The following is a 57169-nucleotide window of genomic DNA, read 5'->3' as shown; positions in this document are numbered from 1 at the left end:
TGCGCGGGTGGTTGTGTCCGTGGTTGAGGACACCGATACCGCCGGTGAAGTCCAGGATGCTGCGGCCGTCACGTGTGTGCACGTAGGCGCCCTCGGCGTGGTCGACGAGCTCCCGGCCGAAGCCGAAGGAGGTCATCAGCCGGACCTGACTCTTGTTGATGTACGTGCGGTACAGGTCGTGCACGTGCTCGACGTCCAGCTTCTCGGCCTCTTCGAGGCTGATGAGATGTGTCATGGGCCCTTCCGATCGATGTTTTTGGGTGCTCCGACATCTACGGCAAGGCGTCATGTCCCTGATCCGTCGCTGTCACTGCGGCCCTCGTCCGCGAGATTCCGGACCCGGCGCCACCCCGTTCGACGGGCCGGGAATCCGGGGAGGCCGGTTGTCCCGGCTACCGTCCGTCCCCGCCGCTCTCACCGCCGCGTCTTCCGGACAGCTTCAGAGAGTTACGGCCCCGGGCATCAGGGACCCCCGTGTACCTGTGGCTGGATGTGCCCCCGTTCCCGTGTCCCTCGGCCCGGGGGATGTGTGACCGGGCGCCCCGCGGACAAGACTCTTGCCGTGCCTTGGAAGTGTGCGGCTCGGTTCCCCTTCGCGGATGCCTCAGTTGAGCACAGGGCCGCTGTCAGAAACCTCGCAGCCGGTGACAGGCATGTGTCGGCGACATGACGGCGTTACCAGCCTGCGCCGACCGCTGCCGCACCGAGAAGACCGCCTGCTCTGGCAGCGTTCGAGTCCCCCAGCTCCTCGAAGATGGCTGTGGCCCGCTCCCACGCCTGCCGCGCCTCCTCCGACCGGCCTGTCTCACACAGGGCGCGGCTCAACGGGTTGAGGATGCGGGCCCTGGTGTGCCGGGCGCCTGTCTCGTGGCAACGGGCGAGGGCGCGTCGGCACCAGGCGATGGTCTCCTCGTGCCGGCCGAGGACGGCGTACGTCAGGCACAGGTTCCGCAACGCGATGCCCTGCCCCCGGCGGTTCCCGATCCTCCGGAAGACGCCGACCGCCCTTAGCCGGTGTTCGCGGGCACGCTCGGACTCATTCAGCTCCTGACAGACGCGGCCGAGACCGGCCAGGGCGATGCCTTGCCCCCAGTGGTCCCCGATCTCCTCGAAGATGCCGAGAGCCTCCGCGTGGTGCTCCAACGCACGCCCGGGCTCACCCAGGTTCCTGCGGACCCGGCCAAGGCTGGTCAGCGCGATGCCCTCCCCCAGCGGTCCCCGATCTCGCGTCATTGCACGAGCGTCTCCTCGATCCGCTTCAGCGCTTCGGTGAGCCGCCGCTGGTCCTACCGGGCGAGGCCGATGCTGGTCAGCACCGAGGCTTCGCCGTACCGATCGCCCTGTGCCTGGGCAGCGGCGAGGCCCACTCTGTGGCTTTCGATCCAGTCGCCCCGGTGTTTACGCAGGTTGAGGAAGCCCCACAGGACGGTCGTCGAGCCGCCGGGCGATGGTGTCTCGCCGACCTCGAAGGCGAGCCGGACAGCGGCCATCAGGTTGGCGCGCTCTGTCTCACACCACCGCAGCGCCTCCTCGTGCGAGGAGAAGGCAAGCGGTTCGCAGCCCTCCTCGGGCGGGTCGGGCGGACGGTGCTGGTGGCCGGGGTTGAGTATCCGCTCGGCCGCATCGGCGGTGTGCATGTACCAGGACAGGACCCGATGCAACGCGGCCAGCCGGGTCGGCTCGCTCTCCTCCGCCTCAGCCCGTTCCGCCGCGTACAGGCGCATCAGGTCGTGGAATCGGTACCGGTACCGGCTGGTCCGCTCCAGCAGGCCCCGGTCCGCCAGCCCCTCCAACAGCCGCCGCGTCTGGTCCGTGCCGACGCCGATGAGCACGGCCGCCGCCTCGGTGCTGATGTCGGGCCCGGAGTGCAGGCCGAGGACGCGGAACGCGCCGGCTGCGGCCGTGTCGAGTGCGTCGTAGGACCAGGAGAAGACGCCCCGAACCGCTGAGGTCTCGTCGTCGCCCGCACTGAGCAAGTCCAACCGGTCCCGCTCCACGGCGAGTTCAGCGACGAGGTCGTGCAGCGGGAGGACGGAGTGCCCGGCCTCCGAGCCCGTCCGGTTACCCTGGCCGGACAGGTGGTGGATGCGTTCGGCGGCCAGGGCCAGGGCCAGGGGCATATGAGCGCACAGTCCGGCGAGTTGTACGGCGGCGTCCGGCTCGGCCGCGATCCGGTCCTCGCCCAGGACACCGGCGAGCAAGGTGACCGACTCCTCGACAGAGAGCCAGTTGAGGCAGACGCGGTAGGCGCCTTGCCGCACGGCCAAGCCGCGTAACTGGTTACGGCTGGTGACCAGGACCAGGCAGTGCGAGCCGGGCAGCAGCGGACGCACCTGCGCGGAGTCGCGCGCGTTGTCCAGCAGCACGAGCACCCGCCGGCCGGCCAGGGTGCTCCGCAACAGCGCGGAGCGACCGTCCAGTTCCGGCGGGATCTGCTGCGCGGGGACGCCCAGCGCTTGCAGGAACATCTCCAGGACCGCGGTGGGCTCCACCGGAGCGTCCGTACCGTAGCCGCGGAGATCGGCGTACAACTGACCGTCGGGAAACCGGTCGCGCACGCGGTGCGCCCAGTGCACCGCCAGGGTGGTCTTTCCGGCTCCCGCCGCCCCGTCGACCACGACGATCGCCGTCCTCTGTGCGGACTGACCGTGTTCGGCGGGCAGCAGGCCGTCCAGTGTGGCCAGCTCCCTGGTGCGGCCGGTGAAACAGGGGATGCCCGGCGGAAGCTGCTGCGGGCGGATCGACGGCGACTGCACAGGTGGATCGACGGCGGGATGGACGATCGTGCCGGCGACCGGCTCCTGCTCACCTGCGCCGTCGGCAGTGGAGGGGGTAGCGCCGCCGTCGAGGATGGACCGGTGCAGTTCCCGCAGCTCGTCGCTGGGATCGAGCGCCAACTCGTCCCGGAGGATCGCGAGGACCTGCTGGTACGCCTCCAGGGCCCCGGCGCGGCGACCGCACCGGTGCAGGGCCAGGATCAGACGCTGCCAGCTCGCCTCGTGCAGCGGGTGGGCGGTCGTCAGCTCGCGCAGCTCGGGAATCAGTTCATGGTGCCGTCCCGCCGCCATCTCGAGGTCGATGCGGCACATCAGAGCGCTCAGACATTCCTCGTTCAGCCGGGGCACCACCTCGCGGTCCAGCCACGGGGAGGCGACATCGGCGAACGGGTCGCCGCGGCGGAGCGCCAGAGCTTCGCGCAGCAGAACCAGCTTCTCGCCGGAGTCGTCTCCGGCGGCTTCCGAGCGCCGGACGAGCTCCCGGAACCGCAGCAGGTCCACTCTGTCGACCGATACTCGCAGGGCATACCCGCCGGGTCTCGTCTGCACCAGATCGGGGCAGAGCAGGCGGCGCAGCCGTCTCACGCAGGTGTGCAGCGCGCCGCGCGCCCGTTCCACCGGGGTGTCTGCCCATAATCGATCGATCAGCGTGTCGCTGGAGACGACCTCGTTGGGCGACATCACCAGGCACGACAGGAGCACACGCAAGCGGCCTGCGGGTAACTGCACCACGCGCTGTCTGTGGCCCACCTCGAGTGGCCCCAGCACCCGGAAGTCGAAATCCTTGCACACCGCCGTCTCTCCAGGCGGGGCCAAAATCGATGAGCACATAGAAACCCCCGTTTCTCGTGACGTGTGGCAGTGTATGCCCGGCACTGAGGTCTGCCCGTGAGTTCTTACAACTGGATCTGGCACCCTTTTTTTCGGTCTGTTGCGCTGTGCGGTCGTTTCATGCTTGTGTCCGGCTCGGCGGGCGACCTGGGACCTGGAGGTGGTTTCTGCGCCAGTTTGACCACTGCAGCAGCCCGCGCGGGGATATGTTCGGTGGGCTCAGCAGAGTTCCGAGCAGGTGGCGGATCTCGGGAACGGTCAGGTCGATGGGGTCGGGGCTGCGGGCGGGCCGGTTCGGCTGTGCGGTTCTGACCGGTGTCGCGTCGGCAGCGAGGGCGGCCAGGAATGCCAGGGCGAGCATGGCCAGGGTGATGTGCCGATGCCAGGCGGTCCAGTGGCGGACCTGGTAGTGGTCCAGTCCGACCTGGCCTTTCGCGGCCTGGAAGCACTCCTCGATGCACCACCTGGTCCCGGCCACCCTGACCAGCTCTGACAGCGGCATCCGTTGTGGGGACCAGCACAGGTAGAAGGCGAGTTCGCCGCTGCTCGGGTTGCGGCGGATCAGCAGGTGCCGGTGGCCGTCGGCGCCGATCTCGATCCAGGCCCAGTCGTAGTAGCGCGGCCCCTTCGCTCCGGTTCCTGCGCTCTGCCGGTGCCAGGCGAGGCGGGCAGGCGGTCGGCGACGGCATCCGCCCGGGCGGCGGTTCGCCCCTGGTCGATCCGCACCCGGGTGCTGCAGGCGACGGCCAGGGCGTAACCAGTCCGGCGGGACTCCAACAGTGTGCGCAGACCGGGGTCTTGTCCGTATGCTTCATCTGCTTCATCGCCGGTCACCCAGGATGCGCCGATGCCGGCGTCCAGCGCGGCCGCAATCATCTGCCCCCTGGTCGGGGCTAGGACCTCGCCGCCGGCGGCCGGGGCGGACCAGGCGCGCTCGGCCATCATCGCGGTGATCGCCTCACCGAATGGAGCACGGCCGGCTGACCGCGCAGCGTTCCAAGGCGATCCGCCGCGAGGTGAACGACCTGTGCCGCAAGGTCCGTCCGGTCGCGGTGGATCTCGTCGACGCCTGGGACATTCCGCCCCTGGTGCTGCGCTCCCCCGGCCTGGTGGGCTGACCGGCCCTCACCCGACCGCTCACCCGGCTGGGAGCGGCTGCTGCCGGAGGTGTGCGACGAGGTGTGCGATGCCCGTGGCGAAAGGCACCTCGGGGGTCCAGTCCAGCTCCCGCCGGGCGCGCCGGGGTGACAGGGAGATACGGCGTACCTCCCCGGGCCTGGCGGGGTCGTGCCTGTGGGCGGGGTCCGGCACGGAGGCGGCGCGGCCGACGGCGCGCAGCACGTCGTTCACCGAGGTCTCCGCGCCTGTCCCGATGTTGATCATGCCTTCGCCTCGGTCAATGGCCCGGAGGAAGGCGTCGACGACGTCGGTCACGAAGACGTAGTCGCGGGTGGTCTCGCCGTCGCCGTTGATGGTGCAGGTCTGTCCGCGGAGGACGCGGTGGGTGAAGATGCCGACGACCCCCGCTTCGCCGTGCGGGTCCTGGCGCGGGCCGTAGACGTTGCCCAGGGCGAGCGAGGCGTGTTCTATGCCCTTCAGCCGGCTGTACAGGCGCAGGTATTCCTGCCCGGCGTGCTTGGACAGGCCGTAGAAGGACTCGGGTGCCTTGGGCAGGCGCTCCGTGAGCGGCAGATCCGTCTCCCGCGCCTGGCCGTACACGGTGCCGCCGCTGGACGCGAAGACCACTTTCCGTGTCCCGCAACGGGCCGCGGCGTCGAGGATGTTCAGGGTGCCGAGCACGTTGGTCCTCGCGTCGTGCAGCGGGGAGCACAGCGAGGACTGGACGCTGGCCTGGGCCGCCAGGTGCAGGACGACCTCCGGGCAGGCGGCGGCCAGGACGTCGGCCGCCTCGGGTGTGGTGATGTCACAGCGGTCGAGGGCGAACCGGGCGTGGCCGCGTATGCCGGCGAGGTTCTCCTCGGTGCCGGTGGAGAAGTCGTCGATCACGCGGACGTCGTGGCCGGCCGCGAGTGCGGCCTCGGTGAGGTGGGAGCCGATGAATCCCGCGCCTCCGGTGATGAGGACACGCATGCTGATGCCTCCTTGTGGGGTGTCGCGCCGTGGCCGGTGCGGTCACGGTGGGGGTCTCACCGCCCTGAGGTGAGGTCCAGGACCGTGCGGGTGATCAACTCGTCCTGCTGTTGCCCGAGGCGGGCGAGGTCCTGGGCGAGCCGCTGGGCCGTGGTGCCGTGGGAGGGGTCGGACAGCACGGCGGTGATGCTGTCCGTCAGTGCCTCGGGGGTGAGGGGCGCGGTCTCGTGGAGGTTCCCCGAGGTGTCGCGGAACCGCAGCTCGGACCCGTGGACCTCGGTGTGCCACACGCACCGGCCCGCGCCGGTCTCCTCGAGGAGGACGCGGCCGTTGTTCTCGTTCTCGGACATCAGGGGTGCGACGAGGGCGGGTGTGCCCGCGCCGAGTGCGGCGTGAAGGGTGGAGTGGCCGCCGTGGGTCAGGACGAGGTCGGCGGTCTCCAGGACCGAGGTCAGCGTGCCGAACCCGACGTGGCGGAGCCACGGGGTGTCCGCCGCGGGCCCGTCGGGCGAGGTGCGGAGGACGACGGCGTCAAGTTTCTGCGCCGTGCTGGTCAGCAGTTCGTCCACCTGGCCCGGCCAGAGTTCGCCGCTCCCCAGTGACACGTACAGCTGGGGGCGGCCGGGCGTGGGCGGGGCGGCGGGCCGGTCGTCCTTGTCCGACCAGATGAGCGGGCCGCAGTGCACCGCGTGGGGACGTCCGGGGGGCGGGGCCGGCGCGGGTTCGACGCTCGGCGCGCTCGCGACGAACGTGGCGTCCCCCCAGTTGAGCCGGCTGGGACGGCCGACGGGGTCCAGTCCCAGTTCGCCCGCGACGGTGTCGAGCGCGGGCAGGCAGTCCGGGTAGGGCGGCGGCCGGAGACCGCTGTCGCGCGCCCACGGCATCCAGCTCCAGTCCTCCTCGTCGAGGAAGTCGCTGTCGGCGATGGAGATCACCGGAATGCCGTGCTGCCGGGCGGCGAGTACCGCGGTGGGCTGCATGTGGGTGACGACCACGTCCGGCCGGTGCTCGTCGATCAGTGCGGCGTCCCGGCGCACGTCGCGGCGGACCCGCTGGGCGTTGTAGTAGCCCGCCTGCGACCAGGCGGCGCCGAGGTCGGGGACGACGAGGTACTTGGCCGTGTTGTTGCTGCGGGCCGCGGGGGCCCGCGCGCCGGGGGCCTGGGCCGTGTCGGTGGCGGTGCCGTTCTGGCAGATGAGCGCGGCGAATCCGGCGTGCCGCTCGATGCTCTTCGCGAACTCGATGCAGCGGCCCAGGTGGCCGGCGCCGATGTGCCAGGGGAAGAGGAGTGCTTTCACGACCGCGCCTTCGCCCCCTCGGCGTGGGTGTGAGCCTGCCCGGGCCCGCGGTCGTGCCCGTGATCGTGTTCGCGCGCCTCTCCGGCGTCGGCTCGGCCGGCCGGGCGGTGGGAGCGGAACCACTCGATGGTGCGGGCCAGCCCTTCCTCCTTGTCGACCTGCGGGCTCCAGTCCAGGACCTTCCGGGCGACGCTGGTGTCGGGGCAGCGCTGGCGGGGGTCGTCAGGGGCCGCCCCCACGAAGCGCATCGACGAGGAGGAGCCGCAGAGGGTGATGATCCGCTGGGCGAGGTTGACAATGGTGTCCTCGTCCGGGTTGCCGAGGTTGATCGGGCCGTGGTGGCCGCTCGCCACGGCGGCGAGCAGACCGCGGACCAGGTCGTCGACGAAGCACAGGGAGCGGGTCTGCTTGCCGTCCCCGTGGATCGTGAGGGCATCCTGGGCCAGCGCCCCGGTGATGAAGTTCGGCACGCAGCGGCCGTCGTCCGGGCGCATGCGCGGCCCGTAGGTGTTGAAGATGCGCACGATCACGGAGTCCACGCCGTGCCGATGCCGGTAGGCGGTCACCAGGGACTCCGCGTAGCGTTTCCCCTCGTCGTAGACGCTGCGCGGTCCGATGGGATTGACGTTGCCCCAGTAGTCCTCCCGCTGCGGGTGCTCCAGGGCGTCCCCGTAGACCTCGGAGGTGGAGGCCAGGAGGAACCGCGCGCCGTGCTCGACCGCCAGGTTCAGCAGGGTGTGCGTGACGTGGCTGCCGGCCTGGAGTGTCTCGACCGACAGCCGGTCGAAGTCCTGGGGCGAGGCCGGTGACGCCAGGTGCAGGACGGCGTCGAGAGGGGCGAGGCCCGCCGTCGGCACGGCGGCGTCCTGCTCCAGGAACGTGAAGAGCGGTGACTTGGCGAGGTGGGCGACGTTCTCGGGCCGGCCGGTGACCAGGTTGTCGACGCAGACGACGTGGACGCCGTTCGCCACCAGGGCGTCGCACACGTGGGAGCCGACGAAGCCGGCGCCGCCGGCAGCGAGCACCCGGGTCAGGGGCTTTCCGGCGCGGGTGGCGGGCGGCAGGGCAACATGGGGGCGGGTGAGGTCGGGTTCGTCGGGCATGGGGGTCCCTTCGGGTCGGAGGCGGCGGGCGCGTGGGCCGCGGTTCACCTGGCGGCCGGTACCGGGGCGGAGTCGCGAGTCAGCGCCGTGTAGGCATCGAGCCAGCCGTCCACGGCCGCGAGGCTCCGCAGCCAGAAGGCCTGTTCCGGCGCCCGGTCGTCTCCGAGCTCCACGACCGCCTCCTGGAGCAGCTCCGTCAGTTCGCGGGCCGCGTCGAAGTAGGTGGTGGCGGTGAGCGTGATCGAACGCAGCAGGTCGACGAACCCGTCGGTGAGGCGCATCCCCGGGATCTCGCCGGTCAGGTCGGCCAGCAGGTCGTGGTCGTTGCGGCGCTGCTCGACGACGGGCGGCCCGTAGCAGACCAGGTCGCCGAAGTGGTCGATGAGCCGCCGGGCGAAGTAGCTCATGAAGATGTCGTCGTAGCGGTCGATGACGTCGTGGCCGACAGGCTCGCGCATGTTCCACAGGAACGTGGCCGGGAGAACGTCCCGGTGGAACGCGGTGTTCTGCGAGTTGAAGGGACACCAGGTGGACGGGGCGAGGGCCACGGCCTCCTTGTTCCACGGGGCGTCGATGGCGGTGACCTCGGGGTGCAGGGCGATGCGCGTGGTGGCGTCGATGTCCGGGTCGTCGGTCCACAGGCCGGCGTTGACGACGACGCGCCCCTCGACGTGGGTCGTCTCGTGGGACCCGGGCGGGGTGATCCTTCCCAGCGGGTAGCCGCGGTGGCGCAGGGGCACGGGCGGCTCGCAGCGCAGGGCCTCCCCCACGTTGAACCATCCGCCGCCGGAGCGGACGGCGGGGAACCGGCCGGTCGAGCCGACCACGAGATGGTGCCGCAGGTAGTCGCCCACCTCGGGCAGGTTGTCGTCGTCGACCGACACCATGATGTCGGTGGAGCTCTCCGCGGCCAGCAGGTATCCGAGGTTGCGGCGCTGGATGGAGTTCCAGCGCAGGAACGGCCGCAGCCGGCCGGCCCGGCGCAGCAGGTCGCGCTGGTCGGCGACGCCGACGTGGCGGACGGCGAGTCCCCCGGCGCTCAGCCTGCCGCACAGTGCGGCGACCTCCGCGTCGCCGCGGCGGTCCCCGACCACGATGACCTCGCCGGGCAGGCCGCTCCGGTCGAGTTCCCTCGCGTAGTCACCGATGGCGTCGGAGGGCCGGATGGTGGTCGTGACGATGGATATACGGGGCACGGCTACTCCTCGGGTGCGGGGCGGGCTCACCAGTTGCCGGTCGTCGCGACGCTCGTGAGCAGATCGCGCCGGGCGACGGTGTCGTTGATGGAGGCGGCGATGTCGGCGGGGGGCACATGGGTGCCGTCGCCGATCTCGTCGAGTGCCTGGGTGACGTCGGACGTCTGGAGGGTGGGGTCGGTGGAGGCGGGCCGGTACCTGTGGTCGAAGGACAGGTAGTCGCGGCCGGTACCGAGGGTCAGTGAGCGGAGCCGGAAGCCACCGCCGTGGGCTTCTACGAAGTTGACGGCGTTGGCCTCCTGTTCGGTCATGAAGGGCAGGACGACGGCGGGCCGGGAGCGGCGCAGAGCGGCGAAAACGGTGGTGTAGCCGCCGTGGTGCACGACGGCGTCCGCCCAGTCGAGCGGGGCGTCGAGCCCGGCGAACGGGGAGGAGCGGACTCGCCGGGCGTCCCGTTCGGGCAGCTCGAAGCCGGGGGGCGGGCGGAATCCGGCGCCGACGAGGCAACTCCAGCCTGCGCCGGTGGCGGCGGAGATGAGGGTGGTGAGCTGTTCAGCCGTGTACTTGCCGCCGTGGCCGAGGGAGACGTAGAGGCGGCGGCCCGGTGTGCCGAAGTCGCCGAGGCCGTCGTTCCCGGCGGGCGGCGGATCGGCGGGGCGCCACTCGACGGGGCCGACCATCTCCATCGGTCCGCGGACGGCGATGGGCGGCTGCGGGCGTTCCAGCGGTTCGGTGCTGGCGATCAGTGTCCTGTCGCCCCAGAGGAGATCGCTGACGTGGGCGGCGGCCGGGAGGCCGTGCCGGGTGAGGATCTCGTTGAAGGCCGGCAGACAGCTCGGGTAGGGGCGGCGGACGCGGGAGCCGTCCACCGGCGGCATCCAGCAGAGGTCGTCGTCCCGGTAGTAGTCCGAGTCCCCGATGGACAGCAGCGGTACGCCCGCGATGCGGGCCGCGAGCGCGCCGGTCGGGCTGAGGTCGACGACGACGAGGTCGGGACGGACGTCCTTGATGAGGCGCAGGTTCGCCTCGACCTCGTCCTCCAGGCGCGAGCGGTGGTAGTAGCGGGCCATGGCGAACACGGTGTCGAGGCCGTCCAGCGCAATGTAGGCGCCCTGGCGCGCGCCCATGTCGGGCACGGCGGTGGCGTAGGCGTCGTCGGGGTCGGCCAGGGGGAATCCTTCCCTGGCCACGTGCCCTTCCTTGGTGTCCGACGCGAAGACGCAGGAGATGCCGTGGGGGGCCAGTTCCTTCGCGAGGGTCAGGGAGCGGCCGACGTAGCCGAATCCCACGCCGTGGCTCCAGGGGAAGAACAGGACGGTCCGGCCTGCGGTGCGCACGGGTGTGCCTCCATGTCAGCGGTCGATGTTGCGGGCGAAGGACCTCAGTCCGAGGAGTGTCAGGGCGAGCGACAGGGCGAGGGTCACCGACAGTCCGCGGGCGAACGCCCCGCTGTCGACGGCGCCGGTGTAGGCGGCTCGCAGGGCGTCCACCGAGTGGCTGAGAGGGTTGAAGCGGGCGACGTCGCGCAGCCAGGCGGGCGCGAGGGTCAGCGGGAGCAGGACGCCCGAGATGATCACCAGCGGCAGCGAGGTGTTCTGCACGATCGGCGTGAAGATCGTCTCGTCGGTGACGCGGTAGGCGAGTGCCATCGATCCCACGCTGACGCCGATGTTGAGCACGCACAGGAGGGCGATGCCGACGGCGGCGCCGAGGACGTCGCAGCGGAATCCGAAGGGCAGTGCGCACAGCGTGAGGAGGACGGCCTGGACGGCGGTCACCATGGCGTTGGCGAGGGCCCGGCCGACGAGGAGGCTGCCCGGGGCGGCCCGGGAGACCCGCTGCCGGTCGAGGATGCCTTCGCGCCGCTCCTGGAGGGTGGCGTAGCCGGAGAAGCCGGCGCTGAAGACGGTCAGTTGCAGCAGCAGGCCGGGGACCAGCGCCCGCAGGCCGCCCGCGCCGCCCGTGCGGTGGTAGACGGTGTCCATGAACGGGCCGAAGAGCACGACGTAGATCAACGGCTGGGTGAAGCCGAACATCACGCGGACCGGGCTGCGCAGCAGCATCACAAGGTGCCGTCGGGCGATCACGTGCGTCGGCACGAGCCAGGTGGCGCGCAGGGCGAGGGCCGCCGTCATCGTGCTCCCCTGCCCGGCAGTTGGTCGAAGATCGCGTCGAGGGTGGCGTGGTCGACGTGCACCGAGGCGATGTCCGCCCCTTCGAGGGCGAGGATCCCGACGATCTCCGCGAGTGCGGTGTCCGCGTCCGCGACCGACAGGGAGAGCACATCCCCGTCGGCCGTCGCGGAGTTGACCGCGCCCAGGCTCCGCAGCTTGTCCGTGGGCCACTCCCGCGGTCCGGGTCCCGAAGCCCGTACGGTGACGACATCGCCGGCGAGGGACGTCTTGAGGTCCCTCGGGGCGCCGCTGGTGACGATCCGGCCGTGGTCGAGGACGAGCAGCAGGTCGGCCAGGGCGTCCGCCTCCTCCAGGTAGTGCGTGGACATCAGGACCGTCGCTCCCCGGTCCCGCTGGAGGAGCCGGATGTGCCGCCACAGCTCCGCCCGCGCGTCGGGGTCGAGACCGACGGTGGGTTCGTCGAGCAGGACCAGCCGGGGTTCGTGGACCAGGCCGATGGCGATGTCGAGCCGTCTGCGCTGCCCGCCGCTGAGGAAGCGCACCTCCGAGTCGGCGAACGCCCCCAGGTCGAAGGATTCGACGACGTCCGTCGTCCGGCGGCGCGCCTCCCGGCGGCCGAGCCCTTGCAGGAGCGCGGTGGAGTAGATCTCCTCGTGCGCCCGCAGGCCCCGGCTGGGCGAAGGGCTCATCTGCCCCACGTAGCCGATGTGGCCCCGGACCGCGGCGGGGTCGCGGCGGACGTCCGCGCCGGCCACCCGCGCCGAACCGCCGGTGGGAGTCAGCAGGGTGGCCAGCATCCGGAACAGCGTCGTCTTGCCAGCCCCGTTGGGGCCGAGCAGGGCGACGGTCCGCCCCTCGTCGACCTCGAAGGAGACGTCGTCGACGGCGGTGACCTCCCGGGAGGCCCGCGCGAACTTCTTGGTCAGGTGCTCGATGCTGATCATCGGTGTCACAGGACTGCTCCTCGCCCGCGGATCGGTCCGGCAGCGCGCCACGGGCTCATGCGACGTGTTGCTTCACCTGCGAGTAGACCCAGGCGTAGGTGCGTTCCAGGCCGACGGACAGTGCGGTCGAGGGCTGCCAGCCGAGCCGCCGCCGGATCTCGGTGTTCTCGCTGCACCGCCCCCGGACGCCTTGCGGGGCGGTGGTGTCGTAGTTCCGCCGCACCGTGACGCCGCTGATCTCCTCCAGCAGGTCGACGACCTCGTCGATGCTGACGAGTTCGTCACTGCCCAGGTTCACCGGCGTCGGGTCGTCGCTGCGCGCGACCCGCAGGGTGCCCTCGACGCAGTCGTCGATGTAGGTGAAGCTCCGGGTCTGCTTGCCGTCACCCCAGATCTCGATGTCCGGTTCGCCGGTGAGAGCGGCGACGGCGACCTTGCGGCACAGCGCGGCGGGCGCCTTCTCGCGTCCGTCCCGCCAGGTGCCGTGCTCGCCGTAGATGTTGTGGTAGCGGGCGACGCGGGTGGGGAACCCGAAGTCGTCCGTGAAGTGGCGGCACATGCGCTCGCTGAAGAGCTTCTCCCAGCCGTAGCCGTCCTCCGGCATGGCGGGGTAGGCGTCGCCCTCCCGGAGCTGGGGGCCGCTGGTCGACGTCTGGTGGTCCGCCGCGTACACGCAGGCGGAGGACGAGTAGAAGTACCGTTCGACGCCGGCTTGCTGGGATGCCTGGAGGACGTGCGTGCTGATGAGTACGGACAGCATGCAGGCGGCCTTGTTGTTCTCGATGAACCCCATGCCGCCCATGTCGGCCGCCAGGTTGTACACGACCTCCGCGCCCGCGACGGCCCTGCGCGCGTCGTCGAGGAGCGCGACGTCGCCGCGCGTGTTGGCGGCGTCGTCGTGGAGCTGGTGCCACTCCTCGAACGGTTTCACGTCGACCGCCCGGACCTGCCGTCCCTGCCGGAGCAATTCTCCCACCAGGTGTCCGCCGATGAATCCGCCGGCACCGGTCACCACATCCACGTCGTTCATTCCGTATCGCCTCTCTGTGCTGCCGTTCGGTCGTCTCTCCGTGCTGCTGTTCGGTCGTCGATCTCCGGGGTCGCCGGGGTCAGGTCAGGGGGTGCGAGGCGGAAGGGCTGGGCGGAGCAGGCCGAGGACCGACTCGGTGAAGATCTCGTTGATCTCCATGGCTGGACGGCCGCCGTGCCACACGGACGTCTTCCGTTCGATGAGCGGCGCGTCCGCACCCCGGCGCCCACCGCTGAGTGCACCGGGCAGCACCCGGCACAACAGCGTCTCCCGGGCCACTTCCACGCGGTGCTGCCGCATCACCCGGCCGATGGGCTGGCCGCCTCGCGACAGGGCGTCCCGGACCGGCGGCGGGAGCTGCGCGAGGTCGATCCAGGACCGGGCCCGCACCATGGGGACGGACCCGCAGGACAGCAGGACGTCCCTCCGCAGCACGGGTGACCGCGTCTCCGCCAGCACACCGCGGTCCGCCGGGGCGGCCGTTTCCTGGCTGATGCGGGAGATGTCGAGCGGTGCGCCCGCCAGGCTGCCGAGCAGCTCGGTGACGTTCCCGTCGAACACCTCCAGGAATCCGGTGATCAACGCGATCTCGGCCTCGCGCCGGTCCGCCGCCCGGACGGCGGTCTCCGCCTGTGCCGCCGGCCGCCCGGTCATCCGGCGTCCTGCTGGTAGGAGAGGTAGCGCCGCCGGTTCGCGGTGTCGGGGTACTTCGCGAGCCACGGCTTGTCACGGCCGACGAAGTGGATCAGCTTCGCCTCCTGCTCCCAGCGCCGGAGCGCGCTGATCCCCGAGCCCCGCACGGCGAGCATGTTCCGCACCCGCACGTGGCGGGCCAGTTCGCTGATGGGGAAGCAGTTCCAGCGCGGGTCGAGCTGCGTCCAGTTCCCGGCCAGCACGCCGTTCAGCGCGTCCTGCTCCCAGATCTTCACCCGGGAGCGGTCCTGGGCGAACTCGACGGCCCGCTCCTCGATCCGCAGCTCCCGCCACTGCGCCGCGTCCACCACCATGACGCCCGAGTTGAAGTAGGGCAGCCCGCGGTACTCGTCCGGGGACCGGTCCCCGGCGGGGAAGGCGAAGGGCGAGGTCAGGAGCGGGTTGAAGGCGTCCTGCACCGCGGCCAGCGGCCTGTCGGCGAGGTCCGCCTCGAAGAGCTCCCGCACGTCGCCGAGGACGACGACGTCGACATCGAGGATCACCAGCCGGTCGAACTCCGCGCAGGCCTCGGAGGCCGTGAGTTTGCGGTAGGTCGCGTCGGAGATGTGCGAACCGGCGTCGACCGTGAGGTCCGGGCCCTCCACGCGCACCGCCACCACGTCCAGGACGTCCGGGCGCTGCGCCCGCAGCAGGCGGACGGCCTCCTCGTCCAGGTCGTTGTGCAGGACGCGGACGTCGACACGGTCCAGGGTGGTGTTCGCGGCCAGTGATCTGAGCATCGTGCAGGCCGGGTCCACATAGGCCGAATCGATGCTGATGACCAGTGCGGTGCTGTCCCTGCTCATGTCAGTCCTCGCTCTCGTGTCCGCCGGCGGATGTGCCCGGATCCGTGCTGAGCTCGCTGTTCGCGGCGGCAGCGTCGACTGCGGTGCCGTCCGCCGGGATGTCGTCCACCGCGATGCGGAGTCGCTCCGCCGCAGTACGGGCACGGGCGAGTCCCTCGCGGATGTCGCGGGCGATGCCTTCGCGGGTGCCCTCCGGCAGACGCGGGTCCGACGCGGCGGCCAGTCCGGGGCCGAGCCTGACCTGGACCGCCCAGGAGACCGCCCACAGGTCGATGACCCGCCGGGCTGTCCGCACCAGGGCCTCGTCCGCGCCTCCGGCACGCAGGCCCTCGCAGTACACGTCGGTCATCTCGGCGTCGAAGCCGTGCTGCGTCAGCGTGCCGGAATGCCCGCCCCGCGCCCGGTAGTTGCTGAGGAAGACCGCGATGTCCGCGCCCACCGGCGCACGGCCGGCCTGCGCCCAGTCGATCAGGAGGAACCGGCCGTCGGGCAGCCGGCCGGCGTTGTCGATGTGGAAGTCACCGTGCTGGAAGACGGCCGGCGCGTCCCGCAGCTCCTTGGCGAAGTCGGCCGCCCGTCCCAGGAGCAGGATCCCCAGGCGGGCGTCGGCTGCTGTCAGGACGGGCGTGCCCGCGGACCGGGTGTCCTGGTCGGCCGCGACCAGGGCCAGCGCGGCCGGAACATGGTGGCGAAAGGCGTCGAACTCCTCTGTTTCCTCAGGGAGTTCAGTTTCGAGCGCGGGGTGGCGGGCCGTATGCAGCTGGCTGATCGCGGTGATCGCCTGCGCCGCCGTCTCCGTCGTCCACACCGTCGTCAGGTGGTCGGCCACGTCCTCCAGCCACAGGTGCACCCCGTCCTCGGAGGTGTCGGCGGCGCGGAGGGCCGGTGTGGTGATCCGCGCCGTGAGCTGCTCCACGATGCCGGTGCGGTAGACGGCCGCCTCCCGGAGGGCTTCGGGGGTGTCCTGCCGGAAGTCGTCGGCGCCGGTGGCCGGCCCGTACGCCTTGAGGACGACGGTGCGGCCCCAGGCCGTCTCGCCGCCCAGGTCGACCCGGACGATCGCGGCGCTCGACAGCCCCGGGGTGAGGTCCGCGACGACGTGCGCCCGCCGGACGTCGATGCCGTGCCGGGCATGGCGGGTCAGGAGGTGTCGGACGGCATGATCGGTCAGGACCGGGCGGCTCATGACGGAGCGGCTCCTTGCAGTGAGTCGGGCAGAGGCGGCAGGCGGTGACGCAGCAGCTTGCCGCGTTCGCTCCGCGGGATCGACGCGACACGGACGAAACGCTTGGGACGGGCGAAGGGCGGCAGTTGGGCGCGGCACACCTCGGCGGCCCCGCTGACCGCCTCGTCGTTCCCTGCGGCGACGAACGCCACGATGAGGGGCACCTGGGCCGAAGAGACCAGCACCTCGACGGCGACGTCCGTGACCTGTGGGCTCGTCGCGATGACCGCCTCGATGCGGGCCCGCGTCGTCTTGCGTCCGTTGATGTTGATCTGGTCGGTGGTCCGGCCGCTGACGTGCCAGGACTGCCCGTCCCAGCTCCCGATGTCGCCGGTCGGCTCCGCCCGCGCCGGGTCGGCGGACCACGGTGTCCTGACCAGGAGCTGCCCGTCGTCGTCCCGCGCGATGTCCACTCCGCGGTAGGGGCTGCCGATGCATCCCTGGGTGGCCGCTCCCGGGGACACGGCAATCGAGCCGCTGGCGGTGGTTCCGTAGTGGTTGGTGATGGCCCGGCCGAACGACACGGCGAACGAGTCCCTGACCTGGGGGGTGAGCGTCGATCCGGCGCTCACACAGACCGCGAGCAGCTCCGGGGCGACGACCGTCGCGGACCGTCGGCGCATGCGCGCGTACTGGGCGGGGACCGCGACGAGCACGCCCGCCCGGTAGCGCTCCGCGAGCTGGAGCATCCTGGTGCCGGTCATGGTCTGCTCCAGGAGCACCGGGCGGGCCTCCGTCACCTCGGCGGCCAGCAGTCCGAGGACCAGGCCGTAGGCGTGCGAAAGGGGAGCGGCGCAGATGACGGACGACCCGTGCTCCCCCACGCGCAGTTCGGCGGCGACCGTGCGCGCTTCGAGGAGCAGCGCGCTCCAGCTCCGCCACACGCCGCGCGGTTCACCGGTGGAGCCGGAGGTGACGAGGCCCACGCCGGGCTCGTCGGTCTCCTGCCGCGGCACGGGCGCCGAGTGGTCGGACTGCGCGTACAGGTAGCGGCCGGCGACCAGGGCGCGCCCCGTGATGCGGTGCTCGGGAGCCTTTTCGCCGATCACGGTCGCGGCCTGCGTCCGGGCGACGAGGGCGTCCAGGGTCGCTGACGTCTCGTCCCGGGGGACGAGCCACAGGGAGCGTCCCCGGTCGCGGGCCGCCGCGAGCAGGGCGGGCACCGTGGCCGATCCGACCTGGGCGACCACCGGTCCTTCGGCGTCGGCCAGGAGCGAGGCGCAGGACCCCGTGTCGTGAGCGGTGACGGCGATGTCCTCGGTGGCGTGCCGTCCCGCCACCACGTAGTCAGTCCTGTGCTGCACGAGTGAGCCCCCGGACGACCTCGACGACGTCGGCGACGGTCCGGATGGAGTTCATGGCGAAGTCCTCGTCGCTGGCGATGACCCCGAAGTTCTCCTCGATGGCCACGAGCATGGCCACGTGGTCGAGCGAGTCCATCTCCAGGTCCTCGTCGAGGCGTGAGGTCATGCCGACCTCGGTCCCGGCGTCGCCGCCCATCTCCTTGGCCTGGCGGATGGCCGCCACGACGCCCTTGAAGAGAACCTGATCATCTGTGGACATCCGAACCTCCTGAGTGACGCTTACGAGATGTGTGCGAGCTGTTCGGCTCCGGGTGTGCGCGCCGTCGCCGGGTCAGGCGAGCCGCGGTGAGGCGACGCGCAGGAGCGCGGTGCGGGAGACGGGAATGGTCACGCCCGTGATGTCCGTGGCGGCGTCCGAGCACAGGAACGCCACCACGGAGGCGATGCTCTGGGGCTGCTGCCACTTCGACAGCACGTCCTGCGGGATGTCCGTCCCGTCCGGCCGGCCCGTCTGGGTGCTCCAGATCCGGCGGGTCATGCCGGAGTCGACGTAGCCGGGGGACACACAGTTCGTGCGGATTCCCGCGCTGTGGAAGAAGTCGTTGGAGAGCTGCTTGGCCAGGACGGGCATCGCCGATTTGGCGGCGGTGTAAGCGAAGCGGTCGGGGCAGCCGATGTGGGAGCAGTTGGACCCGTTCAGGACGATGGCTCCGCCGCCGCTCCGGCGCAGGGCGGGGATGCTCGCCTTGCAGGTCAGGAAGGTGCCGGTCAGGATCGTGTCGATCTGGTCCGACCAGTCGTCCAGGGTCTGGGACTCCGCGCTGCCCCGGTGGACCACCCCGGCGTTGGCGAAGACGCAGTCCAGTGCTCCGGCCGACGACGACTCGATGATGTCGACCGCCTTGACGCAGTCGTCGAAGGACCGGACGTCCCCGGCGACGTGGGTGATGGGGAGCCCTTCGATGTGCGGTCGGGCCTCGTCGGAGAAGTCGTTCAGGTCGAGGCAGAAGACGTGCGTTCCCGAACGGGCCAGCTCGACCGCTGTGGCCAGCCCGATGCCGGAGGCGCCCCCCGTGATCAACGCGGCTCGGTTGCTCATCAACCGGTTCCTCCTCTGTTCGATGGATCGGCTCGGGACGGACAGGTCTCAGTGGAGTGCGAGGGCTCCGTCGATCTCGTCCGCGGCGCGCAGGGCGACGGCCCGGGTCGCGTGGTGCGTGTTGGCCCCGAACTGGCCGGGGATGACGCTCGCGTCGGCGACGTACAGGTTCGACGTGCCGAGGACCTTCAGGTCCGTGCCGGTCACCGCGACGGCAGGGTCGGTCCCCATGGGACAGGTGCCGTGGAAGTGGTAGGCGCTGCGTACGCCGTCGGCCGCGCGGTCCGGCGCGGGGGCGCCGGGGTGCGGTCTCAGACGTGGCCGCCGCAGTCCGACGGCTCGGAACTCGCTCTCGGCATGGAGCCCGAGCGCGTGCGCGGTGTGCAGCCGGGTCGTCGACTCCCTCGCCGGCCGGGCCGCTTCGACGCGGGTCGTCAGCCGGTCCCCGGTGCGCACGAGCGACACGCTCCCCGGGGTGACGTCGGTGAGTTGTGTGTGGCTGAGGACGACGCGGTGGCGCCACAGGTCGCGCTGCCGCAGCCGGAAGTCGTGGAACAGCTCCAAGGAGCAGTCGGGGAGCCGGGGGTCCTCCGGCGTCGTGCGGCAGAGCACCGCGTGCCAGGGCCACGGCGGGTCGCCGGGGGCCGGGTCGACGGCCGCCTCGCACCACAGCACCGGGTGATCCCGGAGCGCCGCGCCGACTCCTGGCAGGTCGAGCACGCTCGCCCGGCCGACCTCCGCCAGTCGCGCGGCGGAGCCGATGCCCGACCGCAGGAGGATCTCCGCGCTGGCGACGGCTCCGGCGGCGAGGACCACGATGCCGGCCTCGACCCGCGTGCTGTGCCCGCTGGGGAGATGCCGTACGTGTGCGTGGCTCACCCGGCCCGCGGTCAGCTCCACGCTGTCGACGACCGACTCCCCGGTGAGCTGGAGATTGGCGGGCCGGCGGTCGCGGCCGAGGTACTGCCGTGCGGTGGTCGCGATGCTGCCTGCGGTGCCGACGCCGGGCACCGTTCCCACTCCGTGCGACGCGGGGTCGTTGAGGTTCCCGGTCGTGCCGAAGACTCGGCCGCAGTAGGCGAGGAAGGCCCGGTACGCGGGAGGGAGCCGGTCGGGGTCGGCGTGCCGGAGCGGACCCGAGCCTTCGCCGTTGTCCGTCTTCCCGCCGTCCGTGCTCCTGCCGTCCTTGTCGCCGCCGGACTCCAGCCGGTCGAAGAGCGTGGTGAGAGCGCCGGGCGACCAGCGGTGCCCGGCCCGTGCGTGCCACATCGCGAGGTCACGGCCGGTTCCGCGCAGTGCGATGCCGGCGTGCAGCAGTGACGATCCGCCGATGCCGGACGGGACCGGGAAGTCCTCGCTCCCGCCGTGCCGCCGCATGGTGCGCACCCCGGGAGTGGTGGGGTCCCGTGGGTCCCGGTCGAGCAGTGCTCCCACCTCTCGGTCGTTCCCGGCGTCGACCAGGCGCACGGTGAGGGACGGTCGGCGCCGTGCGAGTTCACCCGCCACAAGGCAACCTGCTGTTCCCGCCCCGATCACCAGGACATCGCAATGAGTTGCTTCGTCCGTCTCATTGAGCATGGGTCCATGGTGTCGGTCCGGAGTTCTGTTCAACAGGGTCTATTTCAAAGCCGAGTTGGGCCGCTCACTCCCCCGCTTCCATTCGGTGTTCGACGTCCCTCACCCGGTCGGGTGCACACGCGGATTCCGTGCCACGATTTCCGCGTCGGGAAATCGGGCACCGCAACGGAGAAGAGGCTCGGATGTCGCAGTACGACCTGGTCGTCGTCGGTGGAGGCCCTACCGGAGCAACGGTGGCCGAGTTCTCGGCCAGAACACGCGGATGGAGCGTCCTCGTCGTTGAGCGCCGCAACCACGTCGCGGGGAACTGCTACGACGAGAGTTATCCGGGCACCGATCTTCTGTGGCACCGGTACGGACCCCACTATCTGCGCTTCAAGAACACGGAGACCTTCGACTACCTGGGGCGCTTCACGGAATGGTTGCCCGGTAACTACGTGGTGAAGGCGCAGGTCGACGGCCGCCTCGTGCCGATGCCGATCAACCTGGAGACCATCGAGCTGATCCACGGCGAGGTGGCGCTGACCCAGGAGTCGGCCCGCCGACTCCTGGAGGCGGATCTCGGGTTCCACGGCGAGGCGGCGAACTCGGAGGAGTACATCCTGGGCAAGGCCGGCCGCCGGCTGTACGACACGCTCTACGACCAGTACACGCGCAAGCAGTGGGGTCGCTCGGCCCGGTTCCTCGATCCCAGCGTGTGCGGGCGGGTCCCCATCCGCTTCGACCGCAATCCGTACTACACCGACGCTCCGATCCAGGTCATGCCGCGCGACGGCTACACCGCGCTCTTCGACCGGATGCTCCGCTCCTCGCCGCTCATCGACGTCGTCACGGACGTCGACTGGCTCCACGAGCCCGTGCACGGGACGCGGGCCACGGTGTTCACGGGCCCACTGGACGACTACTTCCAGGCCCGTCTGGGCCCGCTGCCCTGGCGCTCCCTGCGCTTCGAGGCGGAGGTGAAGGAGCAGGAGTGGTTCCAGCCGTGCGTCCAGGTCAACTATCCGGGCGCCGAGCCGTACACGCGCAAGGTCGAGATCAAGCACGTCACGCGTCAGAAGAGTGCCCGCACGGTCGTGGTGACCGAATTCCCCTCCGACGTCGGAGACCCCTACTATCCGGTTCCGGCCCGCGAGAGCCGGGAACTCCACCAGCGCTACGTCGAACTCGCCGACGAGGAAGGGGAGAAGCGCGGCGTGGTGTTCGGCGGCAGGCTGGGAAATTATCGCTACATCAACACGGACGAAGCCGTTGAATCGGCTCTGGAGCTGGCCGCGAGGCTCTCCTGATACTTCGTCAGTGAATCGCGTCGAGCGATTCCCCGACGGTGATGCGGCGATTCCCGCGCGCGCCCTCGCAAATCGCCGATTCCAGCTTCAGCAGGAATTCTCCGGCAGTGACCCCGAGAAATCCCGAGCGGATACGGACGTCGAGCAGACCGATGTCCTGGAGGCTGATGAGATTGAGGAACAGGTTCGCGTTCATGGCCGGATCGTAGGGAACGGGAACGACCGTCGTGCGGGGCAGCAGTTCCGCCAGGGCACCGGAGCCGAGTACCTCGGGGGCGTCCCGGGGCTCGGACTCCCGGTGGGCGTCGCGCAGGTCGTTGAAGAAGCAGTAGCCGCCCCGCTCGACGGACCGGCGCTCCGCCGCCTCCGTCTCCAGCGCCATCAGGGCGCCCGGGTCGCACTCGGTGCGCAGGTAGCTGCGCACCGCGGTTGCTGCCGCCCGCCGCAGGTAGGAGACCAGTTCGTCGGCCGGCGACCAGGATGTGTGAACGGCGGCGTTCTGGTTGATCGGTCCGACGTACTCCCGGAGGCCGCTGCGGAACCGGGTTCCGACCAGTACGCGCAGCCCGCACTCCGTGAGACCCAACCGGTCTCCCAGCACGGCGGAGGTCATGGCCAGCACCACCTGCGGGGCCGTGAGGCCGCTGCGGCACGCCAGGACCGCCGCCCCGAGTGACAGGGCGGGCGAGGACATCGCGGCGGCGGCGTCCGCGTGCCCTCCGGTCACCGGTACGGCCTCCCGGAGCATCACCGACGGCACGTCGGCGAACCACTTCCGCCAGTGGTCCAGGCTCCTGCCGTGTGCCTGCCGGCCCGGTGCCGACTGCTCGAAGGCGACGCGCTGCAGGGGCTGCGGGGCCCTCGGCTCCAGGGCGCCCCGGCGGAGAAGCGTGCCCAGTTCCCGCTGCACGATGTTGCGGCTCGGGCCGTCGACCGCGAGGTGTGAGAGCGCGACGACCAGGTGCCGGGGGCGGTTCCGCGCGTCGACGACCAGCCCCCAGCGCGTCGGGAACTCGTCTTCGCCGAAAGGACGGTGGAGCAGCTCGGCCGCCAGGCGGTTCGCCGTGCCACGGGAGGGCTCGGTGGCGGACGCGTGGACCCGGCGTGCGACGGCGAGACACCCGCTGCCGTGCACGGTCTGCCGGGCACCCAGGTCGGCGTCCGCCCGGAACGTGGTCCGCAGCGCCTCGTGGCGCACCACCAGCCGCTCGATCACGGGAATCAGTGCCTCGCACGACAGTCCCGGCGGGACGTCCACGACCAGCTTGACGTTGAGGGCGGACCGGTCCGCGCCCTTCCAGCGGAGCACCTCCCAGATCTCACGCTGTCCCCAGGTGAGCGGACCGTCGGCGCCGGAGGCTCCGGCGAACTCCACCTGGAGGCCGGGGCCGTCGGCCGGGAGGGACAGCTTGTGGCTGGTGGTCATCGGATGCCTCCCGCCGTGCGCGTCTCAAGGGCGTGTGCGAACTCGGCCCACGCGCGCTCGCACTCCCGTGCGAGGGTGAGGACCCGGTCGACGCAGTGGCGGGGCACCACCTCGGCCGCCTGGGCGTCGACGACGTGGCTGGTGAGCAGCCGCAGAAGCCGACGCCCCGGCTCGCTGAGCCGCAGCGCCGGATCGCGGCCGAGCTGCTGCCACAACTCGTCGGCGTCCACCGGAGCGGGCGGGCCGGCGGGTGCCGCATTCCCCTGCTCACCCGCCTCCGGACCGCCGGGACCCGCCGCGCCCCGGGGTACGGGATCCTCCCCCTCCCGCACCCGCCGGCGCACGTCGGCGACGGTGCCGGGAGACAGGCCCACCTCCTTGGCGATGGCCCGCAGGGGGGCACCCGGCTGCTGAGCGATGATCTCGGCCGCCCGGCGGCGCAGGTCCGCCGTCTCCAGAGGGCGGAACCGGCCGTCCCTGCCCATCCGGCCGGTCGACTGCGCACCTTGCGCAGTCGAACAGCGCAGCCGGGCAACGGTGTTGGCCGCCAGACCCACGATGTCCGCGATGGAGCGGTTGGACAGTTCCGGCTGTGCCGTCAGAATCCTGAGGGCGGCGGCCTTGCGTTCCGCGGGTCCCAGGGCGAGTCCGTGGGCGACGTTCGCCCGCACGGACTCGATGAAGGCCTCCTCGTCGTTCCCGGTGAAGAACCGCACCGCGATCCGGTCGGCCCCCGCCAGCTCGGCCGCCTTGAGCCGGTGCATGCCGTCGATGACGCGCATCGACGCGCGGTGCACGGTGATGGGCCTCATGCCGCTCTCGGTGTCGGCCAGTTTGCGCACGTGCTGCTCGCAGAGTCCCGAAAGCCGCGGCGAATCGGCGGGCCGCAGCAGGGCGAGCGGCACCACCTCGACGCCCTCCCCGACACCCTGGAACCCGCGGTCGGGGTCACCGCCCGGCGAGGTCACGACAGGGTCCGCCGGACGGGACAGATCCGAGGGGATTCCCATGCGTGCATCTCCTTGAGGCAGGCGTGCGTCACAGGTGCGCCGCTCTAACGGCGGCCGTTCGGTCGACGTGAACATCCGACCCCGTCGCGTGGGACGGGAATCGCTCCCCGAGCGCCCTGGCCGACGACTCGCGCACACCCCCTCCCCCGGCACGGTGGAGATCACGGCTCCCCGGTGCGGTAGATCATGACGTTACTAGTTCCCGCAGCTTAATTGCGTAAACAACTTCGAACTTTGCGGACGGGGTTCCGCCTCACAACTCGCCGATCGGTACCACGCGGGAGCCGAAACCCGTCACAAAGTGACACTTCAAGCCGATTCATTTCATCTCGGCGAACAGAAGGAAGGTCATCAATCGTTTTCTCCCGATTTGAGCCTTCACGGCCTCCATTGATTTGTTGTTTTAATGCAATTTTTTCGCATCTTTTTGCGTCCAATGGGCAATATCAGCCATCGGCGGCACTTGGCGGCCTCTCGTGTGTCCGCCGCGCCGGAGGCCGTACCGCGTGCTCAAGGACCTGCTCGCCGAGGCCGGTCTCGACGCAGGGGCCTTTGCATGATGGGGATCTGTCCGGGTTCATCCGGTGAGGCCGAGTGCGGTCAGGGGTCTGTGAGTGTTGCGGGCGGTGTGGCGCAGGGCAGCGGCGATGTTGGGGTGGCCGTCTTGGCGGTGGATGCCGATGGCGAGATTGCGCAGGCCGGCCATGACGCGGGGGAGCCGGCCGGTGCGAATCTTGGAGTCGTCCCCACGGAAGGTGCGGTCACCGCGCGGTACGGAACAGTGACGGACACCGAGCTGCGCAACTTCATGACCTTCGAGCCCCTCCCTGAGGCGCTCGTCAGGCCCTGACCTCACCCCACCGCCGCGCTGGCGCCCTACCGCGCACCGGCACCAGCGCGGCGTGGCAGCAGCCATCTCGACGACCGGACCGATTCATCAGCTCCCGGACCACACAAAGGCTGCCCGCCCGGGGGCGTCAGCCTGAGGAACCGACGGAGCCTTCGTCTGTGCTGGAGACGGAGAACGCGGCTCTGCGGAAGAGGGTCCGCGAACTGGAGGAGGAACGCGAGATCCTGCGGAAAGCGGCCAAGTATTTCGCCGCGGAGACGCGCTGGTGAACCGCTTCCAGTGCGTCGCCGACCACCAGCGCCGCCACGGCGTGAAGCGGCTGTGCACCATCCTCGGCATCGCCCGCTCCAGCTTCCACTACTGGCGCCGAACTGCCGTCCACCGAGCCCGACGGCAGGAGGCCGACGCCCGGCTGGCCGCCCGGATACGGGCCGTCCACCAAGAGTCGGACGGCACCTACGGAGCCCCGCGGATCACCGCCGGCCGGAACACCGACGCTCGACGTGTGCACCGAGACCGGCCGCGCCCGGCTCTCCTACCGGCGGGCTGAGGAGATCTTCGAGGAGAACACCCGGCTGCTGGCCAACCCGCTCGCCTCACCCCAGAACATCGAGGAGCTGGACGGCTGGACCCTGCACCGGCTCCGCCACAGTGCCCTCACCCACGACGCTGAGGGCGGCACCTCCACCCCGATGTTGCTGGCCCGCTCCCGCCACGCCTCCGTCCGCTTCCTGGAGCGGTACGCCCGCCCCGGCGTCGACGTAGTCGCCCGGCACGTCGCCGAGCGTGCCCCTGCTGCCCGCCGCCGTCGCCGAACATCCGAAACCTACCAGCGGGTTACCTGCTCCCTGGTGTCCGAGCCGGGATTACAGAGCCTCTCCCGTAGGGGGCAGGGCAGCCGGCATCCCCTACGGGCCCCGAGGGGGTTTCCCCCCTTTGCGGCCCGGGGGGTCGCTCCATGTCCCAGCGGAGCGGCCGACGGGCATGATCCATCCATGACTTTACAGCGAACAGGTATCCGGATTGTGGCTGGTGCGGCGGTCCTCGGCAGTGTGTCCGCCCTGGTGGCTCCGGTCTCGGCGGCGGCCGGTTCCCACAGTGAGCGGACACAGGGCGGGGCCGTCGTCTCCGTCGAGCAAGCGGCCGACCTTGCAGTGGAGGAAGTGGCCGGGGAACTCCGGGGAAAGATCGACTCGTCCCAGGTCCGCTATGGCGTGACCGCCTATCGGGTCGCCTACCGCACCACTGACAGCGCGGGCGCCCCCACGACCGCGAGCCAGCTCGTCGTCCTGCCCAAGAACGGGGCGCGCCACCTGTCCACCGTCTCCTGGCTGCACGGCACCACCGTCTATCGCAAGGACGTCGCCTCGGAGAATCCGAAGTCGAACGACCGGCTCGTCGCCCTGCTGTTCGCCTCGACCGGGCGGGCCGTTTCGGCGCCCGACTACGTGGGCCTCGGCTCGGGCGAAGGCTTCCACCCGTACGGTGACCCCCGGGCCACCGTCGCGGCCTCGGTGGACGGCCTGCGCGCGGCCCGGGCCTTCGCCCACCGGAACGGCCGGGAGCTGAAGCGGAAGGTTCAGGTCAGCGGGTTCTCGCAGGGCGGCCCCGCGACCATGCTTGTAGGCCGGGCGCTTCAGCAGGAGGGCGCCGACCGCTACTTCCGGCTGGGGGCACTCGCCCCGGTCAGCGGCCCCTACAACCTCTCGGCCTTCGAGGCCGCCGCAGCCGACGACAAGATCGCCAAATCCGGCATCTACCTCGCCTACTTCGTCACCGCCTGGAACAAGATGTACGGCCTTTACACGTCACCCGGCGATGTCTTCCGCTCCCCCTACGACAGCAAGGTGGAGGGTCTCTTCGACGGCCATCACACCGCCGGGCAGATCGTCAGCGAACTCCCGTCGGCGTCCAAGGACCTGTTCACCGAGGACTTCCTGAACAAGATCCGCAAGCCCGACGGTGTCCTGAAGGACAAGCTGCGCCCGATGGACAACACGTGCGACTGGCGGCCGAACGTACGGGTGGAGATCTTTCACGGCCGGGGCGACAAGGACGTCGACTTCAGTCACGCGGCTTACTGTGCCGACCAGTTGACGAGGAACGGCGCCGCACGCCGGCTGACCGACGTCGGCGACTACGACCACAACGGATCGGTTCGGCAAGCCCTGCCCCGGATCGTCAGATTCTTCGACGAGTCGGCGAAGACCGACTGAAGCACGCCACCGGCAACGGCTGGGAGCAGAGGATGTACGCGCAGCGGCGCGCCCGCCCGACCCATGCCTCCGCCGTACGCCCGGCGCCGGTCACGCGGAGGACGCCGCGCTCTGGACCTCGGGCGTGCGCGGGCCGGGCACCGACGCGGCCCCGGCGGCCAGGTCCAGCTCCAAGCGGCTGTTCATATCCAGCTCGAACCGACCGTAGGGCGTTGTCAGGTTGAGCGAGTGCTCGAGGGTGTGAGCCGGTTCGGCGCGTTTCGGCTTCGGTGGTGACAGCGGCTCAGGTTGCGGCGAGCAGGTCGGCGGCGCCGGTGATCTGGTCCCCGATCACGAAGCGGATGATCATCTTGGCTCACTGCAGAAAAAGCCGCGCCCTACCCATTTCCGCCTGTCCTGCATGGTTGCGGTGTCGACCGTGGCCACCCACTCAGGGTTCACTCCTCTGGGCTAGTCAGCTGCTTCAACCACCCTTCCACCTCTATACGATGCATGCTCTTGCCGTGACGGCAGGTAGTCGACGGTGGAGTGCATGGCACGGTCAATGAGCCTGGGGGTTCGGTGGAGGTCAGGGACGTGCATCACGCGTACGATCGACGTGAGGTCCTTCGCGGATTGGAACTCGATCTGCGGCCCGGTGTGCTGACGGGGATCGTCGGGGAGAACGGCGCGGGCAAATCAACTCTGTTGAGGATTCTGTCCGGTGAGCTGCGCCCGCATCGTGGCACGGTCCGTCATGGCGGGCGTTTCGGCTACTGCCCGCAGGACGCGGTGGTCGACGAGGCCCTGACCGTACGTCAGCATCTGGAGTTCTTCCGCGTCGCGCGGGGGCTGCCGGATCTGCGGCACGCCGGGGAAGTCATGGAGGCGCTGCGGCTGACGGAGTACACCGATGAGCGGGCCGGTCTACTCGGCGGCGGGACCCGACAGAACGACCGCGACCGGCTGGCCACCGTATTCCGCGGCGGCACCGACCCCGTCACCGCACACCGTGACCTCCTTACCGTGCTGACACGGACCGGCGCTCTCACCAAAGCGGCCCGGATGGCCTCCACCTATGCCGAACAGGCGTGCGCCGAACTCACCAGTCTGACCACCCCCCACCAGTTCACCGAACTGGCCGCATCAGCAGCTGACCGCCAGCGCTGACAGAACGAGCGAGAAGCCCGGCCGAGGACGAAGACATGGAGCTGCTGGCCAGGATGAGCCGATTCCGACCCGACAGCCTGACAGGGGAGAGCATCATGACAGAGCGTCTGCTCGCACCGCACGAGGCGGCCATCGCCGCAGCGGGAGTGAGGGTCGTACTGCACTGCGACGTCGAGGGCGACGTGGACGAAACGGTCCTGGCCCAGGCGCTGGACCGGCTGCAGGAGTGTTACCCCCTGCTCGGTGGAAGGATCGTCACCGAAGCCGGGAACGGACCGCTGGTCCGGATCGACGCGACAGCCCCGAAACCTGAACTCAACCGCGGCACCGATTTCGACGGGGAGGTCAGCGCCCCTCTGGCCTGGGACCGTACACCGCTGCTCAGGTTGACGCTGCTGCCAGCAAGCGGAGGGTCCCGGGTGGTGATGACGTTGCCGCGCGCCTTCGTCGACGCCACGTGTTACCTGGCGGTGCACGAGCGCCTGTGGGCCCTTTACGCCGCACTGGCCACCGGCCGACCGCTGCCGGTGGAGCGCGTCGAGCCCGTGCTCGCACCTGCGCTGGACGAGGTACTCAGCGCTCGCTTCACCGACGGACAGCTGCGCGAGTTCGTCGCCGAACGCGCCCGGCTGGACGCCCAGGCTGCACCCGCACTGCTGCCCGCCCTCGCCGCTGACAACAACGGGCCCGGCCCTGATCTGAGCTTCGGCATCACCACCGTCGAAGCCGGCCCCGACCACTGCGAGCGTCTGGCCCAACGTGCCCGGGACACCTCGCTCACCCTCAACGCACTGGTGTCGGGTGTCCTGCTGACCAGCCTGCGCTCTGTACTTCCCGTGCCAGAGGGTCCGGTGCGGATGCTGTGCACCACAGCGGTGGACATGCGCCGCAGGCTCTCACCGCCGCTGCCCGCCCAGGTACTGCAATCGGCGGCGACCACTACCTCCGTCCGGCTGGACATCGACGAGCACGCGCATCCGGTCGAAGTCGGACAGGAACTGAACGCCCGTCTGCGTGCAGATCTGGACAGCGGGGCCGCCGCGATGGAACTGGCCGCCTTCCCCTACATGCTCGACCAGCACCCACCCACCCTGGTCATCACCAACGTGGGAACCATCGCCGGACCGGACCTGCCGAAGGAGCTCAGGATCACCAACGTGCGCATTGCCCCGCTCGGCCACGTACCGATGCTCTTCGCCGTCGTCAGCCGCTACCGAGGCCGCCTGGCAATCGACCTGACGTACAGCAGAGCCTGGTACACCGACACTCAGATTCAGGAACTTGTGGATCGCGTATCTGTCACCCTGGCCGACGCAGGGCGGTAGCGGTTCTGGCTCACTTTCAGGATGCTGTTGGTGATCTTCGCTCGGTGGGGTGAAGCCTGTCCCGAGAGGTTGTTCGCGCTGGCGGTGGTGTGCTGCCGTTGTTGAGCGGGGCAGTCTCTGCCGGTTGGAGGGGGCCGGAAGGTCGATGGGGTGTGGTTCTGGTCGAGTGGTTCCGCCGCTGACCGTGAAGATGGCCCGGACGAGCAATCCACGGGGCACCGCCCGCGCACCAGCCGCGGGGGGGGGAAGCGAGGAGAACCCGGCAGTGGGGGTGGCTCGGCGGGGTGTTCATGCGGACCGTTTCACGGCCTGGTCGGCGAGTAGGCGTAGTGCGTCGGCGCCTGCGGTGCTCAGGCCCGGGGCTTCTTCCAGGGAGGTGAGTGCCTGGTGGTACCGCTCGTTGATCATGTCTTCGACGAGGTCGCGGGCGCCGGTGGAGGTGATGAGGTGCCGGGCGGTCCGGGCCTGGTCCTCGGTCAGGGTCGGGCAGCCCAGCAGACGGTGCAACTGGTCGCGTTGGCGGGGGGAGGCGCGGTTGAGGGTGAGGGCGATCAGGACGGTGGCCTTGCCCTCGCGCAGGTCGTCCAGGGCGGGTTTGCCGGTGGTGGCGGGGGTGCCGAAGACGCCCAGCAGGTCGTCGCGCAGTTGAAAGGCCTCACCCAGCGGGAGGGCGTAGGCGGACAAGGCCTGCAGGAGGTGCTGGCCGGCGCCGGCGAGGGCCGCTCCCAGGTGCAGGGGTCGTTCGATGGTGTATTTCGCTGTCTTGTAGCGGATGACGCGCAGGGCGGAGGCGACGTCGGCCCGGGTGGGGTTGCCGGTGAGGGTGAGGTCGAGGTACTGGCCCAGGGTGACTTCGGTGCGCATGTCGTCGATCAGGGGCAGAACGGCGGCGAGCTGTTGGGGGGTGGGGTTGCCTTGGTGGAGGAGTTGGTCGGACCAGATCAGTGCGAGGTCGCCGGTGAGGATGGCGGCGCCTTCTCCGTACTGGTCGGCGGCCTGGGGGGTGCCGCCGTGCTGTTGGGCGAAGGCCCGGTGGACGGTGGGTTGACCGCGTCGGGTGTCGGAGGAGTCCATGACGTCGTCGTGGATCAGTGCGAAGGCGTGGAAGAGTTCCAGGGATGCGGCCAGGTGCAGGGCGGCCCGGTGGCTGCCGTGTGCGCCGCCGATGTGCCATCCGACCAGGGTCAGGGTCGGGCGGATGCGTTTGCCCCCGGCGGCCAGGAACTGCTGCAGCGCCAGGGCGAGGCTGGACAGGTCGGGCTCGTGGGTGGCGTGGTGCGTCCTGTCCAGGAGGAAGCCGGACAGGACCTCCTCGACTGCTGCTTTGAAGCGCGGCAGGTCCAGCGCCGGCACAGGGGCTGGTGTGGGAGATATGAGAGTCATACCGGTACCTCGTCGCTGGATTCGGTCAGGCGCAGGGCTTCTTCGATGAGCGTCTCGACGATCTGGGCTTCGGGGACGGTGCGGATGACCTGGCCGCGGACGAAGATCTGGCCTTTGCCGTTGCCGGAGGAGACTCCGAGGTCGGCTTCGCGGGCTTCGCCGGGGCCGTTGACGACGCAGCCCATGACCGCGACCCGCAACGGGTGGGGGAAGCCTTCGAAGGCGGCCTGGACCTTGGCGGTCAGGGCGTAGACGTCGACCTGGGCGCGGCCGCAGGAGGGGCAGGAGACGATTTCCAGCCGGCGGGGGCGCAGGCCCAGGGCTTGCAGGAGCTGGATGCCGGTCTTGACCTCTTCGACGGGGGGTGCGGTGAGGGAGACCCGGAGGGTGTCACCGATGCCCTCGGCCAGGAGGATGGCGAAGGCGGTGGCGGATTTGATGGTGCCCTGCGGGGGTGGTCCGGCTTCGGTGACGCCCAGGTGCAGGGGGTAGTCGCACCTCTGGGCGAGTTGCCGGTAGGCGGCGATCATGGTCTGGGGGGCGTGGTGCTTCACGCTGATCTTGAAATCGGTGAACCCGTGCTCCTCGAACAGAGAGGCCTCCCACAGGGCCGACTCGGCCAGGGCCCGGGGGCTGGCCTTGCCGTGTTTCTCCGGCAACCGGACGTCCAGGCTGTCGGCGTTCACCCCGATCCGCAGGGAGATCCCGGCTGCGGAGGCGGCTCGGGCGATCTCCTTGACCTTGTCGTCGAACTTCTTGATGTTGCCCGGGTTCACGCGCACTGCCGCGCAGCCGGCGTCGATGGCAGCGAAGACGTAGCGGGGCTGGAAGTGGATGTCGGCGATGCGGAAGGCTGAGCGGTGACGAGCTGATGCAGGGAGTCAGCCATCAACAGATCCTCCCGCGGAGCGGGCCGGAGGACCGGCCGCGGTAGGGGGTGCGGCGTGTGGGCCGCTGGGAGTGACGCCGGGAGGGTGGGTGCGTGCCGCCAGGGTGTCGTGCAGCGGTAACGGAGCCATGGGGAGGGGAGGTTCCTTCCACCCGCGTACAGGGCCTTTAAAGACGCAGGTACTGGTCTGGGGTTTCCTCAGGCACCACCTCAGGGACGGTGCCTTCTACACCTGCCCTCTTCTCACGCACATCGACGCCTGGGGGCGGGAGCGCCGGGAGCACTGGGTGCACTCGGCCCAGGCCGCCGCGCCGACAGGGCCGGCCCGGTGCGACCGGCGCTCACCCCTGTAATGCGCCCTGGCCCTTTCGGTCCCACCCGGCACAGTCCCCAGGGCAGGAGTGGCGTGTGCGGTGGCTGCACGGGCGGGGTCGGCTGCGGGCGATGAGGCGTGGGCGGTGGTAATGCGTTGTTGCTGTGTGAATCGTTTCTCCCACCGGCCTTGCGAGCGGAGCGTGAACGCACCCGCAGCCCGGCCTCTGAGGCTGTGTGGGGATCGTGCGGGGCGGTCCGGGGGCCGGGCCGGGGGTGGATGCGCTGGTGTTACTGGTGGAGTGCGCGCACGCCCCTGCTGTGCTGCATGCGCTGACACTTCGGGCTTGCCCGGTCGAGGCGCGAAAGGTGACGCTGGATGAACCACCGGCCCGGCCGGACAACGACAAGCGCGAACGGGTAAGCGCGAAGCGGAACGGTTCTGCGAAACCGGACACGTCACCCCTAAGATCCGGCGCTCACTGTGCGCAAAAGCGCCGGCATCACGTCGCGGCCCGATGGCCGGCCCCACCGCAAAGCACAGGAAGAGGTCTGATGAGCCAGCGCACCGGTATCACCAAATTCGTGGGCAACGTCCTTGAAGAGGCCAAGGACTTCGCCGACAGCGTCCTGGACCGGACACGGGACCTCGAACACGACCTGCGCAACGCGGTGAGCAAGCCCCTGAAACCGACGACCCAGAACACCGCTCCCCCGCCGGCATCACCCCATGCCGCCTCCGCCTCTGCCGGCGTCTCCGTCGCCGGAAACGCGCAGGCCAGGGAGGATTCCGGCCTGTCCGGGCGCCCGGGCTCCCCGGTCACAGGGGGCCCGGCCTGACCGGCCGGGAGCGGCAGCCAGGAAAGCCCTCCTCGATGATGCTGCCGGGCCAGGAACCCGCGAGCACGGGTGCGCGCCGTGAACGAGTGCTCTACCGGCAAAGCGGAGGAGAGCTCTACGACGACTGGGAGCACCGCACGGTTTGCCTGGGCGAGTTGAGCCAGGAAGTCCGGGCGGGGCACCTGTTCCGGGCCTATGACCAGGCAACCGGCAGTGACTGCACCTACGAGGTACTGGGCGCGGTCATCACCCGGGCCATGACCGCGCCCGCGGCCGCCTTGGCCGCCGGCCTGAGCGGTACCGGCCCGCAGACGGTGACGGGGCTTTCCCCCGCCCCATGAAAAAGGGGCAGGTGCAGCGGTCTTCCGGCCGATGGACGGCCCGGCCGACGCAGCGGTCACTCCTGCACCGTCAACGAAACGCGCCACCGTGCCGAAACCAGGACCAGGCCCCACAACGGCAGGCACGGCAGCATCGCAGACAGGCGCAAGCATTTGGCTCCTCTCCGTCCCCGCGTCCCGGGTGACAAGGATCCCTGTCGGTGAAGACCGCTGCCACCGGTCGGCATCAGGCTTATGGGGACCTGGCCACCCGCCGGTTGTCCCCCGCCTGGCGGACCGGATGCCCGCCCCCGTAAGCCTCCAGCGCACTCGCCAGGCCGGCGTCAGAGATCGGCCCCCTCAACCGGGAGCACCCCATGGGTCATGGCCGTCGTGCACGTCAGGTCGCCGAGGTCTTGGGCGATCTGACCCGTCGGGAGATCAGACGCGGTATCCGCCACCGCCATGCGGATGACGGGAAGGAAGGGGCGCGGGAGCGGGCGCGGGCGGTGCGTGAGGCTCTGGAAGGTCTGGGCCCGTTCTACATCAAGATCGGGCAGATCCTCTCCACCCGCCCCGACTTCGTCCCCCCTTCCATGGTCGGCGAGTTACAGAAACTCCACGACCAGGTCACCCTCAGCCCGTTCACCGACTTCGAGCCGGTCCTGGCCGCCGAACTGGGGGCGCACTGGACCTCGCAGTTCAAGGAGATCGACACCGACATTCCGCTGGGGGCGGCATCCCTGGCGCAGGTCTACCGGGCGGATCTGACCGACGGCACCCCGGTGGCGGTGAAGATCCAGCGGCCTGGTGTGCGCGAGGTCGTCGAGGCGGACATGGCGCTGCTGCGCCGCCTGGCCCGTTTCGCCGGACGGCGGGCCCCGAAGTTCAACGCCGTCATCGACATCGACGCCATGCTGAAGGTCGTCTTCGATGCGATGCGGCCGGAACTCGATTTCGTCCTGGAGGCCGGGCACATGAAGACCGCGGCCGCCCACAGCGCCGGCTTCAAGCACGTCACCGTCCCCCAGGTGATCACGGCCACGCCCCGGGTCCTGATCCAGAGCCTGGCTCCGGGCTGTTCCATCCGCGACGCCGACCCGGCCGCCTTCAGTGCCCAGGAGCGCGCCGATATCGGCCGCGAGCTGCTGGCGTTCATGTACTGGGGCTACTTCACCAAGCGGTTCTTCCACGCCGACCCCCACCCCGGCAACATCTTCGTCCACCCCGGCTCGCCGGCCCACCTCATCGACTGGGGCATGGTCGGGCGCATCGACCGGCCCCTGAGCCAGAGCATTATGCGGATCCTGATGTGCCTGGCGCAGAACGACGGCGCCGGGGTGGCCAAAGCCTGGGTCGAGATGGGACACCCCACCGCATGGGCGCAGCTCGCCGACTTCGAGGGCGACATGGCAGCCCTGGTCCCCCAGATCGCCACCGCCTCCCTCGAAGAGCTCGACTTCGGCGTCACCCTGACCGCGGTGCTGGAGTGTTCGACCCGGCGCGGCATCAAGACCAGCCCCATGGTCTCCATCCTGGGCAAGTCCTTCGCCAACATCGAAGGCTCCATCCGGCACCTGTGCCCCGAGTTGTCCATCATCGACGTCTTCGAAGAAGAACTGCGTCCCCTCGTCTTCCACCTGGCCTCCGAGCACCTCTCCGGCCCCCAGGCCGCCCGCACCCTGCTGGAAGCGATGTCCACCGGCGGGCAGATGCCCCAGCAGATCCGCCAAATCGTCACCTCCCTCGCCGACCGCGAACTCAGCATCAACGTCAACCGGGGCCCCACCAAAAAGGGTCTGTTCGCCGGAGGCGGGAACACCGGGCGCAACGCCCTGCTCGCCACCGGCGCCCTGCTGTGGTGGCACCACACCCGCACCCGGTAACCACCAAAGTTCAAGAGCGTGTCCTGAGACGGCCCACGCCACACCGGCGCAGGAACCCATTCCCGGGACCGGGCCGCGCACCCCGCCCGCGTACCTCGAACAGCACCGAGCAGGGAGGCCGTCATGCTGAGCCGTCCCCGCAGCGTCCTGTTCTGGCTGGTGCTGATCATCCTGCTGTACATCATCACCACCGCCCCCACCGAACTCGCCCACGCCATCGGGGCCCTGTGGCGCACCATCGACCAGTTCTTCACCTCCCCGGGCATCTTCATCCGCACCCTCGAAACCGCCTGACCGCACAGCAGGGCACCTGCTGAGCGCACCTCAGCCGAAACGAAAGAGGCCCTGCCCATGCACATACCGTCCGGGCGGGCGAAACTCCTCCTCGGCGCCGTTCTCATCACCACTGGCTGCGCCCTGCCACCCCCGACCCTGCCGCCCCTGGTCCCGCCCTCACCGGCCCTGCCTTCTCCAGCTCCGCCAGCTCCCCCGCCGATCATCATCGACATCCGTATACCCCCCACCCCTCCCGCCCCCTCTCCACCACAGGTGTGGACCGCATCAAGGGTGGCGACGCTGATCGGAAGGAAGTTCCACGTCGCCTACAGCGTCTCGGGCGCCACCCGGCTGGCTGCATCGAGTGCCTCTGGAGCTGTTTGTAGGTGTGGTGGACGTGGGGCCGAGCTCAGCTCCGGTCTACGGGCCTTTGGGCGAATTGGGTGAGGACGGAGTGGGTGGTGGTGACGGTGGCGCACCGCTGGGCGGCGTAGGTCAGGGCGTCCGTGTGGTGGGCGGGGGTGAAGTCCGCGACGGCGTCGGCGATCAGGAAGGGCTGGATGTCCCGCATGAAGGCGTCGCAGGCGGTGGTCAGGCAACCGATGTGGGCGTAGATGCCACTGATGATCAGCTGGTCGCGGCCGGCGGCGGCGAGCTGGTCGGCGAGGTCGGTGCGGACGAAGGCGCTGTAGCGCCATTTGGTGAGGCGGATGTCGTTTTCGGTGGGGGTCAGGGCCGGGGTGACGCGTGTGCTGTACGGGTCGTCGGGGATGCCGTCGCCCCAGAAGTCCTGCAGCAGTCCGCGCTGGTCAGGGCTTTGACCTCCCGGCTGGGCGGAGTACACCACCGGAACTGCGTGGCGTGCACATGCCTGGCGCAGGGCGATGATGTGGGTGAGGAGTTCCGTCAGCGGCGGTTTGCCGGGGGTGAAGGGGGCCAGGAAGTAGTCCTGCATGTCGTGGATGAGCAGGGCGGCACGGCGCGGGTCGAGGGGCCAGTCGACCTTGTTCGCCGGCAGTTCCTCGGGCGCGGGCATGGGGTAGGGCGTGATCGCCGGCAGGGACATGGGTGCGGTTGCTCCTTGACTGGCTGCGGAAGTGCGGAGTTTCGGCATGGGGCCGGATCAGAGGGTGTTCGGAAGGCCCAGGGCGTTGAGCATGGTCTGGAACTTGGCGCTGGTCTCGGCCAGTTCGGACTCGGGGCAGGAGTCGGCGACGATCCCGGCCCCGGCGAAGAGGCGGACGTTGCGATGGTTGATCTCGGCGCACCGGATGGTGACGGCCCATTCACCGTCGCCGCTCTCGTCACACCAGCCGACCATGCCGGTGTAGAGGCCCCGGTCGAAGGGTTCACTCGCGGCGATCACGGCGTGCGCGGCGGCGAGGGGGCTGCCACAGACCGCCGGGGTGGGGTGCAGGGCCAGGGCGAGGTCCAGCGAACTGGTGTCGGGGCTTCGGAGTTCGGCGGTGATCCGGGTGGCCAGGTGCCACATGGTCGCGGTCCGCACCACGGAGGGTGCTGCGGGCACGTGAAGTTTCCGGCAGTGGGGAAGCAGGGCGGCGGCGATGCCCTCGGTCACATGGGAGTGTTCGTCGTGGTCCTTGGCCGACGCCTGCAGAGACTGCGCCCGGGCCTTGTCCTCGCGCGGGTCCGGGGAGCGGGGGATCGAGCCCGCGAGCGGATGGCTGACCACATGCTTCCCGCGTCGTGAGAGCAGAAGCTCGGGGCTGGCACCGACCAGCGTGCGGTGCGCGCTGGTCGTGTCGCGCGGGGTCACCGACACCGCGAAACCGAAGGCGTGCGGGTCGTGGTGCACCAGGTGGGCCAGTACCTCGGCCGGGTCCACAGGATCCGCCGGTGTGATGTCCAGGGCCCGGGCGAGCACGATCTTACGGGCATGTCCGGCCCGGATGGCGGCGACTGCCCGCGCCACCCCTGCCGCGTACTGCTCGGGCTCGGGCAGTCGGGAGACCGCCAGCACTCCGCGGCCGGTCGGGCGGGGCGCCGGGGCGATGCCCGCGGCGGCGCTGCGGGCGACGGTCAGCGGGATGTGGAGGTTGCTGTCCTGCCCGGCGTGGAACGGCAGCGCGCCCACCGCGACGGGGTTGTCGTGGCCTCCCTCGCGGGCGGTGCGCAGACTTGTGGTGACCTCGGCCGCCAGTTGGGCGTCGACCGGGCGGCGGATGCGGGCGAGTGTGTCCCGGGCCAGCAGGCGGCCATGGGCGGTGCCGAAGAAGAAGTCCCCGCACCGGTAGTCGTCCAGCAGGGGGCAGAACATGTCGGGGCGGACCGGGGTGGTCTGGTTCACGGCGGTACTTCCGTTTGGTGGGGCGGCTGACCAGGTCGGCCGTGGGGGCGTCAGAGACTCGCGCCGCCGTCCACGTAGAGGTCTTGGAGGGTGATGTGCCGGGCCTGGTCAGAGGCGAGGAACACGACGGCGTCGGCGACATCGCCGGGTGCGGCGATACGTCCGAGGGGGATGCCGAGGCGGAAAGCGTCCGGGCAACCGTGGACCGCTGCCCGGGCCCCGGCGTCGGCGTCGTCCCACAGGTCACGCTGCATGGGGGTGTCCGTGGAGCCCGGCGAGACCACGTTGCAGCGGATCCCGTACTGCGCGAGTTCCAGGCCCAGGCAGCGGGTGTACTGCACGGCGGCAGCCTTGGACGCGGCGTAGGCGGCGAGCTGGAGGCGTGGAACCCGGGCTGCATTGGAGCCGATGGTGATGATGACCCCCGATCGGCGCGGGACCATGAGTGCGGCCGCCTCTCTGCAGGCGTTCAGTACACCGGTGGTGTTGACGGCGAACATCGCGTCCCAGTCCGCGTCGGTCACCTCGTGTGCTGCCCCGGGCCGGAGGATTCCGGCGCAGTTGACCAGCAGCCCCGTCGGCCCGAGGCCGGCCTCGGCGGAGGCGAACGCGACGCGGACCTGGGCGCGGTCGGACACGTCGCAGGTCAGGCCGACGCCGTGGCCGGTATCCGCGACCAGCTTGTCCAGCACAGCCGCGTTCTTGTCCAGCGCGGCCACTTGCCAACCCGCCAGGGTCAGCGCGCGCACGACCGCGCCGCCGATCCCCCCAGCCGCTCCGGTCACTACAGCAACGGGGCGCATGACCCTCCTGTTTCCGTCGCACCATGCAACAGCGTGAATACTTACCGTGAGAGTTTTGGTGTCATCCTGGGTGCCTGCAAAGGCATTTGTCCAATTCCGAGTTCCGACAGGAGCACCTTGTGACCACCACTGCCGCCCTGGGCGGCTCCCCCCTCCTCGACGCCCCGCTCGACGACCTGCCGACTGCGGACGAGCTGGTACGGGCGGCCGTGCGCTGGCACTTCGACCCCGCCACCGGCTCGCCGTTCTGGTTGCGGCGGGCCGCGACGCTCGGCTTCGCCCCGCTGACCGAGGTGACAGGCCGGGCCGACCTCGCCCGTTTTCCCGACGTCAGCGTGGAGTGGCGCACCGTGCCCGTCGAGGACCTGGTCCCCCGCGGCACCGTCGGACGAGCCGGGTCGGCGCGGATCTACGAGAGTGGCGGGACAACCGGCGCCCCCAAGCGGATCGTCGAACTCGGGTACTGGCAACGCACCGCGGACTGGACCAGCGTCCGCCTGGACCTGATGGGCTTCCCCCGGGGCGGCAACTGGCTCTACCTCGGCCCCACCGGGCCCCACGTCGCAGGCAGGCTGTTCACAACTCTCGCCCGCCAGCGCGGCGGGTCCTGCTTCACCGTGGACTTCGACCCGCGCTGGGTGCGCCGCTGCGCGCAGGAGGGACGGTCCGAAGAGGTCGAACGTTACCTGGCCCACCTCGTCGACCAGGCCCGCTGGGTACTGGAGTCCCAGCAGGTGCAGATCCTGTGGGCGACGCCGCCCGTACTGTCCGCCATGGCCGCGGACCGGGCGCTCACCCAACTGATCCGCGACCGCGTCGGCGGCATCCTCTGGTCAGGAACCTCCGCGGACCCGGAAACACTCCACCTACTGGAGCACGAGGTCTTCCCCGGCATCCCGTTCGCCGGAATCTACGGCAACACCCTGATGGGCGTGGCCCCCCAACGCCCCGGGCGGCCCGACGACCCCTCGTCCTGCGTCTTCCAGCCCTTCCACCCGCATGTCCTGATCGACCTGCTCGATCCGCTCACCGGGGCCGAGACGCACTACGGCGAACGCGGCCAGGTCAGGCTGCACCACCTGAGCCGTGACCTCTTTCTCCCGGGCATCATCGAACGCGACCTCGCCACCCGCGTCCGCCCGGCTCCGGGCGAGAACGGCGACGGCCTGGCCGACGTACGCCCGCTCCCCTCGGCAGGCCGACCCATCGTCGAGGGCGTGTACTGATGGAGCAGATCGAGATCATCCGAGCGGGCGCAGACTACCGCTCCCGACACCGCGACGTTCTGCGGGACGTCAGCAACACCCCCGTCGCCGACCTCGGGCTGGCGCCCGCCCTGCTGGTACGACTTGCCGTCGAGGAACTGCATCAGGCCGGGCCTGCCCCGGACGACAGACATCGTCTGGAGGTGATCGCCCGTGCCGGGCGCGCGTTCGCCGAGGACACCCTCGGCGACGAGAGCCCCGACGCGTACTGCCGCAAACAGGCACGCCTGTCCGGGGTGCCTGTGCGTGCCGCCCGCCGCACCCTGGCCACCGTGGCCAGGGCGACCGCCGAACTGCCGACCGCTCTCCAGGGCCAGCGCCCCCCGGCCACGCTCCGGGACGGGGCATCCTGGGCTCGCCGGGGCCGCTCCCTGGCCGTGCACGCTCCGGGCAACCACCCTTTGCCGCACCTGGAGTGGCTGCCCGCCCTCGCACTGGGATTCAAGATTGCGCTACGGCCCTCCCGTCGTGACCCGTACACCCCACGCCGACTGATGCGCGCCCTGCTCGGCGCCGGCCTCGACCCCACCGCGCTGGCGTTCCTGCCGACCGACCATGCCTGCGCGAACAGTCTCACTCGCCATGCCGACCTCGGGCTGGTCTACGGCGGACCGGACGTCGTCGCCGCGCACGCCGCCGATCCCACCGTGCGGGTGCAGGGACCGGGCCGCTCCAAGATCCTGCTGACCGCCGACGTCGACTGGGCCGACCACATCGACCTGCTCGCCGAGTCCGTCGCCGCCGACGGCGGCGTGCAGTGCCTGAACACCACGCTGATCCTGGCCGAGGAGGGCACCGACCACCGCGCCCTCGCCCACGCCCTCGCCGAACGCCTGGCCCAACTCCCCGACCTGCCCCCCGAACACCCGGACGCCGCCCTCCCCGCACGCCCGCTCACCGAGGCCCAGGCCGTCGCCAACCGGCTCCAGAGCCTCGCCGGGACGGAGCTACTCACCCCCCGCTCCGAGCTGGTGACGGACCTCGCCGACGGCAGCGCCCTGCTGCGCCCGGCCGTCTCCTGCGTGTCCGAGCCGGACGGCGTACGCCGTGCGGTCGAGTTCCCCTTCCCCTGCGTCTGGGTCGCCCCCTGGCACAGGCCGGCCGGACTCGCTCCTCTCACGGATACCCTGGCACTCACCCTTCTGTCCCACGACGGCGACCTCGCCACGCAGTGCGCGGCCGCCCCGTCCATCCGCACCGTCCACCTCGGCCCACAACCCACCACCGCGTACCAGACCCAACTCCCCCACGACGGATACCTCAGCGGCTTCCTTATGGAGGCACGGACCTTCGCCCAGCACTGGGTCCCCTCGCAACCCGGCCTTCGCACCGAAGTCCCGGCGTGATAGTCATACGGGGTAGCCACGGCCTATCCGCGTCGCTGCCCAGCGCTCCACGTCATGCCAGAAGCTTGCACCCGGCTCAAACCACCGGGCACGCGGGGGCGGCCACCGGCGCCGGTCGAGGGTCTGTGTTGAGAAGCCGTTGCAGTATCGATCTTGGTGGGCGTGTGTTCGAGGCCGTCGGCTCAGTCGGGTGATCTTCTGACTGGCCGGGCATGAGAGCGGGGCCTCCCGCACAGCTCGTGGGTGTCGAATCCAACCGAGCAACAGGAGGCCCCTGGTGCCGCAGTCTTCCGTGCCGGCGTCGATGTCGTCCAACCCCTGACGTGTGATTGCCTCGCTCACCGGTTCGGGAACGCCAGGGACTGGCCGTACAGGCGCACGAGGTGTCCGTCCGACATGAGCGACGCGGAATGGGCGGCCATACGCGACGCGATGCCGGCCCCCGGCCGGCTGGAGGACCGAGGCGGGCAACCGGAGAGCTATTGCCACCGGCAGATGGTCGACGTGGTGCGCTACCTGGTAGCGGGCGGCATCACCTGGCGGGCGATGCCCGCGGACTTCCCCGCCCGGGACCGTGTCTACGCCTTCTTCCGGCGCTGGCGGGACAAGGGCCTGACCCGCCGAGTTCCACGACCGGCTGTCCGAGCGGGTCCGCCAGGTCGCGGGCCGGGACCCGAAGTAGACGGCAGGCATCATTGATGCGCAGTCGGTGAAGGGAGCCGCGTCGGTGCCGGCCTCGACCAGGGGCTTCGACGGCGGGAAGAAGGTCAACGGACGCAAGCGGCACATCGTGGTGGACACCCTCGGACTGCTGCTGGCCGTGATGGTGACCGCGGCCTCGGTCACCGACCGGGACGCGGGACAGACACTCCTGAACCGGCTGCGTGAACGGCACTGGCACGTCACGCGGGTGTGGGCCGACGGCGGCTACACCGGACGCCTGGTCGACCTCGCCCGCGACGCCTGGCGGATCGCGCTGACCGTGGTCAGACGCAGCGACGACACCAGCGGTTTCACCGTGCTGCCGAAGAGATGGCTGGTGGAGCGCACGTTCGCCCGGCTGATGCACTCACGCCGACTGGCCCGTGACCACGAGAGACGCACCGACACCTCGGAGGCGGTGATCCAGTGGTCGATGAGCACGGTCATGAGCCGCCGCCTCGCCCGACGGGCACGCTGAACAGTCCCGGACCTTCCTCCGCCAGCCAGCCCCGCGCGGCCAGGCGTTTCGCCTTCGACCGTACCCCTTCAGCCTTCGCCGCAACCGTCTCCAGACCGATGGCCGCAGCGAGTTGCCGACAGTCCATCGCCTCCCCGGCCTTCCCGCCACCGGCAGCCAGAGCGTTCAGGATCCGCTGGTAGTCCGGCGCGAGAACCGTCGCACAGAGCCCTTCCTGCCACTGCGGCACCACCGAGCCGGGCGCCGCCGCCGGGATCTGCGACGACTGTTCACCGGCCGCCGCGACCGGCGCCACGCCCTCACCTCCGCGAGACTCCGCCAACACCTCGCCCACCGTCTCACGGACGATCACGAACCGCTCCCACACGGCTTCCGCCTCCCGCAACTCGGCCTGGAGAGCTTCCCCCGCTGCCGAGCGGCGCTTGTCCTCGTGATCACTCGCGCAGCCGGGACGCGTCGAACACTGACCGCAGTAAGGAGTCAGGGATGTCCCCCGTCGGCAACCACCAGCACCACTATAGGACTGCTATGGTCTAGTTATGGCTAATACGACGATCCAGGTGACGAAGCAGACGCGTGACCACCTCGCTGAGCTCGCCGGGGAGCGCGGGCTGAGCATCGGCCAGCTCGTCGACGCACTCGCGGCCGCGGAACCCACCGCCGCGCAGCGGGCCGAGCAGGTGGCGGCAGCCCGGGCGCATGCGCGTGAGGTGATCGGCGTCGACGTCAGCGACGAGGAGTTCGCCGCACTCGATGTACTCGGCAACCTGCGACGGATCGCGGCGGAGAAGGTGCTGGCCATGCCGGGCAGGGACGCCGCGTGATCATTCTGGACACCAGTGCCGTGACCGCCCTCGCCTCGGGGCACAAGGCGCTCAACGCGCTCGCGGTCAACGTCACCGCGAGCGGAGACCGGCTCCTCGTACCGGCACTGTGCCTGGCGCAGGCCGAGGCCGACCACTCCGGAGCCTCCCGCGCCGTCCTCGGATACCCGTGCGCCGAGGTCGAGCCGCTCGGGCAGATCGACGCACCGGCCGTGGGCACAATGTTCCGCGACGGCTACGGCGGCATGGACACCTGCCATGCCCTCTACACCGCACTGCGCCGCACGGGCACCGGCGGCATGCCGATCCTCCTGACCGACGACGAGAACCGCTACCCGCCCGGCATCCTCGCCATCGGCATCGACACCCCCGGCATGCTCGGCTTCCACTGACCACCGGTTCCCGGGCGAGCCTGCAGCGGCCTCGTCCGCGCCCGCGGCCGCGGCCGTCGGCGCGATCGTGCGGTGATCGAAGCGGTGCAGCACCGGGGGACGTCCGGCAGCGCGGATCGAACGAGAACACCCACGGCCTGCCGGGGTACACGGGCCCTGACACCCGGCCGCCGACACCACCACTCGGGTCCGGCCGGATGCGGGTGGCGTGCCAGGACTGGCCCTGCCTGCGAAGTCCTCCCGGGACGGCCCCGGCCCAGCACTCCTGGCTCCCCGGCAGAAAGGAGGCGTCGCCCCGGGAGGGAGCAGAAACCCCGGGGCGGCGTGCACCTTTCAACGAGCCGCTGGTGCAGCGGTTCTCCGCAGGGTCCGGTGCGCGCCGCACACCAATCGCCCCGGCCAGCGCGCGCGGAGCCGGGAGGGCCCTGGACGCGCCCGTCGGCGGGCCGACGAACTCGCCCAGGTCGATCCGGACTGGCAATCCGCGCGAGCACCCGTGGACGGTGGACTGGCAGCGGCGTCACGCCTGTCTGGCCCAGCTCCTGGCGCCCGGTGCGCGGCTGGCGGATATGGTTTGCCGGGGTGACCCTGCACTGCGAGGACGTCGGGCGATGGCTCGCCTCCCGGCTAGGGGCGCTGAGCGAAAGTTCCTAACCATGATGCGGTTCTGCGTCTGCGGTCAGGGCGGACGGCAATGCATGTACGGAGAAGACCTCGCCCGAGGATGCTCCGGGCACATGCGCGAGGCTCGCCGCCCAGGCCACAAGGCGGGCTGCGACGTCGACGGAGTCGGGAGCGTCGGGACCGCCCATGTCGGTCGGTATCCAGCCGGGTTCGACTGCGTTGACCACGATGTGGTCCGGTCGGAGCGCCAGCGACAGGTTGACCGTGGCGAGCTCGAGGGCGGCCTTTGATGCGCGGTAGCAGGTGTAGTGTCCGTCCGCGCGTTCCGGGCGGGCCTCCGCGCTGCTGATATTGACGACGCTGGCGCTGTCAGCCGCGCGCATCAGCGGAAGGAAGGCCAGCGTGGTCATCAGCGGACCGCCGATGTTGGTGAGCAGGGTGGTGCGGCAGGTCTCGAGGGTGAGCGAAGTGAGTTGCGCGTCCTCAGGGAGGAAGACGCCGGCGTTGTTGATCAGGGCGTCCAGGGTGCCGCCCGTGCAGTCGGCGATCTGCTCGGCGGCTGCCCGCAGGCTGGCCGGGACGGTGACGTCCAGGGGGACGCTGAGGGCTCGGCCGCCGTGTGTGAGCACATTGTCCACAAGCGAGTCGGCGGTCGCGGGCCTGCGGTGGCCGGCCAGGACGAACCATCCTTGCGCGGCCAGCAGTTCGGCGGAGGCCCGGCCCAGGCCGCGGTTGGCCCCTGTGATCAGGACATGCCGAATGGGATCGGGCTCAGGGCTCGGTCGGGTAGGGCGGCCCGGGTTCCTGCGAGTGGGGGTGTTGGTCATGCCCGGTGCCCGCCCGGAGAGGGTTTCGTGCCGGCCCAGTTCAGGACGCGATGCCGGTAGCCGGCCAGGGTGTCGGCCGGTGCGCGGCCGCCGTCGATACGGTGGAGTTCCTCGGTCAGAGCAAGCGCTTCGGCCAGCTCGTTCTCGGTCAGCTCGTCCGTGCGCATCACCACGTTGAAGCTGGTGAACTGGTCCTGGTCACCCCGGATCCAGCCCTTGCTCAGGGCCAGGTCGTGCAGTGGCGTGCCGGGGTAGGGGGTGATCACTCCGACGTTGAATTCCTCTGATGACAGCCCCAGCTCCAGGATGAATTCCAAGGTGTTGGCGATGGAGCGCCGGGTCTCGCCAGGAAGACCGAAAAGCAGGAGAAAGAGCATCTTCAGCCCGGTCTGGTGCGCTGTGTGGTGGAAAGCCCTGACGGTGTCCAGGCTGAGTCGCTTGCGGACGGCACTGTCATGCATGCCGGCGTCCCCGCTCTCGACTCCCACCTCCACACCGGCGCAGCCGGCGTCGACCATCACGCGGATCAGTTCCTCGTCGAGCCGGTCGATCCGGGTTTCGCACCACCACCGAATGCCGGTTCCGGTCCGTTTGATCGCTTCGCACAGGGACAGGGTGCGCCGCCGGTCGAAGGTGAAAACAGGGTCGCGGAAGACCACGGCTGTGATGCCGAGCTGCGCGCACTGCTCGAACTCAGCGGCGATTCGCTCCACCGGGTATGCCCGGACCTTTTTGCCCTCACCCAGCGGATAGGGGCAGTAGAAGCTGCAGGGGTAGGGGCAGCCGAAGCTGGCGTTCATCGTGGTGACGCGGTGTCCAGGAAGCGCCGGAAACACGTAGTGGCGGTGGTCGACGAGATCACGTGCCGGCAGTGGTTCGCCGGCAAGATCACCGTAGATCTGCGGCAGGCGGGCCAGGTCGCCCGCAGTCTCGGCGGTGATCAGCCCGGGGTTACGGCTGTCGCCTGTGGCCCCGGCCCCGACCAGGCGCCCCAGGTCGGGGATCGCCTCGGGCAGAAGCAGGCCTGCGCAGCCGCTGGTGGTAAGGATCTCCTGCCACTGGTCGTGCCTGCGGATGCTGGTGTAGGCGAAAGTGCGCAGTCCGGCCGCGGCGAACTCGGCCAGTTTGCGGATGTCCTCGTGCATGGCCGCCAGCGACACCTGGCAGATCACGATGTCCGCCTCCGCCCGTCCCTCCCGCGTATACGCGGCCGGTGGGAGTACTCCGTCCACTTCTTCGTCCACGATGTGCGGCACGCTTCCCGCGGCCCGCAGGACTCCGGCGATGCGCAGGAGGTCCAGGGGCGGCAGCAGGTTACGCTCACCGGGGTTGACCGTTCCGAGGCCGCCCGCGTATGTGCGCTGCAGCTTGGGCCCGAACGATGTCTTGGGGCTGATGAGGAGCACTCTCTGGGCGGCTTCAGGCTCCGCTTTTTTTGTGCCCTCCATCAACGCGATCCCCTTCCGCTCCGCCAGAACGTGATTGGTGCAGGATCTGTTCTCGTTTGTCGGGGTCAATGCTTACCTGCCGGCAGACGCGCCGCAACGCACGGAATCCAGCCAGAGCGATCAACAGCTCCGCAGATGCCCGATCTGGTCTCGGCCTGGCCGCCGGCACGGTCACAGACAGGCTTCGCCAGCCCTCGTCACGGGGAAGCCGTAAGCGTCCACGAGCAGGACCGGTCGCGCTGTGGGAGGGGTTTTCGGACGTGGGTTCTGGCTTGTCCGGCGGCGGGCGGCTCACTGACCTATCTTCACGGTACGCGTCGGCTGACTACGTCCCGCATCTGCCGCTGCCCAGCGCGGAACCCCTGCATCGATGGCATGAAAGGGGCTACAAGGCCGACTTGACCGGAGATTTTCCCTGCTTTCAATGTCACCGGGCGTCGTGGCACGCAGGTGTTCCTGGAGTATGAGGACGATCCCGGCCACATCGACACGCTCGACGTAGGGGGAAGTCCTCAGTCGTATCGACGTATTCGCTCCGAACGCGACCGAGGCTCTGTGGATCACCGAAGCTGGCACCATCCAAAGGGCGCTGGTCAGGCTCGCAGAACTCAACAGACGGTGGGAGGTCAAGCTGGGCAGCCGGGATGTCATGGCGGCGTGTGGAGGCGAGTTCAACGCCGGCTTTTCGCCCCGCCGACTGGACGGGGTGCCTCGGGCCGGCTGTCTGGCGGCAGGCGTGGTGTGCGGGGCGGCTTCAGTGCCGCGCTGGATGCCCAGGGGCGGGAGGCCTCGCGCTCCCGGTTCGGTGACGAAGAGCGGCTCCCACCTCAAGTGATCGGAGATATATGACACCGGTTTTCGGCAGTCAGAGCGCTGACGCGCGGGCAGCCGGGGCGGGCGATCGTGTCTGCCGGGTGCTGGTGACCGACTTGGACGGCACCCTCCTCGGGGGGTCTGCGGCCGCGCGCGGCCGCCTGCGGGCGGTGTTGGCGGCGCACCCCGAGATCACTGTCGTATTCGCCACCGGGCGGGGTCTGTCTTCCGTTCAGGACATCCTTCGGCGTGACCCGCTCGTCCCCGGGCCGAGATGGATCATCGGGGACGTCGGGGCCAGCGTCGTCGACACCACGGACATGAGTCACCTCGACGTGTTGGAGGAACGGCTGCGGGCGGGGTGGCCCGGCACCAGCCCGGTCCGCGCCGCGCTGGATCGCTTCCCTCAGCTCGTGTTTCAAAGCGGCGTACAGCAGGAAGGACGCTGCTCGTACTACCTGCGGCCCGAGCATCTGGCCAGGGAGATCACCGACGTTGTCGCCCAGCTGGGATGCAGGTGGACGTACTCCGCCGGCCGCTACTTCGACGTACTGCCGTCGGGCGCGAGCAAGGGAAATGCGCTGGAGTTGCTGGCCAGAAAACTGCGGTGGCCCATGACCTCGGTCCTGGTCGCCGGCGACTCGCTCAACGACCTGTCCCTCTTCCTTCTTGGCGCACACGGGGTGATCGTGGGCAACGCCGAACCGGCCCTGCGCGCTCGTGTCCCGGAGCTTCCTGCGGTGCGGCGCCCGGAGTCGGTGGGCGCGGAGGCGATCGTGGAGACGGTGTGTGATCTCGGCTGGATGGAGCGGCCGCGTCCGGTCGTCATCGGCTATCACCGCCCGCCGGTGCGCTGGGCCGGTGGCAGTTGGGGGCAGCCCTCGAGCCCCAATGGGATCCTGCCGACCCTGCGGAGCGTCCTCGATCCCGCGGTCCCGGGCTCCGGAGCCGCTTTGGATGCGGTGTGGGCGACCGCGCTGGCAGGCGACACGAACCCCGACCCCGCCGGGCACGAAACCGGTCTTCCCCTGGCGTTCCTGCCCATCGCGGCCGGCCAGTGGGCCGGCTACTTTCACCGCGCCTGTAAAGAAACCTTGTGGCCGGTGCTGATGTCCCAGCCCGACCGCATGCGCTTCGACCCGTCAGCCTGGGCCGACTACGAGACAGTCAACACGGCCTTCGCCGACCACATCAGCGCCCACGCCGGCCAAGGGGCGACTGTGTGGCTGCACGACTACAACCTGTGGCTGGTCCCCGCCCGTCTGCACGCCATGCGACCGGATCTGCGCGTGGGGCTGTTCCACCACACCCCCTTCCCCATTCCCAGCATCTTCGCCCGGCTCCCCGTGGCCCGGCAGATCCGTACCTCCCTGGCCTGCCTCGACTGGGCCGGCTTCCACACGGATGCCTTCGCCGACAACTTCCACGACGCCCTCGCCGGTGCCCCGAGGATTCCGGCCACCGGCGTCCATCCTCTCGGCATTGACCGGGCAGCGGTCGAAACCCTCGCCCGCAACCGCACCGCCTTGCTCTCCGGGCCCGAACCCAGGAGCGGGATCGAGGACGGTAGCAGCGAGATGCTGGTGCTCTGCGTCGAACGTCTCGACTACGCCAAGGCGCCCGTTCAGAAAATCCACGCATTGCGGCGACTGTTCGACCAGCACCCGCAGCTGCGCGGCCGGCTCCGCCTCCGCCTCATCTGCCCACCCCCCGAACCTGGCCTGCGTGCCTACGACACCACCCGCACCCAGCTCGAAACCGCCATCACCGAACTCAACACCGCTCACGCCACACCCGGGTGGCAGCCGGTCCAGTACATCCCCCGATCACTGCCCTTCACCGACCTCATCGACCACTACATCGCCGCAGACGTGTTCTGGGTGACCTCCCTGGCCGACGGCATGAACCTGACCGCCAAGGAGTACATCGCCACCCAGCACGCGACCGGCCGACACGGCACCCTCGTGCTGTCCCGGTACGCCGGAGCCGCCACCCAGCTCGCCCCCGCAGCCGTCCTGACCGACCCCCACTCCCCCCACGACCTCACCTGTGACCTCCACCAGGCCCTGACCATGCCCGCCGCCGAACGCCACGCCCGCATGACCCACCTCGCCCGCCTCCTCGGCGACCACAGCCCCACGCAGTGGGCCCAGCAGATCCTCACCAGCATCCGGATCGCCGGCGGAGCGCCGTCCTGAACGCCCGGAACGCTCACCTGTGACACAGAAGACGCTCAACCCGGCAACTTGGAGTGCTGTTCTGTCACCGGATCGCGGGGCTCCCCATTCCTTATCCACGGCCAGCCCTGCGGCCGCACCCATGCGACCGGCGACGAGCCAGAGCGAGCAGGACGGTCGCCGTCCTCGAGGTTTCGAGCCGCCGACGCATTGGCAGTGGGACTTGTCAGCGGTGGTGATGGGACAGAGGGGGCGGCCACCCGGTGATCACTCAGTCGGGTGGCCGCAGTGGTTACCGTGGTGCTGGCGCTGCGCCACAATGGTTCAGGCGGTGGACTGCCGCAGCTGCCGCAGCGAGTGGACCAACTGGTCCACCTCCTGTGAGGTGTTGTACAGGGCAAGCGAGGCTCGGGTAGGCCTCCAGCGCTGCTCGCAGCCGCTCGTCGCCGTCAGCCAGTCGGGCCAGCTCATCGCGGTTCAGGCACAGTGCCACACCGCGGGTCAGCGCCTTGACGTAATGGGGCATGGGCGCGCCGCTGGTCCAGGATGCGAGGTCGAAGGTCTGGCCGTCACCGATGACTTCGAGGACGGCTTCGTCGCCGTAGCGGCCTGTGACGCGCTTCTCCGCCTTGCCGTGCACCAGCACCCACAGCTGCTCGCAGGGCTCGTCCTCCGTGGCCAGGACCTGCCCCGCCTCGAAGGTGACGGTGGTGAACGAACCGGCCAGTTCGGTGAGCAGGGCCGAATCGGCTTCCCGCAGGTAGGGCAGCTCACGCAGGTCCTCGGCGATGAGGCGATGGGTGCCGTTGTCGCTGTAGCTGCTGATGCGGTCGTCGCCCAGGACGAAGGTACGGCGGCGGTTGACACGGTAGACACCGGACTCGACGTCCACCCACGGCAGCGCACGCAGCAGATAGCGGGGGGTGATCGCCCGCATCTGCGGCCGGGTTTTGGTGGTGTTGGCCAACTGCCGTGCGGCATCGGGGCTGAGGCTTTGCTGGTAGTCGTTCATCGTGACCTCCTGGGCGAACTGTGGCGATCCGTGCACCGCCACGATCACCGGTGTGATCACCCGCCCACAACCAGACATGTGCCGGCGGCAGTCTTGAATTCTTCGAACGGTGCACCGACCCACCCCTCCCCATGGCACGCCCGCCCCTGAAGCTCGCCCGTGACCAAAGGCCCGTCAATATGACAGTGATCAAAAAACAGCGAAAAGCACCCCTGCGGACAGCGATTTTTTTGACTGCACAATCGGCCGGAAGCAATCGGTCCGATAAGTATGAAAAACATTCAATACGAACAACACGACAGGGTCGGTAATGCGGGCCGCCCCGTAGGCAACATCACACCGCCGTGCGCCCGGAATTCAATGACAAGCCTGCGGCCGCCGCCCGGTCGGCCGTCACCGTGGTGCGCAACTGGTGCGGCCGAACGACAGCGCCCCTGACCGGGGCGGCTCCGTGCCTCCCTGGGCGACTGGGCTGGCTCTGGGAACAGGTCGTCACAGGTCCACAGGCATGTGTGCAGTGCGCTTGCCGTCGGTGCTCGGCACGGGCGAGTGCTGCAGGTATTCACGTGCCAGGGCGGCAAGGGCGTCCTGGTGTTCGTAACCGAGTGGGGCCAGGTCGGGGGGCAGGACGTAGTCGGCGGGCATGGCCGCGTAGACCTCGTTCATGCGGTGTTGGTAGGCGTGCTGAAGTGCGTCGGGCCAGTTTCCGGTCAGGGGTGGGCGCATCCGGGATTCGGCCGTCAGGGCGTGGTGGTGGCCGGCGGCTTCCCGGGCGGCGTCTTCACGGCTCCAGTCGGTGATGGGGGCGCGGTCGGGGCACCAGGGGGCGAGCCACCGGCTGGGGCGGCCGTGGAGGATGGCGGCGGTGATTTCCTGGGCGATCAGCGGGGAGGTGTGCAGACCGTCGCGGTGGGTGCCGGCGGCCACCCACAGACCGGGCCGGGCGGTGGGTCCGAGCAGGGGGTGACCGTCAAGGCCGATGGGCCGGTTGCCGTGGTGGATTTGGTGCACGGCTGAGGTGGCCAGGCCGTGGTGGAGTTGTCCGAGGGCGGATTCCAGCAGGAAACGCAGGCTCCCGGCCGTCGGAGCAGAGCCAGGCGCCAGTGCTGGGGCGGCGGACGCTCCTATGTACCAGGTGCCGTCGGTCCGGGGAACGGTGTGCAGGCCACAGGCGTAGGCACGGTTCGGGGTACGCAGCACCGCGGACAGCCGGGCAGGGGCTGCCGCGGTGAACGCGGTGCCTTCGACGGACAGCACCGGCAGCACGTGCACGTCCGGATCGAGCGCGGTAAGTACCGGGTTGGTCCAGGCGCCGACGGCGACGACCGCCACCGGCGCCGTGACCGCACCCCCGGCATGGTGAAGTTGGTATCCGCGGGTCGTGGCGGACAGGGACCCGTCACCGGTAAGGATCACGTTGGGCAAGGCGTTCAGAGCCGCGTCCAGAGTGGCCAGCCAGCGCCGGACATCCAGAAAACCCTCTGCCGAAAGGTACAGAGCCTGCAGCGCGCGGTCGTTGTCCAGCGGCCGGTATCCGGGTATCTCCAGGGGGTCGACGTGCTCCACGGGCAGCCCGTACCGGCCTCCGGCACTCTGGACGGCGGCGAAGGCCTTTTCGTCCAGCCGCGCGGAGACAGCGTTCAGCAGTATGAACGTGCCCTGGCCATAGCCGTCCCCGTCCGGGGTCGTGGCGGCAGCCTGTTCGCGGATGCCCTCACGCCAGGACGGCCAGCGGCTGGCTGCTTCGACGGCCATCTGCAGCCTCAGCACGCTGTGAGGTCTGCTCAGTGACGTGTCGGTGACCTCGCCCAGTACGCCGAGCATCGCGCCCGCCGCGGAAGAGGCCGCCGGCCCGCTACGACCGCACAGCATCACCTCGAGTCCTGTGTCGGCTGATGCGAGAGCATAGGCGATCGAACGTCCCAGCACCCCGTCCCCGACCACCAGTACATCAATGCCGAGCCCGTCTTGACGCATCACGTGCCCCCGCCCGTCGCATACGGGCACCGACCCTCCCACACTCGGCGCGCCTGCCCGCCCCGCTGATTGTTTCCGGACGAAGGATTGGCCTGATGTACCCCGACGGCTCGTACTCACTTCGCCGCGACCGGCCAGGGGCCCGCTGGGTTCGGCCAGCGCGCCCGCAGGAGTCGGGGGATGTCCTGGCTTGCGCACCCGGACCGGTACCGCACAGACAAGGGCGCCGCTGAAAGGCATGGGCTGCCCGGTACGTCTGATCGGCGGTGTGAGGAACTCATGGCCCGTGTGGTCTTGTTGACCGGTTCGCTGGCCGAGCTCGACACCTGCCATGCCCTGTGCGCCAACGCACTGGCCGCAGGCGGGCACGAGGTGTGGGTCGGCTCGGTCAACCGCGTGTCCGCGCATGATGCCGACGTTTGCACCATCGTGGGGGGACGGCCCCCTCAAACGGAGCCGGGGCCCGGCCCATGCCCCGGGCACGGCCGGGCCCAGTCGGGCCCGGCCGGGCCGGCGGGAAGCTATTGCGCAGGTGCGGTGCCGGAGACGGCGACGCCAGCCTGACGGAAGTCGTCAAGAGCCGCGGCCGTGGTGTCCTGGGCGACGCCGACGGAGTAGTCCAGGCGTACGCGTGCGCGAAATCCCGCCGCGACAGCGTCCAGCGCGGTCGCCCGGACACAGTGATCGGTGGCGATGCCCACCACGTCGACGTCCTCCACCCCGCGCTCACGCAGCCAGTCGGCCAGGGAGGTACCCTGCTCGTCGGCTCCTTCGAAGCCGCTCTTGGACGCGCTGTGGGCGCCCTTGAAGAAGACGGCGTCGACCTTGCCGCCGGTGACGGCGGGAACGAAGTGAGGGTGGAATTCGCTTCCCTCGCCTCCAGCCACGCAGTGGACGGGGAAGCTGTCCTGGAAGTCAGGGGTGTCGGAGAAGTGGCCTCCCGGATCGATGTGGTGGTCCCGAGTGGCGACGATGTACCGGTAGTCGCCGCCCGCGCTTTGCTCGACCAGGTCGGCGATCGCCGTCGCGATCCGCGCGCCTCCCGTAACGGGAACACTCCCTCCTTCGCAGAAGTCCTTCTGCACGTCCACGACGATCAAGCCTCGGCTCATCACAAGCACCCTTTCACTACGACGGAACGACACCCGCGTTCTACCGGCCGCCTCACCTCTGTCGGAGACATAGCGGGCCGCGCTCACCCGCACGGCCGAGGACATTCACCGCAGGAACGATTCGCACCGTCAAAGATGATGAAGTACGGGCGGTTGCTGGCCAGCTCAGACTGAGGGGTGTTCCGGCCTTCTTCGGCGTACGCGGCCACAAAGGGCGCCAGGGTTCCCATCGGCCGCTCCCACCCGGGTGCCAGCGGCGGCGTCCACTCCTGCGAGGAAGCCCTCGGCGCTCTGGATCTGGCCGAGCGGACGGGGCTCGTCGGGCCCGTACCGCAACGCCGTCGACCTGCCCCTCTGCCCGGTTCCGGCCCGGGACCCGGCTGCGTAGTCATGGCGGCGGCGCGGCGTCTGTCGCTGAGCAAGCGGGCGCTGGCCTACTGGCTCGAGCGCATCCGCACCCTCACGCGGCCGAGGCTCTTTGCCCCCGCGTGTCAGGCCGGCCCCGGGCTGGCCGCCGTTGACCTCACTGGCCAAATCCCCACCCCGTACAGAAATGGTCTCGTAGACCGGGGTTTCGGGTGGGGTGTGCTTGGCGAAGTACTCCGACTATGGGCTTATCACCGGTTGCCGGTCATCCCGCTGTCGCTGTTTTCCGTGAGCCCCGAGGCGGGCGGCCCGTTCCGGTGCTGGGCCCGCGGGTCGATGCCGAAGCGAAGCGGACCGCGTGTGTGCTGGCCGGGGTGGCAACCCATGCAAGACCTATCGAGAGGTCCCTCGCACTGCGGCAGGCCGCCGCAGCCGCCTGTGAGCTGGTGGCCTCGCTGTCGGATCTGGCTCCGGCCGTGGCCGGTGAGGGAATGCCGGCGGAGTCGACCAGTCAGTCTTTCTTCCGGGTCCGTGAGCGAGAGCTGTCGGACCAGCAGGCCGCCCTGCACGGCCTCCTGGTCATCCACCGCGCGCTGGAAGATCTGTGTGATGCTCCGCTGTCGGGCGCCGACCTGGCACTGGAGGTGGCCGGGATGCGCCAGTCGGTCATCGACCTCACCGGCGCATCGCCGGGCGTCGGGCGTGATGTAGTCCCGCCGGTGGCCGTGCCTGAACCTGGTACGGGGGTGTCATTGGAGAGCGTGTGGAGCGCTCGGTGGCTCATCGGTCACCAGGTCCATGTCCTGTTCAACGTCTGCGCCGCGGTCGCCGTGGCCGACGCCACCGGCCACCTGCGGCACGGCGACAGCGATGCCGCGCTGCGGAGGTTGGGAGATGCGACGGTGTATGTGCGTGGTTTCCCGGCGGCCATGGTTCACGCCAGTACGATCCCGGCCGATTACTACAGGGCGGCGATACGCCAGAGCATGGCGCCCCCGTCGGTGGACATCCCGTTGAGCGGACGCCAGCACCGCGGATACAAGCTGTTCCGGGCGGCAATGAGGGATCTGCTGTCCGTGGTTCCCGACTCCTACGAGCACCTGGCCGCTCGCGCTCCCAAGCTGGCCGAGGCACGGGGCACTCTCCTGGAAGCCGACATCGTCGATGGTGAACGCCACGTCACCCTCGCGTACTCGATGGTGCATCTGGACCGTTCCATCGCCCAAAAGCCCGAAGGTCCCGACAATGCCGTCGCCGAACTACGGCTCATGCGCCATCGCCGCGCTGCCCAGTACGCCTCCCTGATCCGCTTCGGGGACCACTACATCGCCGACGCCGTGGCTCAGCTGCGCCACTCGTGAGTCCGCGCGTTCGCCATCCGCCTCCCGGCAGGAGACCTTGATGCCCGAGACGACACCCGGCACCACCCAAAGCGACGCCGTCGCCCGCCGGGAACTGGAGCCGGCCGACACCGACGCGTGCGAGCGGCTGGCCCGCACCCTGTGCACCGGCGGGCACGACCAGGTCGACAGCCCCGAATGGGTGGCACGGGCCCGGGACGCCTGGGAGGACCTTCCACTCCTGCTGCGCCGCGAGATGCGCCGGTTCAAAAGGGATTCCGGCCCGCACGGCACATTGGTGATCGGCGGCCTGCCCGTCGGTCAAGCGGCCCTGCCCGCGACACCGGCCGTACCCGGCTCGGTCCAGCGCCAGGCCACCGTCCCGGCCGCAATGCTCACCATGGTGGCCTGCGGACTCGGAGAGCCCCTCGCCTACCTGGCGGAGAAATCCGGGGCCCTCGTGCAGGACGTCGTACCGGTGCCCGGGCAGGAGGCCTTCCACGGCAACGCCGGATCGGTGCCGCTGTCCTTCCACACCGAGAACGGCTTCCACCTCCACCCACCCGACTATGTGATCTTCCTGTGCCTGCGCGCCGATCACGACCGAAGCGCCGGCATGCGCATCGCCGGCATCCGCCAAGCACTGCCACGCCTCACCCCAGCCAGCCGCCAGGCCCTGTTCGCACCGGAGTTCATCACCACGCCCCCTCCCTCCTTCTCCTCCGGCGTCACCAGTGAGCCAGACACCGTGCCCCGACCGGTGCTGTCCGGAGCAGCCGAGGACCCCGACATACGCATGGCCCAACTCGTCACCGCCCCGCTCACCCCCCGGGCCGATGCGGCGTTGGCCGAATTCGGCCGCGCCTGCGAAGCGACCGCCTGCACCCTGCGCCTGACACCCGGTGACCTGGTCATCATCGACAACCGCGTCACCGTCCACGGCCGCACCGCCTTCCACCCCCGTTACGACGGAGCAGACCGCTGGCTGCAACGCACCTACGTCACCACCGACCTGCGCCGCTCCCGTGACCACCGCCCTCACGACGGCCACATACTCACCCGGTGACCAGCCAGTCTGCAAGAAGGGAAAAGTGCCGTTGCCGCGGCCCCTCGTCCCGGTCGAGGACGGGCAGTAAGGCATTGGCTCCCACACCGGACCAGCCGTACCCGGCGTGCTGAGGTGGCGGATCGGTGCCGGGTCCGTCGGCTCACCGGTCGCACCCGCCGGGCCGGTTCAGGTCGGCACGACGAGGAACTCGGGTCCGTAGGTGTACGTACCGTCGCTGTCCGGCAGCGGCATCTGCGGGAGTGAACGCGCGGGGGAAGCGAGCTGGTACATCTTGCCGATCGACGCATTCGGCTCTGTGGACCCCTTCCGTGCCCTGAAACTGTGGTTCGTCCTGCGCACCCACGGCGTCGAGGGCCTGCGCGCACACATCCGCGAACAGCTCTCCCACGCCGCGCTCTTCGCCGACCTGGTCCGGGACAGCCCCGGCTTCGAACTCGTCTCGCACTCACTCGGACTGGTGTGTTTCCGCCTCGCCGGCGACAACGCCCGCACCGAGCGCCTACGTGCCGATCTCGACGCCACCCATCAGATCCTGGTCACCCCCACCACCGTTGACGGCCGCTACATCCTGCGCGCGGCCCTGGGCTCGCGTCTGGCATCCCAGACGTCCGTACGCAACGCCTGGGCGCTGGTGCGCGAGACCGCCGCCTCGATTCCCGACGGCCCAACCGCGTCCCTCGAAACGCCACCGACCACCTCCGTAGGCGCCCGGTAACCCCGGACGCACCCGAAAGACGCCCGCCCGCCCACACGCCCGGCAGGCCGCGGCCCGCGTACGGCACCACGTGGGATCCCGGCCACATCGACGCCCCCGCTGCCCCATCCCAGGGCGCGACGCGCCTCGTGCACACCAGCCCATGACCCACACCCTCGCCACCCGAACAACCCTGCGGAGAACACCGTGCACGACCATGACGACGCGACCGCAGCGGGCGAACGCTGGTTCGACTACGCGGCGGCGCACCCGCACTCCAGCACGGAGATCGGCGGAGTGGCCGTGGTCGC

The 57169-nt window shown here is 70.1% G+C and carries 50 protein-coding genes and 4 pseudogenes (1 of these 54 cut by a window edge); 21 read left to right on the top strand and 33 right to left on the bottom strand.

The genetic code is table 11. The features are described from left to right. The 4 genes and pseudogenes from ABD374_RS13040 to ABD374_RS34595 all read right to left on the bottom strand — a co-directional run. Positions 1-235, bottom strand: partial view of an aspartate aminotransferase family protein gene (locus ABD374_RS13040; RefSeq protein WP_344494679.1) — the start only. 1193 nt of this gene lie to the left of the window's left edge; only the first 235 of its 1428 coding nucleotides appear in the window; the start codon lies at positions 233-235; its stop codon lies off the left edge, out of view. Between the two features lie 440 nt (positions 236-675). Then, positions 676-1233 carry a tetratricopeptide repeat protein gene (locus ABD374_RS13035; protein ID WP_344494677.1) on the bottom strand — a complete coding sequence of 186 codons (558 nt, stop codon included), beginning with the start codon at positions 1231-1233 and terminating at the stop codon, positions 676-678. A 53-nt stretch (positions 1234-1286) separates the two neighbouring features. Then, a complete protein-coding gene (locus ABD374_RS13030; protein WP_344494705.1) occupies positions 1287-3479 on the bottom strand; it encodes an AfsR/SARP family transcriptional regulator in 2193 nt (730 codons plus the stop codon). A gap of 247 nt (positions 3480-3726) precedes the next feature. Next, a pseudogene (locus ABD374_RS34595) lies at positions 3727-4490 on the bottom strand (IS701 family transposase); the annotation flags it as partial. 83 nt (positions 4491-4573) lie between these two features. Here ABD374_RS34595 and ABD374_RS13020 point away from each other — a divergent pair. Then, positions 4574-4726: pseudogene (locus ABD374_RS13020) on the top strand (acyl-CoA dehydrogenase); the annotation flags it as partial. A 19-nt stretch (positions 4727-4745) separates the two neighbouring features. Here ABD374_RS13020 and ABD374_RS13015 read toward each other — a convergent pair. The 15 genes from ABD374_RS13015 to ABD374_RS12945 form a co-directional block, all read right to left on the bottom strand. After that, positions 4746-5699: an NAD-dependent epimerase/dehydratase family protein gene (locus ABD374_RS13015; protein ID WP_344494673.1), complete on the bottom strand. Its 954-nt coding sequence runs from the start codon at positions 5697-5699 to the stop codon at positions 4746-4748. Between the two features lie 56 nt (positions 5700-5755). Next, positions 5756-6997, bottom strand: coding sequence for a glycosyltransferase (locus tag ABD374_RS13010; protein WP_344494671.1), 1242 nt, complete (start codon positions 6995-6997; stop codon positions 5756-5758). Continuing rightward, entirely contained in the window at positions 6994-8100 is a 1107-nt protein-coding gene (locus ABD374_RS13005) for an NAD-dependent epimerase/dehydratase family protein (protein WP_344494669.1), read from the bottom strand. The genes ABD374_RS13010 and ABD374_RS13005 overlap by 4 nt, the downstream gene beginning before the upstream one ends. 44 nt (positions 8101-8144) lie before the next feature. Next, positions 8145-9296, bottom strand: coding sequence for a hypothetical protein (locus ABD374_RS13000; RefSeq protein WP_344494667.1), 1152 nt, complete (start codon positions 9294-9296; stop codon positions 8145-8147). Positions 9297-9322: 26 nt separating this feature from the next. Then, positions 9323-10633, bottom strand: coding sequence for a glycosyltransferase (locus ABD374_RS12995; protein WP_344494665.1), 1311 nt, complete (start codon positions 10631-10633; stop codon positions 9323-9325). 15 nt (positions 10634-10648) lie between these two features. Continuing rightward, a complete protein-coding gene (locus ABD374_RS12990; protein WP_344494663.1) occupies positions 10649-11431 on the bottom strand; it encodes an ABC transporter permease in 783 nt (260 codons plus the stop codon). Then, positions 11428-12375: an ABC transporter ATP-binding protein gene (locus ABD374_RS12985; protein ID WP_344494703.1), complete on the bottom strand. Its 948-nt coding sequence runs from the start codon at positions 12373-12375 to the stop codon at positions 11428-11430. Before ABD374_RS12985 ends, ABD374_RS12990 begins: the two co-directional genes overlap by 4 nt. A gap of 55 nt (positions 12376-12430) precedes the next feature. Beyond that, the gene (locus ABD374_RS12980) at positions 12431-13405 is read right to left on the bottom strand and encodes an NAD-dependent epimerase/dehydratase family protein (protein ID WP_344494661.1); all 975 of its coding nucleotides are present in this window, start codon (positions 13403-13405) and stop codon (positions 12431-12433) included. An 84-nt stretch (positions 13406-13489) separates the two neighbouring features. Further along, the gene (locus tag ABD374_RS12975) at positions 13490-14059 is read right to left on the bottom strand and encodes a chorismate--pyruvate lyase family protein (RefSeq protein ID WP_344494659.1); all 570 of its coding nucleotides are present in this window, start codon (positions 14057-14059) and stop codon (positions 13490-13492) included. Further along, entirely contained in the window at positions 14056-14904 is an 849-nt protein-coding gene (locus tag ABD374_RS12970; protein WP_344494658.1) for a glycosyltransferase family 8 protein, read from the bottom strand. The genes ABD374_RS12975 and ABD374_RS12970 overlap by 4 nt, the downstream gene beginning before the upstream one ends. 1 nt (position 14905) lies before the next feature. Next, a complete protein-coding gene (locus ABD374_RS12965; protein WP_344494656.1) occupies positions 14906-16090 on the bottom strand; it encodes a phosphotransferase in 1185 nt (394 codons plus the stop codon). Beyond that, entirely contained in the window at positions 16087-17433 is a 1347-nt protein-coding gene (locus tag ABD374_RS12960) for an AMP-binding protein (protein ID WP_344494654.1), read from the bottom strand. The genes ABD374_RS12965 and ABD374_RS12960 overlap by 4 nt, the downstream gene beginning before the upstream one ends. Beyond that, on the bottom strand, positions 17417-17692 hold the full coding sequence (locus ABD374_RS12955; RefSeq protein WP_344494652.1) for an acyl carrier protein: 276 nt from the start codon (positions 17690-17692) through the stop codon (positions 17417-17419). Before ABD374_RS12955 ends, ABD374_RS12960 begins: the two co-directional genes overlap by 17 nt. A 72-nt stretch (positions 17693-17764) precedes the next feature. Then, the gene (locus ABD374_RS12950) at positions 17765-18532 is read right to left on the bottom strand and encodes an SDR family NAD(P)-dependent oxidoreductase (RefSeq protein WP_344494650.1); all 768 of its coding nucleotides are present in this window, start codon (positions 18530-18532) and stop codon (positions 17765-17767) included. A gap of 48 nt (positions 18533-18580) precedes the next feature. Continuing rightward, positions 18581-20110, bottom strand: a complete 1530-nt coding sequence (locus tag ABD374_RS12945) for a GMC family oxidoreductase N-terminal domain-containing protein (RefSeq protein WP_344494648.1) — start codon at positions 20108-20110, stop codon at positions 18581-18583. 182 nt (positions 20111-20292) lie between these two features. On the opposite strand from ABD374_RS12945, the gene ABD374_RS12940 reads away from it, so the two are divergent. Next, a complete protein-coding gene (locus ABD374_RS12940) occupies positions 20293-21399 on the top strand; it encodes a UDP-galactopyranose/dTDP-fucopyranose mutase family protein (protein WP_344494646.1) in 1107 nt (368 codons plus the stop codon). A gap of 7 nt (positions 21400-21406) precedes the next feature. Here ABD374_RS12940 and ABD374_RS12935 read toward each other — a convergent pair whose 3' ends face one another. The 3 genes from ABD374_RS12935 to ABD374_RS12925 form a co-directional block, all read right to left on the bottom strand. Continuing rightward, positions 21407-22825, bottom strand: coding sequence for a condensation domain-containing protein (locus ABD374_RS12935; RefSeq protein WP_344494644.1), 1419 nt, complete (start codon positions 22823-22825; stop codon positions 21407-21409). After that, entirely contained in the window at positions 22822-23835 is a 1014-nt protein-coding gene (locus tag ABD374_RS12930; RefSeq protein WP_344494642.1) for a helix-turn-helix domain-containing protein, read from the bottom strand. Before ABD374_RS12930 ends, ABD374_RS12935 begins: the two co-directional genes overlap by 4 nt. Positions 23836-24412: 577 nt before the next feature. After that, positions 24413-24691 (bottom strand): hypothetical protein, encoded by a 279-nt coding sequence (locus tag ABD374_RS12925; RefSeq protein ID WP_344494640.1) that lies wholly within the window; start codon positions 24689-24691, stop codon positions 24413-24415. A 259-nt stretch (positions 24692-24950) separates the two neighbouring features. Between ABD374_RS12925 and ABD374_RS12920 the strand changes: the two genes are divergently transcribed. The 4 genes from ABD374_RS12920 (at position 24951) to ABD374_RS12905 (ending at position 29375) form a co-directional block, all read left to right on the top strand. Then, positions 24951-25235 carry a hypothetical protein gene (locus tag ABD374_RS12920; protein ID WP_425577228.1) on the top strand — a complete coding sequence of 95 codons (285 nt, stop codon included), beginning with the start codon at positions 24951-24953 and terminating at the stop codon, positions 25233-25235. A gap of 445 nt (positions 25236-25680) precedes the next feature. Further along, a complete protein-coding gene (locus ABD374_RS12915) occupies positions 25681-26901 on the top strand; it encodes a lipase family protein (protein WP_344494701.1) in 1221 nt (406 codons plus the stop codon). Between the two features lie 561 nt (positions 26902-27462). Beyond that, positions 27463-28050 carry an ATP-binding cassette domain-containing protein gene (locus ABD374_RS12910; protein WP_344494638.1) on the top strand — a complete coding sequence of 196 codons (588 nt, stop codon included), beginning with the start codon at positions 27463-27465 and terminating at the stop codon, positions 28048-28050. A 95-nt stretch (positions 28051-28145) separates the two neighbouring features. Next, positions 28146-29375, top strand: coding sequence for a phthiocerol/phthiodiolone dimycocerosyl transferase family protein (locus ABD374_RS12905; RefSeq protein ID WP_344494636.1), 1230 nt, complete (start codon positions 28146-28148; stop codon positions 29373-29375). A gap of 288 nt (positions 29376-29663) precedes the next feature. On the opposite strand, the gene ABD374_RS12900 is transcribed toward ABD374_RS12905, so the two are convergent. Together ABD374_RS12900 and ispG are read right to left on the bottom strand one after the other, a co-directional pair. Next, positions 29664-30758 (bottom strand): polyprenyl synthetase family protein, encoded by a 1095-nt coding sequence (locus ABD374_RS12900; protein WP_344494634.1) that lies wholly within the window; start codon positions 30756-30758, stop codon positions 29664-29666. Continuing rightward, positions 30755-31639, bottom strand: a pseudogene (ispG, locus tag ABD374_RS12895) (flavodoxin-dependent (E)-4-hydroxy-3-methylbut-2-enyl-diphosphate synthase); the annotation flags it as partial. The pseudogene ispG and the gene ABD374_RS12900, both read right to left, overlap by 4 nt. Before the next feature lie 875 nt (positions 31640-32514). On the opposite strand from ispG, the gene ABD374_RS12890 reads away from it, so the two are divergent. The 5 genes and pseudogenes from ABD374_RS12890 to ABD374_RS34590 form a co-directional block, all read left to right on the top strand. Further along, positions 32515-32799 carry a hypothetical protein gene (locus ABD374_RS12890; protein WP_344494633.1) on the top strand — a complete coding sequence of 95 codons (285 nt, stop codon included), beginning with the start codon at positions 32515-32517 and terminating at the stop codon, positions 32797-32799. Between the two features lie 35 nt (positions 32800-32834). Next, on the top strand, positions 32835-33140 hold the full coding sequence (locus ABD374_RS12885) for a polyhydroxyalkanoate synthesis regulator DNA-binding domain-containing protein (RefSeq protein WP_344494631.1): 306 nt from the start codon (positions 32835-32837) through the stop codon (positions 33138-33140). Between the two features lie 488 nt (positions 33141-33628). Further along, positions 33629-35005, top strand: coding sequence for an ABC1 kinase family protein (locus ABD374_RS12880; RefSeq protein WP_344494629.1), 1377 nt, complete (start codon positions 33629-33631; stop codon positions 35003-35005). Between the two features lie 123 nt (positions 35006-35128). Further along, complete coding sequence (locus ABD374_RS12875) at positions 35129-35299, top strand: hypothetical protein (protein WP_344494627.1); 171 nt, start codon at positions 35129-35131, stop codon at positions 35297-35299. 252 nt (positions 35300-35551) lie between these two features. After that, positions 35552-35635: pseudogene (locus ABD374_RS34590) on the top strand (winged helix-turn-helix domain-containing protein); the annotation flags it as partial. Between the two features lie 55 nt (positions 35636-35690). Here ABD374_RS34590 and ABD374_RS12865 read toward each other — a convergent pair. The 3 genes from ABD374_RS12865 to ABD374_RS12855 are packed head-to-tail and all read right to left on the bottom strand — an operon-like array spanning position 35691 to position 38392. Then, positions 35691-36347, bottom strand: coding sequence for an isochorismatase family protein (locus ABD374_RS12865; RefSeq protein WP_344494623.1), 657 nt, complete (start codon positions 36345-36347; stop codon positions 35691-35693). Between the two features lie 57 nt (positions 36348-36404). Further along, positions 36405-37589, bottom strand: coding sequence for an isochorismate synthase (locus ABD374_RS12860; RefSeq protein WP_344494621.1), 1185 nt, complete (start codon positions 37587-37589; stop codon positions 36405-36407). 50 nt (positions 37590-37639) lie between these two features. Further along, complete coding sequence (locus tag ABD374_RS12855; RefSeq protein ID WP_344494619.1) at positions 37640-38392, bottom strand: 2,3-dihydro-2,3-dihydroxybenzoate dehydrogenase; 753 nt, start codon at positions 38390-38392, stop codon at positions 37640-37642. 119 nt (positions 38393-38511) lie between these two features. On the opposite strand from ABD374_RS12855, the gene ABD374_RS12850 reads away from it, so the two are divergent. The 4 genes from ABD374_RS12850 to ABD374_RS12835 all read left to right on the top strand — a co-directional run bounded on the left by ABD374_RS12850 (position 38512) and on the right by ABD374_RS12835 (position 42183). Further along, positions 38512-39618 (top strand): phenazine biosynthesis protein, encoded by a 1107-nt coding sequence (locus ABD374_RS12850; protein ID WP_344494617.1) that lies wholly within the window; start codon positions 38512-38514, stop codon positions 39616-39618. Further along, on the top strand, positions 39618-41003 hold the full coding sequence (locus ABD374_RS12845; protein ID WP_344494615.1) for an aldehyde dehydrogenase family protein: 1386 nt from the start codon (positions 39618-39620) through the stop codon (positions 41001-41003). The genes ABD374_RS12850 and ABD374_RS12845 overlap by 1 nt, the downstream gene beginning before the upstream one ends. Positions 41004-41399: 396 nt before the next feature. Further along, positions 41400-41702 (top strand): transposase, encoded by a 303-nt coding sequence (locus ABD374_RS12840; protein ID WP_344494613.1) that lies wholly within the window; start codon positions 41400-41402, stop codon positions 41700-41702. 28 nt (positions 41703-41730) lie between these two features. Next, positions 41731-42183, top strand: a complete 453-nt coding sequence (locus ABD374_RS12835; RefSeq protein WP_344494611.1) for a transposase — start codon at positions 41731-41733, stop codon at positions 42181-42183. On the opposite strand, the gene ABD374_RS12830 is transcribed toward ABD374_RS12835, so the two are convergent. Continuing rightward, complete coding sequence (locus ABD374_RS12830) at positions 42149-42535, bottom strand: hypothetical protein (RefSeq protein WP_344494609.1); 387 nt, start codon at positions 42533-42535, stop codon at positions 42149-42151. The two genes, ABD374_RS12835 and ABD374_RS12830, sit on opposite strands and share 35 nt — an antisense overlap. Positions 42536-42722: 187 nt before the next feature. Between ABD374_RS12830 and ABD374_RS12825 the strand changes: the two genes are divergently transcribed. Together ABD374_RS12825 and ABD374_RS12820 are read left to right on the top strand one after the other, a co-directional pair. Next, entirely contained in the window at positions 42723-43007 is a 285-nt protein-coding gene (locus ABD374_RS12825) for a hypothetical protein (protein ID WP_344494607.1), read from the top strand. Then, positions 43004-43399: a PIN domain-containing protein gene (locus tag ABD374_RS12820; RefSeq protein ID WP_344494605.1), complete on the top strand. Its 396-nt coding sequence runs from the start codon at positions 43004-43006 to the stop codon at positions 43397-43399. The genes ABD374_RS12825 and ABD374_RS12820 overlap by 4 nt, the downstream gene beginning before the upstream one ends. Positions 43400-44049: 650 nt before the next feature. On the opposite strand, the gene ABD374_RS12815 is transcribed toward ABD374_RS12820, so the two are convergent. After that, entirely contained in the window at positions 44050-44850 is an 801-nt protein-coding gene (locus ABD374_RS12815) for an SDR family NAD(P)-dependent oxidoreductase (RefSeq protein WP_344494603.1), read from the bottom strand. Beyond that, positions 44847-46367, bottom strand: coding sequence for an AprD4 family radical SAM diol-dehydratase (locus ABD374_RS12810; protein ID WP_344494601.1), 1521 nt, complete (start codon positions 46365-46367; stop codon positions 44847-44849). The genes ABD374_RS12815 and ABD374_RS12810 overlap by 4 nt, the downstream gene beginning before the upstream one ends. A gap of 776 nt (positions 46368-47143) precedes the next feature. Between ABD374_RS12810 and ABD374_RS12805 the strand changes: the two genes are divergently transcribed. Beyond that, positions 47144-49309, top strand: coding sequence for an HAD-IIB family hydrolase (locus tag ABD374_RS12805; RefSeq protein ID WP_425577225.1), 2166 nt, complete (start codon positions 47144-47146; stop codon positions 49307-49309). Positions 49310-49580: 271 nt separating this feature from the next. On the opposite strand, the gene ABD374_RS12800 is transcribed toward ABD374_RS12805, so the two are convergent. The 3 genes from ABD374_RS12800 to ABD374_RS12790 all read right to left on the bottom strand — a co-directional run bounded on the left by ABD374_RS12800 (position 49581) and on the right by ABD374_RS12790 (position 53389). Then, complete coding sequence (locus ABD374_RS12800) at positions 49581-50300, bottom strand: cyclic nucleotide-binding domain-containing protein (RefSeq protein WP_344494597.1); 720 nt, start codon at positions 50298-50300, stop codon at positions 49581-49583. 492 nt (positions 50301-50792) lie between these two features. After that, positions 50793-52277, bottom strand: a complete 1485-nt coding sequence (locus ABD374_RS12795) for an NAD(P)/FAD-dependent oxidoreductase (RefSeq protein ID WP_344494595.1) — start codon at positions 52275-52277, stop codon at positions 50793-50795. Positions 52278-52798: 521 nt separating this feature from the next. Then, the gene (locus ABD374_RS12790) at positions 52799-53389 is read right to left on the bottom strand and encodes an isochorismatase family protein (protein ID WP_344494593.1); all 591 of its coding nucleotides are present in this window, start codon (positions 53387-53389) and stop codon (positions 52799-52801) included. Between the two features lie 740 nt (positions 53390-54129). Between ABD374_RS12790 and ABD374_RS12780 the strand changes: the two genes are divergently transcribed. From ABD374_RS12780 to ABD374_RS12770, 3 genes are all read left to right on the top strand, one after another. Beyond that, complete coding sequence (locus ABD374_RS12780) at positions 54130-55116, top strand: hypothetical protein (RefSeq protein ID WP_344494591.1); 987 nt, start codon at positions 54130-54132, stop codon at positions 55114-55116. A gap of 40 nt (positions 55117-55156) precedes the next feature. After that, on the top strand, positions 55157-56161 hold the full coding sequence (locus tag ABD374_RS12775; RefSeq protein ID WP_344494589.1) for a TauD/TfdA family dioxygenase: 1005 nt from the start codon (positions 55157-55159) through the stop codon (positions 56159-56161). A 298-nt stretch (positions 56162-56459) separates the two neighbouring features. After that, a complete protein-coding gene (locus tag ABD374_RS12770; RefSeq protein WP_344494587.1) occupies positions 56460-56879 on the top strand; it encodes a pyridoxal-dependent decarboxylase in 420 nt (139 codons plus the stop codon). Positions 56880-57169: the final 290 nt, after the last annotated feature.

Origin of the sequence: Streptomyces enissocaesilis, from assembly GCF_039533765.1 — a bacterium.
GTDB classification, from domain to species: Bacteria; Actinomycetota; Actinomycetes; order Streptomycetales; family Streptomycetaceae; genus Streptomyces; species Streptomyces enissocaesilis.
The sequence above is the reverse complement of the archived record's forward strand: the minus strand, read 5'-3'. Positions and strand labels throughout refer to the sequence as shown.

What these genes read in the sequence shown, in the direction of transcription:
- ABD374_RS13035 (WP_344494677.1), bottom strand. Translation starts at nt 1,233, where the DNA reads ATGACGCGAGATCGGGGACCGCTGGGGGAGGGCATCGCGCTGACCAGC.
- ABD374_RS13015 (WP_344494673.1), bottom strand. Translation starts at nt 5,699, where the DNA reads ATGCGTGTCCTCATCACCGGAGGCGCGGGATTCATCGGCTCCCACCTC.
- ABD374_RS13005 (WP_344494669.1), bottom strand. Translation starts at nt 8,100, where the DNA reads ATGCCCGACGAACCCGACCTCACCCGCCCCCATGTTGCCCTGCCGCCC.
- ABD374_RS12990 (WP_344494663.1), bottom strand. Translation starts at nt 11,431, where the DNA reads ATGACGGCGGCCCTCGCCCTGCGCGCCACCTGGCTCGTGCCGACGCAC.
- ABD374_RS12985 (WP_344494703.1), bottom strand. Translation starts at nt 12,375, where the DNA reads ATGATCAGCATCGAGCACCTGACCAAGAAGTTCGCGCGGGCCTCCCGG.
- ABD374_RS12980 (WP_344494661.1), bottom strand. Translation starts at nt 13,405, where the DNA reads ATGAACGACGTGGATGTGGTGACCGGTGCCGGCGGATTCATCGGCGGA.
- ABD374_RS12975 (WP_344494659.1), bottom strand. Translation starts at nt 14,059, where the DNA reads ATGACCGGGCGGCCGGCGGCACAGGCGGAGACCGCCGTCCGGGCGGCG.
- ABD374_RS12970 (WP_344494658.1), bottom strand. Translation starts at nt 14,904, where the DNA reads ATGAGCAGGGACAGCACCGCACTGGTCATCAGCATCGATTCGGCCTAT.
- ABD374_RS12965 (WP_344494656.1), bottom strand. Translation starts at nt 16,090, where the DNA reads ATGAGCCGCCCGGTCCTGACCGATCATGCCGTCCGACACCTCCTGACC.
- ABD374_RS12955 (WP_344494652.1), bottom strand. Translation starts at nt 17,692, where the DNA reads ATGTCCACAGATGATCAGGTTCTCTTCAAGGGCGTCGTGGCGGCCATC.
- ABD374_RS12950 (WP_344494650.1), bottom strand. Translation starts at nt 18,532, where the DNA reads ATGAGCAACCGAGCCGCGTTGATCACGGGGGGCGCCTCCGGCATCGGG.
- ABD374_RS12945 (WP_344494648.1), bottom strand. Translation starts at nt 20,110, where the DNA reads ATGCTCAATGAGACGGACGAAGCAACTCATTGCGATGTCCTGGTGATC.
- ABD374_RS12940 (WP_344494646.1), top strand. Translation starts at nt 20,293, where the DNA reads ATGTCGCAGTACGACCTGGTCGTCGTCGGTGGAGGCCCTACCGGAGCA.
- ABD374_RS12935 (WP_344494644.1), bottom strand. Translation starts at nt 22,825, where the DNA reads ATGACCACCAGCCACAAGCTGTCCCTCCCGGCCGACGGCCCCGGCCTC.
- ABD374_RS12930 (WP_344494642.1), bottom strand. Translation starts at nt 23,835, where the DNA reads ATGGGAATCCCCTCGGATCTGTCCCGTCCGGCGGACCCTGTCGTGACC.
- ABD374_RS12915 (WP_344494701.1), top strand. Translation starts at nt 25,681, where the DNA reads ATGACTTTACAGCGAACAGGTATCCGGATTGTGGCTGGTGCGGCGGTC.
- ABD374_RS12905 (WP_344494636.1), top strand. Translation starts at nt 28,146, where the DNA reads ATGACAGAGCGTCTGCTCGCACCGCACGAGGCGGCCATCGCCGCAGCG.
- ABD374_RS12900 (WP_344494634.1), bottom strand. Translation starts at nt 30,758, where the DNA reads ATGACTCTCATATCTCCCACACCAGCCCCTGTGCCGGCGCTGGACCTG.
- ABD374_RS12890 (WP_344494633.1), top strand. Translation starts at nt 32,515, where the DNA reads ATGAGCCAGCGCACCGGTATCACCAAATTCGTGGGCAACGTCCTTGAA.
- ABD374_RS12885 (WP_344494631.1), top strand. Translation starts at nt 32,835, where the DNA reads ATGATGCTGCCGGGCCAGGAACCCGCGAGCACGGGTGCGCGCCGTGAA.
- ABD374_RS12875 (WP_344494627.1), top strand. Translation starts at nt 35,129, where the DNA reads ATGCTGAGCCGTCCCCGCAGCGTCCTGTTCTGGCTGGTGCTGATCATC.
- ABD374_RS12865 (WP_344494623.1), bottom strand. Translation starts at nt 36,347, where the DNA reads ATGTCCCTGCCGGCGATCACGCCCTACCCCATGCCCGCGCCCGAGGAA.
- ABD374_RS12855 (WP_344494619.1), bottom strand. Translation starts at nt 38,392, where the DNA reads ATGCGCCCCGTTGCTGTAGTGACCGGAGCGGCTGGGGGGATCGGCGGC.
- ABD374_RS12845 (WP_344494615.1), top strand. Translation starts at nt 39,618, where the DNA reads ATGGAGCAGATCGAGATCATCCGAGCGGGCGCAGACTACCGCTCCCGA.
- ABD374_RS12840 (WP_344494613.1), top strand. Translation starts at nt 41,400, where the DNA reads ATGAGCGACGCGGAATGGGCGGCCATACGCGACGCGATGCCGGCCCCC.
- ABD374_RS12825 (WP_344494607.1), top strand. Translation starts at nt 42,723, where the DNA reads ATGGCTAATACGACGATCCAGGTGACGAAGCAGACGCGTGACCACCTC.
- ABD374_RS12815 (WP_344494603.1), bottom strand. Translation starts at nt 44,850, where the DNA reads ATGACCAACACCCCCACTCGCAGGAACCCGGGCCGCCCTACCCGACCG.
- ABD374_RS12805 (WP_425577225.1), top strand. Translation starts at nt 47,144, where the DNA reads ATGACACCGGTTTTCGGCAGTCAGAGCGCTGACGCGCGGGCAGCCGGG.
- ABD374_RS12800 (WP_344494597.1), bottom strand. Translation starts at nt 50,300, where the DNA reads ATGAACGACTACCAGCAAAGCCTCAGCCCCGATGCCGCACGGCAGTTG.
- ABD374_RS12795 (WP_344494595.1), bottom strand. Translation starts at nt 52,277, where the DNA reads ATGCGTCAAGACGGGCTCGGCATTGATGTACTGGTGGTCGGGGACGGG.
- ABD374_RS12790 (WP_344494593.1), bottom strand. Translation starts at nt 53,389, where the DNA reads ATGAGCCGAGGCTTGATCGTCGTGGACGTGCAGAAGGACTTCTGCGAA.
- ABD374_RS12775 (WP_344494589.1), top strand. Translation starts at nt 55,157, where the DNA reads ATGCCCGAGACGACACCCGGCACCACCCAAAGCGACGCCGTCGCCCGC.